54 protein-coding genes, 2 rRNA genes and 1 riboswitch (1 of these 57 cut by a window edge) are annotated in these 55,930 nt (G+C 74.1%); of the genes, 30 read left to right on the top strand and 26 right to left on the bottom strand.

The features are described from left to right. The 13 genes from AB0442_RS19760 to AB0442_RS19820 form a co-directional block, all read left to right on the top strand. Positions 1-93, top strand: a 23S ribosomal RNA gene (locus AB0442_RS19760); the annotation flags it as partial. 108 nt (positions 94-201) lie between these two features. After that, positions 202-318: ribosomal RNA gene (gene rrf / locus AB0442_RS19765) — 5S ribosomal RNA — on the top strand. A 103-nt stretch (positions 319-421) separates the two neighbouring features. After that, entirely contained in the window at positions 422-1,033 is a 612-nt protein-coding gene (gene pgsA / locus AB0442_RS19770) for a CDP-diacylglycerol--glycerol-3-phosphate 3-phosphatidyltransferase (protein WP_366164242.1), read from the top strand. Positions 1,034-1,178: 145 nt separating this feature from the next. Beyond that, positions 1,179-3,674, top strand: a complete 2,496-nt coding sequence (locus AB0442_RS19775; RefSeq protein WP_366164243.1) for a mannose-1-phosphate guanyltransferase — start codon at positions 1,179-1,181, stop codon at positions 3,672-3,674. Between the two features lie 141 nt (positions 3,675-3,815). Beyond that, the gene (locus tag AB0442_RS19780) at positions 3,816-4,850 is read left to right on the top strand and encodes a DUF881 domain-containing protein (RefSeq protein ID WP_366164244.1); all 1,035 of its coding nucleotides are present in this window, start codon (positions 3,816-3,818) and stop codon (positions 4,848-4,850) included. Further along, on the top strand, positions 4,847-5,179 hold the full coding sequence (locus tag AB0442_RS19785; protein WP_030269510.1) for a small basic family protein: 333 nt from the start codon (positions 4,847-4,849) through the stop codon (positions 5,177-5,179). The genes AB0442_RS19780 and AB0442_RS19785 overlap by 4 nt, the downstream gene beginning before the upstream one ends. A gap of 13 nt (positions 5,180-5,192) precedes the next feature. Continuing rightward, a complete protein-coding gene (locus AB0442_RS19790) occupies positions 5,193-6,236 on the top strand; it encodes a DUF881 domain-containing protein (RefSeq protein WP_366164245.1) in 1,044 nt (347 codons plus the stop codon). Between the two features lie 538 nt (positions 6,237-6,774). Then, positions 6,775-7,317 (top strand): FHA domain-containing protein, encoded by a 543-nt coding sequence (locus AB0442_RS19795; protein ID WP_344624323.1) that lies wholly within the window; start codon positions 6,775-6,777, stop codon positions 7,315-7,317. A gap of 62 nt (positions 7,318-7,379) precedes the next feature. After that, positions 7,380-8,129, top strand: coding sequence for a MerR family transcriptional regulator (locus AB0442_RS19800; RefSeq protein ID WP_344624334.1), 750 nt, complete (start codon positions 7,380-7,382; stop codon positions 8,127-8,129). A gap of 95 nt (positions 8,130-8,224) precedes the next feature. Beyond that, complete coding sequence (locus AB0442_RS19805; protein ID WP_263106328.1) at positions 8,225-8,698, top strand: bifunctional nuclease family protein; 474 nt, start codon at positions 8,225-8,227, stop codon at positions 8,696-8,698. A gap of 259 nt (positions 8,699-8,957) precedes the next feature. Beyond that, on the top strand, positions 8,958-9,638 hold the full coding sequence (locus AB0442_RS19810; RefSeq protein WP_366164246.1) for a MerR family transcriptional regulator: 681 nt from the start codon (positions 8,958-8,960) through the stop codon (positions 9,636-9,638). A gap of 126 nt (positions 9,639-9,764) precedes the next feature. Continuing rightward, complete coding sequence (locus AB0442_RS19815) at positions 9,765-10,442, top strand: ElyC/SanA/YdcF family protein (RefSeq protein ID WP_366164304.1); 678 nt, start codon at positions 9,765-9,767, stop codon at positions 10,440-10,442. A gap of 109 nt (positions 10,443-10,551) precedes the next feature. Next, positions 10,552-11,988, top strand: coding sequence for a DNA polymerase IV (locus AB0442_RS19820; RefSeq protein ID WP_366164247.1), 1,437 nt, complete (start codon positions 10,552-10,554; stop codon positions 11,986-11,988). 175 nt (positions 11,989-12,163) lie between these two features. Here AB0442_RS19820 and AB0442_RS19825 read toward each other — a convergent pair whose 3' ends face one another. Continuing rightward, on the bottom strand, positions 12,164-13,651 hold the full coding sequence (locus AB0442_RS19825; protein WP_344624319.1) for an MFS transporter: 1,488 nt from the start codon (positions 13,649-13,651) through the stop codon (positions 12,164-12,166). 191 nt (positions 13,652-13,842) lie between these two features. Then, the gene (locus AB0442_RS19830) at positions 13,843-15,120 is read right to left on the bottom strand and encodes a DUF2382 domain-containing protein (protein WP_366164248.1); all 1,278 of its coding nucleotides are present in this window, start codon (positions 15,118-15,120) and stop codon (positions 13,843-13,845) included. A gap of 266 nt (positions 15,121-15,386) precedes the next feature. Continuing rightward, a riboswitch (glycine riboswitch) is annotated at positions 15,387-15,490 on the top strand. A gap of 223 nt (positions 15,491-15,713) precedes the next feature. Here AB0442_RS19830 and gcvP point away from each other — a divergent pair. Beyond that, complete coding sequence (gene gcvP / locus AB0442_RS19835) at positions 15,714-18,587, top strand: aminomethyl-transferring glycine dehydrogenase (RefSeq protein WP_363546981.1); 2,874 nt, start codon at positions 15,714-15,716, stop codon at positions 18,585-18,587. Positions 18,588-18,690: 103 nt separating this feature from the next. On the opposite strand, the gene AB0442_RS19840 is transcribed toward gcvP, so the two are convergent. Both AB0442_RS19840 and AB0442_RS19845 read right to left on the bottom strand, forming a co-directional pair. Beyond that, complete coding sequence (locus AB0442_RS19840; RefSeq protein WP_344624316.1) at positions 18,691-18,882, bottom strand: DUF5999 family protein; 192 nt, start codon at positions 18,880-18,882, stop codon at positions 18,691-18,693. Between the two features lie 354 nt (positions 18,883-19,236). Further along, positions 19,237-19,809: a hypothetical protein gene (locus tag AB0442_RS19845; RefSeq protein WP_363546978.1), complete on the bottom strand. Its 573-nt coding sequence runs from the start codon at positions 19,807-19,809 to the stop codon at positions 19,237-19,239. Positions 19,810-20,147: 338 nt separating this feature from the next. Between AB0442_RS19845 and AB0442_RS19850 the strand changes: the two genes are divergently transcribed. The 3 genes from AB0442_RS19850 (at position 20,148) to AB0442_RS19860 (ending at position 23,072) form a co-directional block, all read left to right on the top strand. Continuing rightward, positions 20,148-21,650, top strand: coding sequence for a glutamate-cysteine ligase family protein (locus tag AB0442_RS19850; RefSeq protein WP_366164249.1), 1,503 nt, complete (start codon positions 20,148-20,150; stop codon positions 21,648-21,650). Between the two features lie 161 nt (positions 21,651-21,811). Beyond that, on the top strand, positions 21,812-22,600 hold the full coding sequence (locus tag AB0442_RS19855; protein WP_363546975.1) for a CPBP family intramembrane glutamic endopeptidase: 789 nt from the start codon (positions 21,812-21,814) through the stop codon (positions 22,598-22,600). An 85-nt stretch (positions 22,601-22,685) separates the two neighbouring features. Further along, on the top strand, positions 22,686-23,072 hold the full coding sequence (locus AB0442_RS19860) for a nuclear transport factor 2 family protein (RefSeq protein ID WP_366164250.1): 387 nt from the start codon (positions 22,686-22,688) through the stop codon (positions 23,070-23,072). Here the strand turns inward: AB0442_RS19860 and AB0442_RS19865 are convergent. From AB0442_RS19865 to AB0442_RS19890, 6 genes are all read right to left on the bottom strand, one after another. Beyond that, a complete protein-coding gene (locus tag AB0442_RS19865; RefSeq protein WP_366164251.1) occupies positions 23,066-23,581 on the bottom strand; it encodes an HAD domain-containing protein in 516 nt (171 codons plus the stop codon). The two genes, AB0442_RS19860 and AB0442_RS19865, sit on opposite strands and share 7 nt — an antisense overlap. 57 nt (positions 23,582-23,638) lie before the next feature. Further along, the gene (locus tag AB0442_RS19870; protein ID WP_366164252.1) at positions 23,639-24,973 is read right to left on the bottom strand and encodes an MFS transporter; all 1,335 of its coding nucleotides are present in this window, start codon (positions 24,971-24,973) and stop codon (positions 23,639-23,641) included. Positions 24,974-25,069: 96 nt separating this feature from the next. Then, on the bottom strand, positions 25,070-25,762 hold the full coding sequence (locus AB0442_RS19875) for an alpha/beta fold hydrolase (protein ID WP_366164253.1): 693 nt from the start codon (positions 25,760-25,762) through the stop codon (positions 25,070-25,072). Between the two features lie 123 nt (positions 25,763-25,885). After that, positions 25,886-27,289 (bottom strand): sugar porter family MFS transporter, encoded by a 1,404-nt coding sequence (locus AB0442_RS19880; RefSeq protein WP_366164254.1) that lies wholly within the window; start codon positions 27,287-27,289, stop codon positions 25,886-25,888. A 282-nt stretch (positions 27,290-27,571) separates the two neighbouring features. Next, positions 27,572-28,231: an FMN-binding negative transcriptional regulator gene (locus tag AB0442_RS19885; protein WP_366164255.1), complete on the bottom strand. Its 660-nt coding sequence runs from the start codon at positions 28,229-28,231 to the stop codon at positions 27,572-27,574. Next, the gene (locus AB0442_RS19890; RefSeq protein ID WP_366164256.1) at positions 28,225-28,896 is read right to left on the bottom strand and encodes a pyridoxamine 5'-phosphate oxidase family protein; all 672 of its coding nucleotides are present in this window, start codon (positions 28,894-28,896) and stop codon (positions 28,225-28,227) included. The genes AB0442_RS19885 and AB0442_RS19890 overlap by 7 nt, the downstream gene beginning before the upstream one ends. A gap of 34 nt (positions 28,897-28,930) precedes the next feature. Between AB0442_RS19890 and AB0442_RS19895 the strand changes: the two genes are divergently transcribed. Further along, positions 28,931-30,274: an aminotransferase class I/II-fold pyridoxal phosphate-dependent enzyme gene (locus tag AB0442_RS19895; protein ID WP_366164257.1), complete on the top strand. Its 1,344-nt coding sequence runs from the start codon at positions 28,931-28,933 to the stop codon at positions 30,272-30,274. 229 nt (positions 30,275-30,503) lie between these two features. Beyond that, a complete protein-coding gene (locus tag AB0442_RS19900) occupies positions 30,504-31,688 on the top strand; it encodes a GDSL-type esterase/lipase family protein (RefSeq protein WP_366164258.1) in 1,185 nt (394 codons plus the stop codon). A gap of 6 nt (positions 31,689-31,694) precedes the next feature. Here AB0442_RS19900 and AB0442_RS19905 read toward each other — a convergent pair whose 3' ends face one another. Both AB0442_RS19905 and AB0442_RS19910 read right to left on the bottom strand, forming a co-directional pair. Then, the gene (locus AB0442_RS19905; RefSeq protein ID WP_366164259.1) at positions 31,695-33,116 is read right to left on the bottom strand and encodes a glycoside hydrolase family 47 protein; all 1,422 of its coding nucleotides are present in this window, start codon (positions 33,114-33,116) and stop codon (positions 31,695-31,697) included. Positions 33,117-33,258: 142 nt separating this feature from the next. Then, positions 33,259-34,626 (bottom strand): NAD(P)/FAD-dependent oxidoreductase, encoded by a 1,368-nt coding sequence (locus AB0442_RS19910; RefSeq protein ID WP_366164260.1) that lies wholly within the window; start codon positions 34,624-34,626, stop codon positions 33,259-33,261. A gap of 127 nt (positions 34,627-34,753) precedes the next feature. Here AB0442_RS19910 and AB0442_RS19915 point away from each other — a divergent pair, with 127 nt between their 5' ends. From AB0442_RS19915 to purB, 4 genes are all read left to right on the top strand, one after another. Further along, positions 34,754-35,509 carry a HipA family kinase gene (locus AB0442_RS19915; RefSeq protein WP_366164261.1) on the top strand — a complete coding sequence of 252 codons (756 nt, stop codon included), beginning with the start codon at positions 34,754-34,756 and terminating at the stop codon, positions 35,507-35,509. Then, complete coding sequence (locus AB0442_RS19920) at positions 35,509-35,898, top strand: DUF3037 domain-containing protein (RefSeq protein WP_366164262.1); 390 nt, start codon at positions 35,509-35,511, stop codon at positions 35,896-35,898. Before AB0442_RS19915 ends, AB0442_RS19920 begins: the two co-directional genes overlap by 1 nt. A gap of 98 nt (positions 35,899-35,996) precedes the next feature. Beyond that, on the top strand, positions 35,997-36,437 hold the full coding sequence (locus tag AB0442_RS19925; protein WP_366164263.1) for a MarR family transcriptional regulator: 441 nt from the start codon (positions 35,997-35,999) through the stop codon (positions 36,435-36,437). 56 nt (positions 36,438-36,493) lie between these two features. Beyond that, positions 36,494-37,933 carry an adenylosuccinate lyase gene (purB, locus tag AB0442_RS19930; RefSeq protein ID WP_366164264.1) on the top strand — a complete coding sequence of 480 codons (1,440 nt, stop codon included), beginning with the start codon at positions 36,494-36,496 and terminating at the stop codon, positions 37,931-37,933. Positions 37,934-38,185: 252 nt separating this feature from the next. Here the strand turns inward: purB and AB0442_RS19935 are convergent, their stop codons facing one another. Continuing rightward, entirely contained in the window at positions 38,186-39,682 is a 1,497-nt protein-coding gene (locus tag AB0442_RS19935; RefSeq protein WP_366164265.1) for an MFS transporter, read from the bottom strand. Positions 39,683-39,826: 144 nt separating this feature from the next. On the opposite strand from AB0442_RS19935, the gene AB0442_RS19940 reads away from it, so the two are divergent. Then, positions 39,827-40,621 (top strand): VIT1/CCC1 transporter family protein, encoded by a 795-nt coding sequence (locus tag AB0442_RS19940; protein WP_366164266.1) that lies wholly within the window; start codon positions 39,827-39,829, stop codon positions 40,619-40,621. Between the two features lie 19 nt (positions 40,622-40,640). Here the strand turns inward: AB0442_RS19940 and AB0442_RS19945 are convergent, their stop codons facing one another. Continuing rightward, positions 40,641-41,549 (bottom strand): diiron oxygenase, encoded by a 909-nt coding sequence (locus AB0442_RS19945; protein WP_366164267.1) that lies wholly within the window; start codon positions 41,547-41,549, stop codon positions 40,641-40,643. A 126-nt stretch (positions 41,550-41,675) separates the two neighbouring features. Here AB0442_RS19945 and AB0442_RS19950 point away from each other — a divergent pair, with 126 nt between their 5' ends. Next, the gene (locus AB0442_RS19950) at positions 41,676-42,668 is read left to right on the top strand and encodes a PHP domain-containing protein (protein ID WP_366164268.1); all 993 of its coding nucleotides are present in this window, start codon (positions 41,676-41,678) and stop codon (positions 42,666-42,668) included. Positions 42,669-42,684: 16 nt separating this feature from the next. Here the strand turns inward: AB0442_RS19950 and AB0442_RS19955 are convergent, their stop codons facing one another. Then, positions 42,685-43,476 (bottom strand): tyrosine-protein phosphatase, encoded by a 792-nt coding sequence (locus AB0442_RS19955; protein ID WP_366164269.1) that lies wholly within the window; start codon positions 43,474-43,476, stop codon positions 42,685-42,687. A gap of 242 nt (positions 43,477-43,718) precedes the next feature. Between AB0442_RS19955 and AB0442_RS19960 the strand changes: the two genes are divergently transcribed. Further along, positions 43,719-44,285, top strand: coding sequence for a DJ-1/PfpI family protein (locus AB0442_RS19960; protein WP_344624294.1), 567 nt, complete (start codon positions 43,719-43,721; stop codon positions 44,283-44,285). Between the two features lie 98 nt (positions 44,286-44,383). Here the strand turns inward: AB0442_RS19960 and AB0442_RS19965 are convergent, their stop codons facing one another. Beyond that, complete coding sequence (locus AB0442_RS19965; protein ID WP_366164270.1) at positions 44,384-45,328, bottom strand: carbohydrate kinase; 945 nt, start codon at positions 45,326-45,328, stop codon at positions 44,384-44,386. Between the two features lie 35 nt (positions 45,329-45,363). Then, positions 45,364-46,104, bottom strand: coding sequence for an alpha/beta fold hydrolase (locus AB0442_RS19970; protein ID WP_366164271.1), 741 nt, complete (start codon positions 46,102-46,104; stop codon positions 45,364-45,366). A gap of 92 nt (positions 46,105-46,196) precedes the next feature. Here AB0442_RS19970 and AB0442_RS19975 point away from each other — a divergent pair, with 92 nt between their 5' ends. Beyond that, a complete protein-coding gene (locus AB0442_RS19975; RefSeq protein WP_366164272.1) occupies positions 46,197-46,802 on the top strand; it encodes a TIGR03086 family metal-binding protein in 606 nt (201 codons plus the stop codon). Between the two features lie 33 nt (positions 46,803-46,835). Here AB0442_RS19975 and AB0442_RS19980 read toward each other — a convergent pair whose 3' ends face one another. Beyond that, entirely contained in the window at positions 46,836-47,225 is a 390-nt protein-coding gene (locus tag AB0442_RS19980; protein WP_344624290.1) for an SCO5389 family protein, read from the bottom strand. A 190-nt stretch (positions 47,226-47,415) separates the two neighbouring features. On the opposite strand from AB0442_RS19980, the gene AB0442_RS19985 reads away from it, so the two are divergent. Continuing rightward, positions 47,416-47,682, top strand: a complete 267-nt coding sequence (locus AB0442_RS19985; RefSeq protein ID WP_344624289.1) for a DUF2630 family protein — start codon at positions 47,416-47,418, stop codon at positions 47,680-47,682. A gap of 30 nt (positions 47,683-47,712) precedes the next feature. Here AB0442_RS19985 and AB0442_RS19990 read toward each other — a convergent pair whose 3' ends face one another. From AB0442_RS19990 to AB0442_RS20005, 4 genes are all read right to left on the bottom strand, one after another. Then, positions 47,713-48,258: a ferritin-like domain-containing protein gene (locus tag AB0442_RS19990; RefSeq protein ID WP_344624288.1), complete on the bottom strand. Its 546-nt coding sequence runs from the start codon at positions 48,256-48,258 to the stop codon at positions 47,713-47,715. A gap of 110 nt (positions 48,259-48,368) precedes the next feature. Next, positions 48,369-49,151 carry an SGNH/GDSL hydrolase family protein gene (locus AB0442_RS19995; RefSeq protein ID WP_366164273.1) on the bottom strand — a complete coding sequence of 261 codons (783 nt, stop codon included), beginning with the start codon at positions 49,149-49,151 and terminating at the stop codon, positions 48,369-48,371. Positions 49,152-49,274: 123 nt separating this feature from the next. After that, positions 49,275-50,114, bottom strand: a complete 840-nt coding sequence (locus AB0442_RS20000) for an alpha/beta fold hydrolase (protein WP_366164274.1) — start codon at positions 50,112-50,114, stop codon at positions 49,275-49,277. 134 nt (positions 50,115-50,248) lie between these two features. Further along, positions 50,249-51,163 (bottom strand): DUF2797 domain-containing protein, encoded by a 915-nt coding sequence (locus AB0442_RS20005; protein ID WP_366164275.1) that lies wholly within the window; start codon positions 51,161-51,163, stop codon positions 50,249-50,251. Between the two features lie 155 nt (positions 51,164-51,318). Here AB0442_RS20005 and AB0442_RS20010 point away from each other — a divergent pair, with 155 nt between their 5' ends. Further along, positions 51,319-51,678, top strand: a complete 360-nt coding sequence (locus AB0442_RS20010; RefSeq protein ID WP_366164276.1) for a UBP-type zinc finger domain-containing protein — start codon at positions 51,319-51,321, stop codon at positions 51,676-51,678. Positions 51,679-51,703: 25 nt separating this feature from the next. Here the strand turns inward: AB0442_RS20010 and AB0442_RS20015 are convergent, their stop codons facing one another. Continuing rightward, positions 51,704-52,351, bottom strand: coding sequence for a LysE family translocator (locus AB0442_RS20015; protein ID WP_366164277.1), 648 nt, complete (start codon positions 52,349-52,351; stop codon positions 51,704-51,706). A gap of 11 nt (positions 52,352-52,362) precedes the next feature. Continuing rightward, positions 52,363-52,803, bottom strand: coding sequence for a MarR family winged helix-turn-helix transcriptional regulator (locus AB0442_RS20020; protein WP_366164305.1), 441 nt, complete (start codon positions 52,801-52,803; stop codon positions 52,363-52,365). A gap of 148 nt (positions 52,804-52,951) precedes the next feature. Here AB0442_RS20020 and AB0442_RS20025 point away from each other — a divergent pair, with 148 nt between their 5' ends. Continuing rightward, positions 52,952-54,421, top strand: a complete 1,470-nt coding sequence (locus AB0442_RS20025; protein WP_366164278.1) for an MFS transporter — start codon at positions 52,952-52,954, stop codon at positions 54,419-54,421. A 96-nt stretch (positions 54,422-54,517) separates the two neighbouring features. On the opposite strand, the gene AB0442_RS20030 is transcribed toward AB0442_RS20025, so the two are convergent. Further along, positions 54,518-55,708, bottom strand: coding sequence for a globin domain-containing protein (locus AB0442_RS20030; RefSeq protein ID WP_366164279.1), 1,191 nt, complete (start codon positions 55,706-55,708; stop codon positions 54,518-54,520). A 76-nt stretch (positions 55,709-55,784) separates the two neighbouring features. Beyond that, positions 55,785-55,930, bottom strand: partial view of an Rrf2 family transcriptional regulator gene (locus AB0442_RS20035; protein WP_366164280.1) — the 3' portion only. The gene runs 298 nt beyond the window's last position; 146 of the gene's 444 nt are visible here — the last part of the coding sequence; the start codon falls outside the window, past its right edge; it ends in the stop codon at positions 55,785-55,787.

A 55,930-nucleotide genomic window follows, 5' to 3' on the forward strand; every position in this document is an offset into this window, starting at 1 on the left:
GGCTCCCAGTAGACGACTGGGTTGATAGGCCGGATATGGAAGCCCCGTAAGGGGTGGAGTTGACCGGTACTAATAGGCCGAGGGCTTGTCCTCAGACGCTCGCGTTCACTGTGTGGTTCCCGGGTAGCGAACAGCTATCGCCGGCGAACGAAGTAACACTTATCAATTGAAAAGTGTGTTTCGCTGAATACCCGATAGGGTTTCGGTGGTCATAGCACGAGGGAAACGCCCGGTCACATTCCGAACCCGGAAGCTAAGCCTCGGAGCGCCGATGGTACTGCAGGGGGGACCCTGTGGGAGAGTAGGACGCCGCCGAACAATTCTTCATGGCAAAGCCCCCACCCAGCAGGGTGGGGGCTTTGTTGTTGTAAGGTCAATGCCGCACACGTTCACGGCGGTACAGCTGTCAGGAGGGTCCCAGGTGGAGGTTCAGGAGACGCGGGTGCAGACGGACCGCGTCCTCACCATCCCCAACCTGCTGAGCATGGCGCGGCTGGTGGGTGTGCCCGTCTTCCTGTGGCTGATCCTCTGGCCGGTGTTCGGCGGGCCGGAGAACGACGGCTGGGCGATCGTCGTGCTGATGCTGAGCGGCGTCAGCGACTACCTGGACGGCAAGCTCGCGCGGCGCTGGGGCCAGGTGAGCCGGCTCGGCCAGATCCTGGATCCGGCGGCGGACCGGCTGTACGTGCTGTCCACGCTGGTCGGTCTGACGTGGCGTGAGATCCTGCCGCTGTGGGTCACCGTCGTGCTGCTGGCGCGCGAACTGTTCATCGGCGCGCTGCTTCCCATTCTCAACCGGCACGGTTACGGGCCGCTCCAGGTGAGTTTCCTGGGGAAGGCGGCCACGTTCAACCTGATGTACGCCTTTCCGCTTCTGCTGCTCGGCAACGGGGAGAGCTGGCTGGCCACGGTTGCCGAGCCGGTCAGCTGGGCATTCATCTGGTGGGGCACGGTGCTCTACTGGTGGGCCGGCATCCTGTACGCCGTCCAGGCCCGGCAGCTGGTGCGGGCGGACCGCACGGCCGCCGTTTGAGCGGGCTGTTTGCACGCTGCTGACAAGATCTCCACGTCCGACTTGCCACGACACGGTGAGTCGGACGTTTTTATCCGGGTAGAGAAGCTCTGGAACGGTTTGATGGATCTGCAGGGTTCACCACCGCGAAGGAGGACGCACCCGAATGAAAGCCGTTGTGATGGCGGGTGGCGAAGGCACTCGACTCCGTCCGATGACGTCGAGCATGCCCAAGCCACTACTGCCGGTGGCCAACAGGCCGATCATGGAGCACGTACTGCGGCTGCTACGGCGGCACGGTCTCACGGACACCGTGGTGACCGTCCAGTTCCTGGCCTCCCTGGTGAAGAACTACTTCGGGGACGGCGAAGAGCTGGGGATGAACCTCACCTATGCCAATGAAGAGGTCCCGCTCGGTACCGCGGGCAGTGTGAAGAACGCCGAGGACGCGCTCAAGGACGACTCGTTTCTGGTGATCTCCGGTGACGCGCTCACCGATTTCGATCTTTCCGAGTTGGTGGCCTTCCACCGTGAGAAGGGCGCGCTGGTCACCGTCTGCCTGACCCGGGTGCCCAACCCGTTGGAGTTCGGCATCACGATCACCGACGACGAGGGGCGGGTCGAGCGCTTCCTGGAGAAGCCGACCTGGGGCCAGGTCTTCTCGGACACGGTGAACACCGGCATCTACGTGATGGAACCCGAGGTCTTCTCCTACGTCGCGGCCGGCGAGTCGGTCGACTGGTCGAGCGACGTCTTCCCGCAGCTGCTCAAGGAGGGCAAGCCGGTCTACGGCTACGTCGCCGAGGGCTACTGGGAGGACGTGGGCACGCACGAGAGCTACCTGAAGGCGCAGGCGGACGTCCTCGAGGGCAAGGTCGAGGTCGAGCTCGACGGCTTCGAGATCTCTCCCGGCGTGTGGGTGGCCGAGGGGGCCGAGGTCGACCCGGAGGCGGTGCTCCGCGGGCCGCTGTACATCGGCGACTACGCCAAGGTCGAGGCCGGGGTGGAGCTGCGCGAGCACACCGTGCTGGGCAGCAACGTGGTCGTCAAGCGCGGCGCCTTCCTGCACAAGGCGGTGGTCCACGACAACGTGTACGTCGGGCCGCAGAGCAACCTGCGCGGCTGTGTGATCGGCAAGAACACCGACGTGATGCGGGCCGCGCGGATCGACGAGGGCGCGGTGATCGGTGACGAGTGCCTGATCGGCGAGGAGTCGCTGCTGGCGGGCAACGTCCGGGTCTACCCGTTCAAGACCATCGAGGCCGGCGCGGTCGTCAACACCTCGGTGATCTGGGAGTCCCGCGGCCAGGAGCACCTGTTCGGCGTGCGCGGCGTCTCCGGCATCCTGAACGTGGAGATCACCCCGGAGCTCGCCGTCCGGCTGGCCGGCGCGTACGCCACCACCCTCAAGAAGGGGGCGACGGTCACCATCGCGCGTGACCACTCGCGTGGTGCCCGGGCGCTCAAGCGGGCGATGATCTCGGCGCTGCAGACCAGCGCGATCGACGTCCGCGACCTGGAGAACGTCCCGATGCCGGTCGCGCGGCAGAACACCGCGCGCGGCAGTGCGGGCGGCATCTTCCTGCGGACCACGCCGGGAGTGCCGGACTCGCTGGACATCCTGTTCTTCGACGGGGCCGGCGCCGACCTCTCGCAGGCGAGCCAGCGGAAGCTGGACCGCGTGTACGCGCGCCAGGAGTTCCGGCGGGCCTTCCCCGGTGAGATCGGCGACCTGCTGCACCCGTCCAGCGTGTTCGACTCGTACGCGCGGAACCTGCTGCGGGCGGTCGACACCAGCGGGGTGCGCGAGGCCGGCCTGAAGGTCGTGGTGGACGCCGCGCACGGCAGTGCGGGGCTCGTCCTGCCGAGCATCCTCGGCCGGCTCGGCGTCGAGACGCTCACCGTCGACAGCGGCCTCGACGAGGCCCGGCCGACCGAGGACGCCGAGGAACGGCGGGCCGCGCTGGCCCGGCTCGGCGAGCTGGTGGCCTCCTCTCGGGCGGCCTTCGGGGTGCGCTTCGACCCGGTGGGCGAGCGGGTGTCGTTCGTCGACGAGCTCGGCCGGGTGATCCAGGACGACCGGGCGCTGCTGGTGCTGCTCGACCTGGTCGCGGCGGAGCGGCGCAGCGGCCAGGTGGCGCTGCCCGTGACCACGACCCGGATCGCCGAGCAGGTCGCGGCGTACCACGGCACCCAGGTGACCTGGACGACCACCTCGCCGGACGACCTCGCGAAGGCGGCCGCGGAGGAGGGCACGGTGTTCGGCGGCGACGGGCGCGGCGGGTTCGTGGTGCCCGAGTTCAGCGGTGTGCTGGACGGTCCGGCGGCGTTCGTCCGGCTGGTCGGCCTGGTGGCCCGCACCCAGCTCACGCTGAGCCAGATCGACGCCCGGATCCCGCAGGCGCACATCAAGCGGCGCGACATCGCGACGCCGTGGGCGGCCAAGGGCATGGTGATGCGCTCGGTGGTGGAGGCGGCCGGCAGCCGGCGGCTGGACACCACGGACGGCGTGCGCGTGGTCGAGGCCGACGGCCGGTGGACGCTCGTCCTGCCGGACCCGGCCGAGGCGGTCACCCACCTGTGGGCGGAGGGCCCCGACGACGAGGCCACCGAGCAGCTGCTCGACGAGTGGGCGGCGGTGGTGGACTCCGCGGGACGCTGAGGGAACACCGCCCGGTGACCCGGCCGGGGCTCGGCGGCAGCACGCCGCCGCGCCCCGGCCGGTCACGGTTCGGTGTCCGTCCGGGACGGTAGCGCGGGGGCTGTGCGTACGCCGCCCCGGCGACATGGGACGATGTCCCGCATGCCAGCAACGCCGACGCCGAGCGACTCGAACGGACGGTTCAACCGCCCGGACGCCTCGATGTCCCTGCTGACCAACGTGATGGACCACAGCCTGGACGAGGGCTACGCCGAGGCCGCGCGCCGCGGGGACGGTCCGAGCCGGCTGCCGACGAGCCTGCGCGGCAAGCTCACCCTGGCGGTCGGGCTGGCCCTGGCGGCGACCGTGGTGACCGTGGGCGGGGTGAACGCCTCCAAGGCCGAGCCGACGCTCGCCAAGGAGCGGGACGCGCTCGTCCACCGGGTCAACGACGCCACGAAGGCCGCGGACACGCTGCAGCGGCAGGTCGAGGACCTGCGCACGAAGGTCGCGACGGCCCAGCAGCAGGCGCTGCCCGTCGGCGGCGACAACGCGCTCGCCCTGCTCGCCGCCCGGACCGGCACGGGGGAGATCAGCGGCCCGGGCATCAAGCTGGTGATCGACGACGCCTCGGGCACCGGCGCGGGCGGCTCGGCCAGCAATCCGCGGGAGGCCGAGGGGTTCAACAACACCGGCCGGCTGCGCGACCGCGACCTGCAGCTCGTGGTGAACGGGCTGTGGCTGTCCGGCGCCGAGGCGGTGTCGATCAACGGCCAGCGGCTGACGACGCTCTCCGCGATCCGCGCCGCGGGCGACGCGGTGCTGGTGGACAACCGGCCGCTGGTGCCCCCGTACACCGTGCTCGCGGTCGGGGACGGGGAGCGGTTCGCGCAGGCCTTCGACTCCAGCTCGGCCGGGCGCTACCTCAAGCTGATCCAGGACAGCTACGGCATCAAGTCGAGCGTGTCCGTGCAGAAGAAGATGTCGCTGCCGGCCGCGCTCGGCGTGACGCTGCGGACGGTGAAGCCCGGTGGTGCCGAGTCCTCCGCCCCGACGGCCTCCTCGGGCGGCACTCCGCCCCCGGGCAGTGCCCCGCCCTCGGCCGGCTCCTCGCCCTCGGGCAGTGCCTCGCCGTCCCGCCCGGACTCCCGGGCCACCAAGTCGACCGCCATCCGGACAGGAGTACCTTCACCGTGATTGCCGTTCTGGGGCTCGTGATCGGCGTCGTCGTCGGCCTCTTCGTCCAGCCCGAGGTCCCCGACGCCGTGGTGCCGTACCTGCCGATCGCGGTGGTGGCGGCGCTGGACGCGGTGTTCGGCGGTGTCCGGGCGATGCTGGACGGGATCTTCAACGACAAGGTCTTCGTCGTCTCGTTCCTCTCGAACGTGGTCGTCGCGGCCCTGATCGTCTTCCTCGGCGACCAGCTCGGCGTGGGCGCGCAGCTCTCGACCGGTGTCGTCGTGGTGCTCGGTATCCGGATCTTCTCCAACGCAGCCGCGATCCGGCGGCATGTGTTCAGGGCGTAGGGAGAGACACGTCGTGGAACAGGACGACAAGCCGAACGGCACGCCGGTGCCCCCCGCGGAGGAGGGCGCGGCGCCCGAGCCGCGCGAGGCTCTCCGGAAGACCGGCGAGGAGGCGGCGCCGTCCGTGACCCCGCCGGCCGGCGGTGAGCCCGCCGAGGGAGCCGTCGAGGCGCCGGACGCGGCCGCTGCGGAGCCTGCCCGGGCCCCCGCGGCGGACGGGAGCACCGAGCCCCGCCCGTCCGAGGCCGGTGCTGAGCCCACCGCTGAGCCGGCCACGCGGGTCGAGAAGACCGAGAAGGCGGAGGAGCCCGAGTCGGCGGACCCGGGTGCGCCGGCCGACTCACGCCGCAGGCTGCGGGGTGCGCTCTGGCCGCCGCGGCTCTCCCGCGGCCAGCTCGTCGTGGCCGTGCTGCTGTTCGCGCTGGGCCTGGGTCTGGCGATCCAGGTGCGTTCCACCAACGACCACAACCAGCTGCGCGGGGCCCGCCAGGAGGATCTCGTCCGCATCCTCGACGAACTGGACAGCCGCCAGCAGCGTCTCCAGCAGGAGAAGACGCAGCTGGAGCAGTCGTTGACCCAGTTGGAGAACAGCTCCAACCAGGCCAAGGAGGCCCAGGAGCAGACCAGGAGGAAGGCGACCGAGCTGGGTGTGCTCGCCGGCACGGAGCAGGCGACCGGGCCGGGAATCGTCTTGACGATCAATGATCCCCAGGGGCAGGTGAAGGCGGATATGCTGCTGGACACCCTGCAGGAACTCCGAGCGGCGGGAGCGGAGGCGATTCAGATCAACGACGTGCGTGTCGTGGCCGGCACCTACTTCACCGACGGCGCCGACGGCGGTGTGCAGATCGACGGCAAGAAGGTGACGCAGCCGTTCCGCTTCACGGTCGTGGGCAACCCCCAGGACCTGACGCCCGCGCTGAACATCCCGGGCGGCGTGGTCCGCACCCTGGAGAAGGAGCAGGCGACCGCGGTCATCACCCAGCAGCAGAAGGTGGTCGTCGACGCGCTCGCAGCGCCGAAGCCGCTGCAGTACGGCAAGCCGGCGGCGAAGTGACGGGCCGACTGTCCTACGGTCCGTCAGGTACGCGCGGCCCCCGGTGGCGCGCCGCCGGGCAGCCTGAGGCACACTGGGATGTTCCACCCCGGCGGTGCGCTCCGCCGCCTGCTCGGGCCCGGCCGGATGCCGGGCAAGCTGCCTGTCCGAGCCTGTCACCCTGCCCCGCGGGCGGGTCTGTCACACGCAAGGGGATTCGCCCGTGAGTCTGTTCTCGAAGCTTTTCGGCCGCAACAACCGCCAGGAGTCGGCGGACGCGCCCACCGCGCGTCACCGCCACCCGGGGGAGGAGGCCGCCGTCCCCGGCATGCGGCCCGCGCCCGAGGCGGACCAGTACGCCGAGCGCCCGCTGTTCCGCGACGGCCACGGCGCGGCTCCGTACGAGGGGAATGCCCGGGGCTACGGCGCGTCGGTTGAATCGGGTGGCGCGCCGCGCATAGGTTTCCCGGCAGCACCCTCAACCTCCGGTGGAGGGTTTACCCCGGACCCCTACGCCGGGCACGTCCAGCAGGGTGTGCCGAGCCAGGAGGCTGTGACGATGGCTGGCACCTCCCCGTGTCCGCGGTGCGGCAACCAGAACCCGGTCACGGCCCGGTTCTGCTCCAACTGCGGGACGGCGCTGCGCAGCGCGCCGGTGCCGGAGAGGGCCGCCGAGACCACGTCGACCATCTCGATCTCCGGGATCGAGTCGTACGAGCCCGGTGCCACCTCGACCGGCGCCACCCCGGCGCTGTCGCCCGAGGTGCTGGCCGCGATCGACGCCCTGCCGCCGGGCTCCGCCCTGCTGATCGTGCAGCGCGGCCCGAACTCCGGCAGCCGGTTCCTGCTCGACTCGGACGTGACCACCGCGGGCCGCCACCCGCAGGGCGACATCTTCCTGGACGACGTGACGGTCTCGCGCCGCCACGTGGAGTTCAGGCGGCTGCCCGGCGGTGGTTTCTCGGTCGCGGACGTCGGCAGCCTGAACGGCACGTACGTCAACCGGGAGCGGATCGACGAGGTGACGCTCAGCAACGGCGACGAGGTCCAGATCGGCAAGTACCGGCTGGTGTTCTTCGCCGGCCACGTCCGGGGGTACTGAATCCGACGTCGGCAGGAGCCCGAGTGACCGCGAACCCTCCCACCACCCTCGGGGCCACCCCCGTGCCCGCCACACGCCGTGCGGCCGAGGCACGGGGGAGGGGCGGCGACGAGCTGCTCTCGATCGGCGCCGTCCTGGCGTTCCTCCGGGACGACTTCCCCGAGGTCACCATCTCCAAGATCCGCTTCCTGGAGGCGGAGGGGCTGGTCGACCCGCAGCGCACCCCGTCCGGCTACCGCAAGTTCAGCGCCGGGGACGTCGAACGGCTGGCGTACGTGCTGCGCATGCAGCGCGACCACTACCTGCCGCTGCGGGTGATCCGCGAGCACCTGGACGCCATCGAGCGCGGCGAGGCGCCGCCGGCGCTGCCCGCGCCGGAGGCCCGGCCCGGCCCGTTGGAGGAGGCCGACCGGGAGCTCGGCGCCGCGTCCGGCGCGGTCGCCGGGGTGCGGCTCGGGCGGGCGGAGCTGCTCGCCGCGGCCGAGGCGGAGGAGGGCGAGCTCCTCGAGTGGGAGTCCTACGGTCTGGTCACGGCCGGGCCGGACGGCGGCTACGACGGGGAGGCGCTGCAGATCGCCCGGCTGGTCGCCGAGCTCGGCCGGTACGGCCTGGAGCCCCGCCACCTGCGGGCCATGAAGGCCGCCGCGGAGCGCGAGGTGGCCCTGGTCGACCAGGTGGTGGCGCCGCTGCGCCGGCACCGCAACCCGCAGACCCGGGCGCACGCCGAGACCACCGCCCGGGAGCTGGCCACGCTCTCCGTCCGGCTGCACGCGGCCATGGTGCAGGCGGGCCTGCGGGCCCGGCCGAACTGAGCGCCGGTGCCGACGACACCCCGGGGCCGCGTTGCTGACCAGGGCCGGAAGGACTGCGCTTTCCTATCGGCGGCGCGCGCCATAGGGTTGCCAGTGTGAATGAGCTCGACGTCGTGGGTGTCCGGGTGGAGATGCCTTCCAACCAGCCGATCGTGCTGCTGCGGGAGGTCGGGGGCGATCGGTACCTGCCGATCTGGATCGGCCCCGGCGAGGCGACCGCGATCGCTTTCGCGCAGCAGGGCATGACCCCGGTGCGGCCGCTGACGCACGACCTTTTCAAGGACGTGCTCGACGCGCTGGGCCAGCAGCTCACCGAGGTCCGGATCAGCGACCTGCGGGAGGGCGTCTTCTACGCCGAGCTCGTCTTCTCCGGCGGTGTCGAGGTGAGTGCGCGTCCCTCGGACGCCATAGCGCTGGCGCTGCGGACCGGGACGCCGATCTACGGCAGCGAGAACGTGCTCGCCGAGGCGGGCATCGCGATCCCGGACGAGCAGGAGGACGAGGTCGAGAAGTTCCGCGAGTTCCTCGACCAGGTCTCGCCGGAGGACTTCGGCGGCGGCCAGCAGTAGCGGCGCCCGAGGCGGCGCCGCCCGCGGACGGCGCGCGTACTGCGCGCTCCGGGGCGCTGCAACCGCGCTTTGCAAAAGCGGCCCCTCCTACCCACACTAAGGGCACGAAAAACCACTCTTCGGAGTGACATCCGACCGGAGCCCCGGCGTGGCGATCGTTGACGGGCCTGTGGTGACTGCCTACCGTCAAGGGAGGTTCCGGTCGGCCTGCGCCGTCCGGCGCCGGGAGAGCCGCAGGACCGAGTGGACGGAGGCAGGCATGAGCGGTAACGGCGACGCCACCGCCGGGGGCCTGTGCGCCGTGCACCTGCCGCGCGCCGCCCGAGGACCGGTTGCGCGGGGCCGGGAGGCGCTGACCGAGCCGGCCGAGCCCGAACTGCCCCGGGTGGGCCGCTTCCCCGCCGTCCAGGCCGGGCAGCCCGCGATCGAGCGCATCCCGCCCACCTCCGCCCTGGTCGGGTACCGCGGGCCGACCGCCTGTGCGGCCGCCGGCATCACGTACCGTCAGCTCGACTACTGGGCCCGCACCGGGCTGCTGGAGCCCAGCGTCCGCACCGCCTACCCGGCCGGAGCGCAGCGGCTCTACAGCTTCCGCGACATCCTCCTGCTGAAGATCGTCAAGCGGCTGCTGGACGCCGGCGTCTCGCTGCAGAACATCCGCGTCGCCGTCGCCCACCTCCAGGCGGCCGAGCCCGCCGACCTCACCGGCCTGACCCTGATGTGCGACGGCGCCACCGTCTACGAGTGCACCAGCCCGCAGCAGGTCGTCGACCTGATCGGCGGCGGCCAGGGCATGTTCGGCATCGCCGTCGGCGCGGTCTGGCAGGAGCTGGAGACCGCCCTCGGCCGGCTGCACGCCGAGCGCACCGACACCGGTGAGACCCTGGTCGGCCACAACCCGGCCGACGAGCTCGCCCAGCGGCGCAACCGCGCGGTCTGACACGGCGACCGCGGTCCGACGCGGCGACGGGGCCCGCCCGGGGGTGGAACCGCACCGGCCCCGGTCGGCGTCCCGCCAGATGTGTCGATCAAGGATGTGAAGGTGCTGCGCAAGGCCGTGGCGCGGCTGCGGCGGATCCCCGGGCTCGGCGACCGCACCGGTCGGCGCCGCTGGTTCCAGGCCGCCGTCCTCGTCAGCGCCGTCGGGCTCGCACCCAGCACCTGGCTGTGGACGGGCGAGGGCGGGCGGGTCACCACGGTGGCCGACGCCCCGGCCGCGCCCGTGGCCGTGGTCTTCGGCGCCGGACTCTTCGGCGGCGAGCCCTCCCCGTACCTGGCGCACCGGCTCGACGCGGCGCTGAACCTCTATCAGCAGCACAAGGTGCGGGCCATCCTGGTCACCGGGGACAACAGCACCACCGACTACGACGAGACCGACGCCATGCGCCGCTACCTGACGGACCGCGGGGTGCCCGACGTCCGGGTGGTCGGCGACTACGCCGGCTTCGACACCTGGGACTCCTGCAGCCGGGCCCGCCGCGTGTTCGGCGTCGACCACGCCCTGCTGGTCAGTCAGGGCTTCCACGTGCGGCGGGCCCTGGCGCTGTGCGAGGCGGCCGGCATCGACGCGTACGCCGTCGCCGTGGACGAGCCGCACGACACCACCTGGTACTACGGCGGACTGCGGGAGATCCCGGGGGCCGGCAAGGCGGCGCTGGACGCCTGGCTGCGGCCCGACCCGCAGTTCCTGGGCGCGACCGAGCCCGGGGTCACCCGCGCGCTCGCGGACGCCGCCAAGCCGTAGCTGTATCGACCCGCGGGGCGCGGACCCCGCCGAGGCGTGGCGCGGGCCCGGCGGACCGGGGGCGGCCCGCCTCGAACGGATTGTCACAGCCGTGCGCGATGATCGCGGTGTGCGGACTGTGCCGAGCATCATCCACCTCGACATGGACGCCTTCTTCGCCGCGGTGGAGCAGGCGGCCAAGCCGAGCCTGCGCGGCAAACCCGTGGTGGTCGGCGGCCTCGGCGGCCGCGGCGTCGTCGCCACCGCCTCCTACGAGGCCCGCAGGTTCGGCGTCCACTCGGCCATGCCGATGGCCCAGGCGCGCCGGCTCTGCCCGAACGCCGCCTTCCTGTCCGGCCGCTTCGCCGCCTACCGCCAGAACAGCGACATCGTCATGGCCCTGCTGCGCGAACGCTCCCCGCTGGTCGAGCCGCTGAGCCTCGACGAGGCCTTCGTCGACCTGGAGGCCGGCCCGTACGGCCCCGCCCTCGCCGAGGCCGACCCGGAGACCGGTGCGCAGCTGGTGCTCGCGGTCGCCGAGGACCTGCGCGCCGACATCCTCGAACGGACCGGCCTCACCGCCTCCGTCGGCGCCGCAGGCTCCAAGCTGATGGCGAAGATCGCCTCCGAGCGGGCCAAGCCGGACGGCCTGGTGCTGGTGGAGGTCGGTTCGGAGCGGGCCGTGCTCAGCCCGATGCCCGTCCGGGCGCTGCCCGGGATCGGCCCGGCCACCGAGCAGACGCTGCGCCGCGCGGGCCTGACCACCGTGGCCGACCTCGCGGACGCCGGTGAGGCCGAGCTCGTCCACCTGCTCGGGCGGGCGCACGGCACCGGTGTCCACCTGATGGCCGTCGGCCACGACGAGCGGGCCGTGGTGCCCGACCGCGACGCCAAATCGGTGTCGGTCGAGGACACCTTCGAGGTCGACCTCGCCGACCGCGACCGCATCCTGTACGAGGTCGACCAGCTCACCGCCCGCTGCGTCAAGCGGCTGCGGGCGGCGGGCCGCTCCGGCCGCACGGTGGTGCTGAAGGTGCGCCGCTTCGACTTCTCCACCCTGACCCGCTCCGAGACGCTCCGCGCCCCCACCGACGACGAGGGCGTGATCGCGGAGACGGCCCGCCGGCTGGCCCTGCAGGTCGACACCACCGGCGGGGTGCGGCTGCTCGGCGTGGGCGTCTCCCAGCTCGCCGACTACACGCAGGAGGACCTCTTCGCCCAGGCCGCGCACGCCGCGGAGGTGGAGGTGGAGGCAGCAGCGGCGGCGGAGGCAGCAGCGGGGGCGGAGGCAGCAGCGGGGGCGGAGGCAGGGGTGGCGTCGGCGGAGGCCGGGGGGCCGGACGCCGCCGACACGGCTCCGGCCGTGCCGCCGGCGCTGCGCCGCTGGCTGCCCGGGCAGGACGTCCACCACGCCGAGCACGGTCCCGGCTGGGTGCAGGGCAGTGGTGTCGGCCGGGTCACCGTGCGCTTCGAGACGCCGTACGGCCCGCCGGGCCGGGTGCGGACCTTCGCCGTCGACGATCCGGACCTGGAGCCCTCCGACCCGCTGCCGCTGCGCCGGGCCTGAGCTCCCGGCTCTCAAGGCCGCCCGGGACACCGGTGGAAATGGCGAGCGGCCCCGCACCGTCCCAGTGCGGGGCCGCTCGGCGGGGCCGGGCCGTGTCCGCGGTCGCATGCCCACAACCGTCCACGGGGCCCGGCCCCCCTCGCGCCTCGTCCCCTGGCGCGAGGGAGACGCCTCGTCAGGCGTCGGTCTTGGCCAGCTCGGGGCTGGAGGGGGTGGCCTCGGCCGGGGTGGCGGCCGGGAGGTCGGCGGCCTTGATCCGGCGGATGGCGAACGGCACCAGGCCGGCGACCACGCACATCACGGCGGCCGTCCAGTAGGCGTGCTCGTAGGCGGTCAGGGTCGGCAGGGCGATCGGGATCGGCAGCTTCATGGTGTCGCCGGTGAGGATGGCCGCCATGACGGCGGTGCCGACGGCGCCGCCGACGGTGCGCAGCACCGCGTTCATGCCGTTGGCGATGCCGCTCTGCTCGGCGGGCACGGCGCCGTTGATGTAGGCGGGCATGGCCGCGTAGGCGAGGCCGACGCCGAGGCCGAAGACGGCGGAGGCGAGGTAGATGTCGATCTCGTGGCTGTGCCGGACGGCGAGGTAGGCCATCGCGACGGCGCCGAGCAGACCGCCGGCGACGAGCGGCAGGCGGGGGCCGCGGCGGGCGATCATCAGGGCGCCGAGCGGGGCGGCGACCATCGAGCCGAGCGCGGACGGCAGCAGCATGATGCCGGCGTGCAGCACGGTGGCGGTGAAGCCGTAGTGGGCGAGCTTCTCCGGGGTCTGCGCGAAGTTGCTGATGACCATGAAGGAGCCGTACATCCCGAAGCCCATGAGCAGGCCGGAGATGTTGGTGAAGGCGACGGCCGGGCGGGACATCATCTTCATGTCGACCAGCGGGTGGCTGACCTTGACCTCGATGAGGATCCAGACGAGGGCGACCACGGCGGCGACGGCGAACAGGCCGAGGGTGCGGTTGGAGGTCCAGCCCCAGTGGTTGCCCTGGCTGACGGCGATCAGCAGGGCGGAGAGCCAGCCGGCCAGGGTGAGCGCGCCGAGCGGGTCGGCGCCGCCCTCCTTGTCGACGACCGGGTCCTTGGGGACGCGGATCGCGACCAGCGCGACGGCGATGATGCCGAAGGCCAGGCCCATCCAGAAGATCGACTTGTAGCTCCAGTGCTCCAGCAGCAGGCCGGTGGCGACCAGGCCGAGGCCGCTGCCGACGCCCATGGAGGCGCTGATGGCGGCGACGCCGCCGGTGACCTTGGCCTTGGGCAGCTCGTCGCGGACGATGCTGATCGCGAGCGGGAGCACGCCACCGCCGGCGCCCTGGAGCACGCGGGCGACGACCAGCCAGGTGAAGGAGTGGGTGCCGACCGCGAGGGCGGAGCCCGCGACCAGGCCGGCGAGCGAGACCAGCAGCATCGGCTTGCGGCCGCGGAGGTCGCCGAACCGGCCGAGCAGCGGCGTGAGCACGGCCGCGGAGAGCAGGTTGGCGGTCATCAGCCAGGTGATGCTGGAGCCGGAGACGTCGAGCTCCTTGGCGAGCGACGGCAGGATCGGCACGACCGCGGTCTGCACCACGCTGAACGCCAGCATGGCCAGCACGAGCGCGGGGAGCACCCGCGCACTGCTCGGCTTCTCGTCCGTGGCGGCGGGCTGTGGGGCCTCACTCACGGTGGGTTTCCTCCCGTTGGGTCGCCGGAAGCCGGTCACTGCTTCAGGCGAGCGATAGTGAATGAACTGAAGTAACGATGCAGGTAGATACTTCAGCCTGTCAAATATCGATCGGTGAAGCTTTGGCAAAGCGCAGGTCCCGGCCCGCCGCAGCGGACCGGGACTCCGGGGGACGTCCTGCCGTCGGAGGATCAGACGGGGCGCAGCGGCTCCGGCCGGGCCGGCTGCGCCGCGGCCGTCCGCGCCGCGACCTGGACGGGCGCCTGGCCCGACGCGGCGGGTGCAGGCGCCGGCTGCCCACCGGCCGGAGCGGGCCCGGCCGGAGCGGGCCCGGTCGCGGCAGCCGCGGCGGTCGCCGTGGTGGAGGCGTTCGTGGCCGCCGCGCGGTCGGCCGGCTGGGGGCCGTACGGCTGGCGCGCCGTCCCGTCGTGCACCTCGACCTGCTCGCGCCGCAGCTCCTCGCGGACGAGCTCCTCCTCGGTGTAGCGCTCCACCACCAGGCGCACCCGCTCGACCGGGGCCAGGTACTTGCGCACCACCGGCCGCTCCTCGCGCAGGGTCACCTCCTCGACCGCCTCGGCGATCTCCTGGTCGCTCAGCGCGGCCCGCTCGGCGTCGCTCACCGGCACCCGCTCCACCCGCACCCGCTCCCGCACCACCGACACCCGGCGCTCCACGGCCTCCGAGGTGACGTACTTGCGCAGCCGGGCGGTGCCCAGCACGTGCCACTCGGTGCTGATGTCCAGCCGTTCCTCGCGGCAGACGATCTCGACCGGCCCGTGCGCCGAGGCCTCGCCGCCTTGCTGCCGCTCCGGCCGCTCGGGCCGGTGCGCGGCGGTCGGCGCGGTGGTCGGCGCGGCCGGTGGGCGGACGGCGCCGCCGGCCGGCACCACCGGGAGCTGCATGGTGTTCTCCGAGCCGTCCTGCCGGGAGCCGGCCGGTCCGGAGCCGTCCGGCCGGGTCCCCTCCTGCCGGGGCCCGTCGTGGCGCGTGCCGCCGTGCTGCCCGTCGGCGTGGTCCGTCCGGCCGTGGCCGTTCGCCGCCGGGCGGCCGTTCGCCGCGGACTGCTCGGGCGCCGCGTGCGCGACCGCGCCGAACTCGGTGTCACCGGGGCGCTCGGCGGGCGCCGGACCCGCCTCCGGGCCCGGCCGACCGTTGGAGGTGTCCAGCCCGTAGTAGCGGTAGAGCTGCAACTCCTGGGCGGGTGACAGGTGCTGGCCCACACCGAAGTCCGGGGAGTCCTTCACCAGCGACTTGTCGTACGGGACCTTGAGCTCCTCGCCCGAGAACTCGCTGGTGGTCAGCGGGACGAAGGCGTCCCGGCCGAAGATCCCGGTGCGGACGGCGGCCCACTCGGGCTCACCGGTCGCGTCGTCGAGATACACCTCGTCGACCGTGCCGATCTTCTCACCGTTCCGGTCGACCGCCTTGTGCCCGATCAGGTCTCGCGGATCGATATCGGTCTGCACGCTGTCCTCCAGTGCCTACTGCTCCTGTGTCTCCGCGGACGTCGGGACGGCTGGAGGAGCTGGCCAGACGCCATCTACACAGAACGCCATGGACCGGTCACCGGCGAGCCGGGAGCGGCCGTCCGGGCCGGTGATCGGCCGTCCGGGGGGCGGGCACGGCCCGCGGGCCCGCAGGCGGGGCCGGCGGACCGGCCACCGGCGGTGGGACGCCGGTCACAGCACCCGCCATTCCCGGTGGTCCCGCTGGTACCCTGGGCGGCGACCGCCGAGCCCGCGCGGGAGAGTCCCCGACCCCGCTGAGCTGGGGAAGGGGCGCCGAAGGAGCAACTCCTCCCCGGAATCTCTCAGGCACCCGTACCGCATGGGCCAGGTCACTCTGGAAAGCAGGGCAGGACCGCCGGCACAGGAGCCGTCGGCACCACCCTCACCGACGGTGCAAGCCGACGAGATGCCCTCGGGCGTCGAAACGGCGAAGCTCTCAGGTACCGATGACAGAGGGGGAGGCCTGACGGGTTCGTACGTCTCCGGCTCCCCACGGCGGCCGACCGGCGTGCGTACCCCCGCCGGTCCGTGACCAGGAGGCCTCGACCCCCATGAACGCCCAGCCGAACCTCACCGAGCTCGAGCAGGCCAGCCCCTTCGAGACCCGCCACATCGGCCCCGACGCCGCCGCCCAGGAGAAGATGCTCGCCCAGGTGGGCTTCGCGTCGCTGGACGAGCTGGCCGACGCGGCCGTTCCCGAGGCCATCCGCAGCCTGACCGCGCTGGACCTGCCCGCCGGCCGCAGCGAGGCCCAGGTCCTCGCCGAGCTGCGCGAGCTGGCCGACCGCAACCGGGTCGCCACCTCCATGATCGGCCTCGGCTACTACGGCACCTTCACCCCGCCGGTGATCCTGCGCAACGTGCTCGAGAACCCGGCCTGGTACACCGCCTACACCCCGTACCAGCCGGAGATCTCGCAGGGCCGCCTCGAGGCGCTGCTGAACTTCCAGACCCTGGTCTCCGACCTCACCGGCCTCGCCACCTCCGGCTCCTCGCTGCTCGACGAGGGCACCGCCGCCGCCGAGGCGATGGCGCTGGCCCGCCGCGTCACCAAGGTCAAGGGCGGCGTCTTCCTGATCGACGCCGACACCCTGCCGCAGACCGTCGCGGTCATCGAGACCCGCGCCGAGCCGACCGGCGTCGAGGTGGTCGTCGCCGACCTGTCCGAGGGCATCCCGGCCGAGATCGCCGAGCGCGGCGTCTTCGGCGTGCTGCTCCAGTACCCGGGTGCCGCCGGCGCCGTCCGCGACCTCACCCCGGTCATCGAGCAGGCCCACGGCCTCGGCGCGGTCGTCGCCGTCGCCGCCGACCTGCTCGCCCTCACCCTGCTCAAGTCCCCGGGCTCGATGGGCGCCGACATCGCCTGCGGCACCTCGCAGCGCTTCGGCGTGCCGATGGGCTTCGGCGGCCCGCACGCCGGCTACCTCGCCGTCCGCGCCGAGTTCGCCCGCAACCTGCCCGGCCGCCTGGTCGGCGTCTCCGTCGACTCCGACGGCAACCGCGCCTACCGCCTGGCCCTGCAGACCCGCGAGCAGCACATCCGCCGCGAGAAGGCCACCAGCAACATCTGCACCGCCCAGGTGCTGCTCGCCGTGATGGCCTCGATGTACGCCGTGTACCACGGCCCCGACGGCCTCGCGGACATCGCCCGCCGCACCCACCGCTACGCCGCCGCGCTCGCCGCGGGCCTGCGCGCCGGCGGCGTCGAGCTGGTGCACGGCGCCTTCTTCGACACCGTCACCGCCCGCGTCCCGCAGCGCGCCGACGAGGTCGTCGCCGCCGCCCTCGAGGCGAACATCAACATCCACAAGGTGGACGCCGACACCGTCTCGATCTCCTGCGACGAGACCACCACCCGCGAGCACGTCACCGCGCTGTGGGCCGCGTTCGGCATCGCCGGCGGCGAGCTCGACGAGACCGCCGACGCGCTGCCGGCCGCCCTGCTGCGCGACGACGAGTACCTCACCCACCCGGTCTTCCACAGCCACCGCTCCGAGACCGCCATGCTGCGCTACCTGCGCCGCCTGTCGGACCGCGACTACGCGCTGGACCGCGGCATGATCCCGCTGGGCTCGTGCACCATGAAGCTCAACGCCACCACCGAGATGGAGCCGGTCACCTGGCCCGAGTTCGGCCAGCTGCACCCGTTCGCCCCGGCCGACCAGGTGCAGGGCTTCCTCAGCCTGATCCACGGCCTGGAGCAGCAGCTCGTCGAGGTCACCGGCTACGACGCCGTCTCCATCCAGCCGAACGCCGGCTCCCAGGGCGAGCTGGCCGGTCTGCTGGCCGTCCGCGCCTACCACCTGGCCAACGGCGACACCCAGCGCGACGTCTGCCTCATCCCGTCCTCCGCGCACGGCACCAACGCCGCCTCCGCGGTGATGGCCGGCATGCGCGTCGTCGTGGTCAAGACCCTGGTCGACGGCGACGTCGACGTCGAGGACCTCAAGGCCAAGATCGAGCAGCACCGCGACCAGCTCTCGGTGCTGATGGTCACCTACCCGTCCACCCACGGCGTGTACGAGACCGAGATCACCGAGATCTGCGCCATGGTGCACGAGGCCGGCGGCCAGGTGTACGTCGACGGCGCCAACCTCAACGCGCTGGTCGGCCTCGCCAAGCCGGGCAAGTTCGGCGCCGACGTGTCGCACCTGAACCTGCACAAGACCTTCTGCATCCCGCACGGCGGCGGCGGCCCGGGCGTCGGCCCGGTCGCGGTCCGCGCGCACCTCGCGCCGTACCTGCCGAACCACCCGCTGCAGGCGGAGGCCGGCCCGGCCACCGGCGTCGGCCCGATCTCGGCCGCCCCCTGGGGCTCGGCGGCGATCCTGCCGATCTCCTGGTCGTACGTCCGCCTGATGGGCGGCGAGGGCCTCAAGCGCGCCACCCAGGTGGCCGTGCTGAACGCCAACTACATCGCCAAGCGGCTCGCCCCGCACTTCCCGGTGCTCTACACCGGCCCCGGCGGCCTCGTCGCGCACGAGTGCATCATCGACCTGCGCCCGCTCACCAAGGAGACCGGCGTGACGGTCGACGACGTGGCCAAGCGCCTGATCGACTACGGCTTCCACGCCCCGACCATGTCGTTCCCGGTGGCCGGCACGCTGATGATCGAGCCCACCGAGTCCGAGGACCTGCACGAGATCGACCGCTTCTGCGAGGCGATGATCCAGATCCGCGCGGAGATCGAGAAGGTCGGCTCCGGCGAGTGGGCCGCCGAGGACAACCCGCTGCGCAACGCCCCGCACACCGCCGCCGAGCTGGCCGGCGACTGGCAGCACCCGTACACCCGCGAGGAGGCCGTCTTCCCGGCCGGCGTGAACCCCGCGGACAAGTACTGGCCGCCGGTGAGCCGGATCGACGGCGCCTACGGCGACCGCAACCTGGTCTGCTCCTGCCCCCCGCTGGACGAGTACGGCAACTGAGCCGGTAGCGCACGACGGCGAGGGCCCCGGAGGACGATTCCTCCGGGGCCCTCGCGGCGTTCCCGGCCGGTGGTGCCGGGATGCTGTGGTGCTGCCGGGTCGGTCAGGCCGCCACGGCGAGCGGGCGCCGCGGCGCGATCACCCGGCCGTCGGGCAGCAGTTCACCGGTGTCCTCGAAGAGCAGGACGCCGTTGCAGAGCAGGCTCCAGCCCTGCTCGGGGTGGCGGGCCACCGGTACGGCCGCCTCGCGGTCGGCCGACTCGGCCGAAGGACACTCAGTACGGTGCTGGCACATAGCTCGTACCCTCGCTTCGCTCGGATCCTGCCCCGCCGCACGGCACCCCCGTGGCGCGCCGCCCTGCCGGCGGATCATCCTCGCCGGCCCAGGTGTGAACCGGCGCTCCGGTGGGTAGGACAAGCCCCCACATCCGCTGGTTCCCAGTGTCGGCATCCCGGGTCCTTCCCGCAGCCTTTTTGTGACATGAGCCACAACCCGTCGCGGGAGATCACCCGTTCAGGCGGCCGACCTGTTCCGGAACGGCCGGACGGGCCACCGGGTTACTGACCCTGGTAGGTCAGAACCGATGGCCCGTCCGGGTGATGCGGAGGTGCCGGTCCGGCGGTCGCGCTCCGGCCGACGCGCGGCGGTTCAGCTCTGGCTGAGCAGCATCGCGGCGCCGCCGAGCGGCGGGCGCTCCAGCGCCGCCAGCAACTCGCCCGCCCGGTAGATCCGGTGGGCCGTCACCCCGAGCGGCGCGGGGGAGAGCGGGATCAGCAGGTCGTCCCCGCCGTCCGGCGCCGAACCGTTCAGCCACAGCGCCGTGGCGTAGTGCCCCGGCATCGTCAGCAGCCGGGGCAGCCGGATCGTCCGCGAACCCTGGGCCAGCTGCCAGGCCTGCCGCAACGCCCGGACGGTGGAGTCGAGGTAGGGGCCGGCCGCGAAGTGCGAGAAGGTGTGCCCGGCCACCGTCTCCGTCACCTCCGCCGCCGCGACGACGCCGCCGCTGCCCTGCTTGATGAGGAACCGCCAGCCGGTGCGCCGCGCGGTGCCCAGCGCGGACCCCTCCAGCACGTACACGGCCAGCGGATGCGCGGGGAGCAGCGGGCCGGCGGTATGGCGCAGCGCGGCGGCCGCGGGCTTGCTCAGCGCACCCTCGTCGTCGAGGGCGGCCAGCACGGCGCGCAGGGCGCTCGGCGGTGGCTGGGGGGTCTGCAGAGTCATGGCGGGTCGCCTCTCTGTGCGAGATCGGCGTGCGAGTGCGGCATACCGGCGTGGCGGGACCTGGCCGTGTCCGGTTGGGCATGATCGCGGTGCGGGCACGGAACCACGCGAGCACGAGGTTGTCGTGCGGCGGGAAACCGGCCGGAAGCGCAGTGCGAATTCTACTCGAACAGGTGCGCAGGGTGACCTTCTTATCACGTTCGGTGTGGGGCGGCAAGTCCGATCGTGGCTGACGTCCCGTCAGTTCTTGCCCTCGCCACCGCGTTCGAGACCCCGGGCTATCGATCTTCCGGATGGGCATGATGCATGCACGGTCGACCTAGGGGAGGAGGACGCTCATGGGCGAGAAGGTCGCGGCCACTCGCGCTGAACTGTCCGACCGGCAGCTGTACCGGCGCAAGCTCCAGTCCTGTCTGGACGTGTTCGAGCGGATGCTGCGCGAGGGACGTTTCGACCGCCCCAGAGCGATGATGGGCCTGGAGATCGAGCTCAACCTGGCCGACGAGCAGGGCATGCCGGTCATGCGGAACGCGCAGGTGCTGGAGTCCATCGCCTCGGCCGACTTCCAGACCGAGCTGGGCCGTTTCAACATCGAGGTCAACGTCGCCCCGCGGCGGCTCGGCGGGCACGTCCTGGAGGAGCTCCGCGAGGAGGTCGACACCTGCCTGCGCTACGCGGACCGGCAGGCGGCCGACGCCGGCGCCCGGATCGTCATGGTCGGCATCCTGCCGACCCTCGACCTGGACCACACCGGCCTGGACGCCATGTCGCACAACAACCGCTACAGCCTGCTCAGCGACCAGATCCTGGCCGCCCGCGGCGAGGACATCGCGCTGGACATCGAGGGCGTCGAGCGCCTCGCGGTCGAGTCGGTCTCGATGGTCGCGGAGGCCGCGGCCACCTCGCTCCAACTCCACCTGCAGGTCACGCCGGAGAAGTTCGCGCCCGTGTGGAACGCGGCCCAGGCGGTCTCCGCCTGCCAGGTCGCGCTCGGCGCCAACTCGCCGTTCCTGTTCGGCCGCGAACTGTGGCGCGAGACCCGCCCGGTGCTCTTCCAGCAGGCCTGCGACACCCGTTCGGCGGAGCTCAAGGCGCAGGGCGTGCGCCCCATCACCTGGTTCGGGGAACGCTGGGTGGACTCCGCGCTGGACCTCTTCGCCGAGAACCTCCGCTACTTCCCGGCCCTGCTGCCGATCTGCGACGACGAGGACCCGGTCAAGGTGCTCGCCTCCGGCGGCGTCCCCAAACTCGCCGAGATGCGGCTCCACAACGGCACCATCTACCGCTGGAACCGCCCCGTCTACGACGTCGCCGACGGCATCGCCCACCTCCGGGTGGAGAACCGCTGCCTGCCCGCCGGGCCCACCGTCACCGACGTCCTCGCCAACGCCGCCTTCTACTACGGGCTCGTCCGCGTCCTCGCCGAACAGTCCCGGCCGGTCTGGACGAGGCTGCCCTTCGAACGCGCCGACGAGAACTTCCACACCGCGGCCCGGCACGGCATCGACGCCGTCCTGCACTGGCCCCGGCACGGCCGGGCCGGCCGCGGCGGCACCGCCCCGACCCCCGTCACCGAGCTCGTGCTGAACGAGCTGCTCCCGCTCGCCCACCAGGGCCTCGACGAATGGGGCATCGAACCCGCCGACCGCGACCGCTACCTCGGCGTCATCGAACAGCGCTGCCTGCGCCGCACCAACGGCGCCTCCTGGCAGGCCGCCACCGTGCACCGGCTGCGCGAGCACTTCGGCATGGACCGCACCGCCGCCATCGCCGCGATGACCCGCAGGTACGTGGAGTACATGCGCACCGGCGAACCGGTGCACACCTGGCCGGTCGGCTGACCGGCCGCGCCCCGCCGCCCGCGACCGGTGCCCGCCACCGGCCGCTCGCGGCGGGGCGCCCTCATCCGCGTGTGCGAGGATGATCGGCCCGGAGGCCGTCCGCGCCGACGGGCCCGCGCGCCGGCCGGCCGCGGGGAGCGAGCCGCCGCGCGGGAGACCAGGTGACCAGCGTTACGACCGAGCCGGAGACCGGCACCCCGGCCCGCCGCCTGCTCGGCGTCGAGCTGCTCATCGTGCTCGGCCTCTCCCTCGGGGCCAGCGGCATCGCCGCCCTGATCAGCTTCGCCGACTCGCTGACCCAGCCGATCGCGCTCGGCCAGCAGGTCGCCACCCTCAACGGCTCCCGCGCGCCGGGCCGGCCCTGGATCGACCTCGCCTGGCAGCTCTACTACATCGCCCGCGGACTCATGCCCGTCGTGCTGGTCGGCTACCTGCTGGTGCGGGAGGGCACCTCGCTGCGGGTGCTCGGCTTCGACCTCCGGGACAAGGCGCGGGACCTCGGGCGCGGCGCGCTGGTCGCCGCCGCGATCGGCGGCACCGGACTCGGCCTCTACCTCGCCGCCCAGGCCGCCGGCTTCAACCTCACCGTCGCCCCCTCCGGCCTGCCGGACGTCTGGTGGCGCATCCCCGTCCTGATCGGCTCGGCCTGGCAGAACGCGATCCTCGAAGAGGTCGTCGTGGTCGGTTACCTGCTGCGGCGGCTCGGCCAGCTGGGCTGGTCCTGGCCGGCGATCGTGGTCACCAGCGCGGTGCTGCGCGGGTCGTACCACCTGTACCAGGGCGTCGGCGGGCTCGTCGGCAACATGGTCATGGGCGTGGTCTTCTGCCTGCTGTACCGCCGCTGGGGCCGGGTGATGCCGCTGGTCGTCGCCCACGCCCTGATCGACACCGTCGCCTTCGTCGGCTACGCCCTCCTCGCCGGGCACGTCGGCTGGCTGCCCACGCCCTGACGGCCGCCCCCGGGTAGCGGCGGCCGCCCCCGCCGTCCCCGAATGCGGTTGCGGTGGGGGCGGTGGGCGGGGGAAGGATGTGTCCATGGACAGTGCAGCGGACGAGGTGGAACAGGCGATCGCGGGGGAGCTGCAGCTCATGGATCCGCGGGTGCGCTCCTCGCCGGAGCTCGCCGGCCGGCTCCTCGACCCCGGGTTCGTGGAGGTCGGCGGGTCGGGGCGGCGGTGGACGTACGCGACGATGCTCGCGGAGCTGGCGGGCCACCCGGGCGGTTCGGAGGACGGGCCGCGGTACGAGCCCTCGGAGATCTCGGGCGTGCGGCTCGCGCCGGGGCTGGTGCACCTGACGTTCGAGGCGGTGCTGGGCGGGCGCCGCAGCCGGCACAGCTCGATCTGGCGCAGGGGCCGGGACGGCGGCTGGCGGATGTACTACCACCAGGCCACCCGCGTCCCGCCCGGGGTGGATCAGTGACGCGGGCGCCGGAAGGTGCGGGGCGGGCGCCGGAGCAGGCGGTCGACGTGGTGGCGTTCGAGCCCCTGGTGGGGGTCGACCGGGATCAGCAGGCGGTCCGGGCGCAGAGTTGAGTTCCGGACGAGCCGGGGCGGGATGACGTCGTCGATCCAGGCGAACGGACGGCCCGCCGCGTGCCGGAGGATCGGGGCCCACTTGAAGCCGGAGAACAGCTCGGCGAGCCTCGTCCGCGGATCGCCGGGCTGCCGGACGTACCGGTTGACCCCCACCACCGGCAGCTCCGGCAGGCCGAGCAGCGGTGCGAGGTGCTCGTTGGCGGACTCCTGCCAGGTGGTGGCCCAGCACAGCCGGTAGGTGCCGGAGAGCTCCCGCAGCCATTCGCCGTGGACGGGGGAGAGCAGCACCTCGTACCCGAGCAGTTCGTGGCGCCGGAAGCCGTCCGCCGGGTACGGGTCGGCGGGGTTGAGCACCCCGTCGACGTCGATGTACAGCAGTGGTGCGTCCGGCATGCGTTCTCCCTCTCGGCCCGTACCGGTGACGGACGCGCCGCGGGGCCGCCCGGTTGCTCAGACGCCGACCGGTTCGGTGGCGTCGGCGGGTTCGGTGGTGCCGGCCGGTTCGCGGGCGCCGGCCGGGGCGGGCCCGGGCAGCGGACGGCCGAGCCGGCGGACCTCGGGGACGACGAGGACGGCGGCGGCCAGGGCGAGCGTGACGAGCGCGCACGTCCACAGCGCGCCGTCCAGGCCGAGCGCGTCGGCGGCGGGCCCGGCCATCGCGGTGCCGAGCGGGGTGAGCGCGATCGAGCCGAGGTGGTCGTACGCGCTGACCCGGGAGAACATCTCGGACGGGATCTCCTGCTGCAGCGCGACCATCCAGTTGACGCCGAAGACGGTGACGCCGGCGCCGGAGACGAACATCGCCGCGACCAGCACGGGCAGCTCGGCGCGGGCCGCGAGGGCCAGGCCGGGCAGCGCGAAGAGGAAGACGCCCCCGTTGCCGGTGAGCAGGATGCGGCGCGGGTGCCAGCGGGTCATCAGGACGCCGGCCGCCACCATGCCGATGCCGAAGGCGGCCATCGCGACGCCCCAGGCGCGGGCGCCGCCGAAGCGGAGGTCGGCGACGACCGGCCCGTACACCGTCTCCACCGCGCCGACGCAGGCGACCACCACGGAGAACTGAAGCACCACCGCCCAGAGCCACCGCCGGGAGGCGAACTCGCGCCAGCCGAGCCGGAGTTCGTGGAGGAGACCGCTCTCGTGGGCGGCGTCGCGGGGGGCCGGGGAGACCTTCAGGAAGACCCGCAGGCCGCCCGCGACGGCGAAGCCGACCGCGTCCAGCACCAGCACCCAGCCGGGCCCGACCGCGGCGGTCAGCGCGCCGCCGAGCGCCGCACCGCCGATCTGCGCGCCGTTCATCGCCATCCGGTAGACCGAGAACGCCTTGCCGGCGTGCTCGGCGGCCACGCTCTCCATGATCATGCCCTCGGAGGCGGGCGCGTAGAACGCCTGGCCGGCGCCGCCGGCGGCGGAGAGCAGCACCAGCGCCCAGACCGGCGGCGCGCCGGACAGCACCAGGGCCGCCAGCGCCGCCTGGGAGAGCGCGTTGAAGAGGTTGGCGGCGACCATCACGTGGTGCCGCGGCAGCCGGTCCGCGAGCGCGCCGCCCACCAGCAGGAAGAGCACCAGCGGGACGAGCCGCGCCGCCGTCACCCAGCCCACCTCGGTGGTGGAGCCGCCCGCCTCCAGCACGGCGAACGCGGTGGCGATCGGCGCGGCGGCGTTGCCGAGCCCGCTGACCACGGTGGCGGCCGTCTGGATGCGGAAGTTCCGTCCGGCCCAGGCGAACGGGCGGGGTGCGGAGGGGCCGGTGGGTGCGTCGGCGGGGGAGGCGGGGGAGGTCACCCGGAGACTATCGGCGTTCCGCCGTGCGATGTCCATCCGGTTTCCGGTGCCCGCCGTCCGGTGGGGGCGGCGCGGGCGCGCACCCGGTCGGGCGGCTCAACCGAGGTGGCCCCAGAGGAAGCTGAGCGTGCGCTGCCAGGCGATGTCGGCCTGCAGCGGGTCGTAGGTGCCGGCCAGGTCCTCGTCGTTCATGAAGGCGTGGCCGGCCGGGTAGAAGTGGATCTCCGGCCGCCGGTCGGTGGCCTCGCCGATCAGCATCGCGGCCTCGTCCACCGCCTCCTGGGGGATCGAGCGGTCCTCCTCGCCGTAGTGGCCGAGCACGTGGGCGGTCAGGCCGCGGTAGTCGTAGTCCGGGATCCTCGGCAGGCCGTAGAAGGGGACCACCGCGGCGACCCGGTCGCCCTCCTGCGCGGCCAGCACCAGGGCGAACCCGCCGCCCATGCAGAACCCGACGACGCCGACCGCGTCGCCGACCACGTGCGGCAGCCCGAGCAGGAGGTCGACCGCACCGCGCAGGTCGCGGGCGGCCCGGTCGGTCGGCAGCTCGCGCAGCATCCGGGCGGCCTCCTCGCGGTCGTGCGTGGTGGCGCCGCCGAACAGGTCCGGCGCGAGGGTGACGAAGCCCTCGGCGGCGAACCGGTCCACCATCGACACCATGTGCGAGGTCAGGCCCCACCACTCCTGGACGACCACCAGCGCCGGACCGGTGCCCTGCGGCGGCACCGCCAGGTAGCCGTGTGCCGTGCCCCCGTTGCTGGGGAAGGTGACGTTCTGCGGGGGACTGCCCATGGCCTCTCCGTGGGGTGGGCCGCGTGAACGCGGCGGGGCGGCGGGTGCGGGGACGATGCTATGCGCGGCGGCGGCGCGGCACGGGGGACGCGCACCGCGCCGATCGGGTGAGCGGCCCGGCCGTCAGCCCATCTCCTCCAGGGCCCGCCCCTTGGTCTCCCGGATGCAGAAGACCACGAACGGGATGGAGAGCAGCGCGAACCCCGCGTAGACGGCGTAGGTCGCCGACAGGTTCCAGTCGGCGAGGTCCGGGAAGGAGACGGTGATCGCCCAGTTGGCGATCCACTGCGCGGAGGCCGCCACCGACAGCGCCAGCGCCCGGATCCGGTTGGGGAACATCTCGCCGAGCAGCACCCAGACCACCACGCCCCAGGAGAAGGCGAAGCAGAACACGAAGACGTGCGCGGCGACCAGGGCGACCGTGGCGTAGGTCTGGTCGAGCGTCGCGCTGTCACCGGTGCCCTGCCGGAACGAGAACGCCCAGGCGGCGGTGCCCAGCGAGAGGGCCATGCCGGCCGAGCCCGCCAGGGCCAGCGGCTTGCGGCCGATCCGGTCGACCAGGGACATCGCCAGCACCGTGCCGATCACGTTGACGATCGAGGTGGAGAGGCTGATCAACAGGGAGTTCGACTCGTTGATGCCGACCGACTGCCAGAGGAAGGACGAGTAGTAGAAGATCACGTTGATGCCGACGAACTGCTGGAAGACCGAGGCGCCGATGCCGACCCAGACGATCGGCAGCAGCCCGAACCGCCCGCCCAGCAGGTCCTTCGCCCGCGGCTTGTGCGTGGACTCCAGCACCGCCCGGATCTCGGCGATCCGCGCGTCCAGGTCCACGTCCGGGCCCTCCACCTCGGCGAGCACCTCGCGGGCCTGCTCCTCGCGCCGGTCGGCGATCAGGTAGCGGGGCGACTCCGGGATCGCCAGCGCCATCAGCCCGTACACCAGGGCGGGGATCGCCTCCACGCCGAGCATCCACTGCCAGGCCTGGATGCCGCCGAGGTGGTTGGTGGACTCGCCGCCGGCCGCCTGGTTGAGCGCGTAGTTGGCGAGCTGCGAGACGGTGATGCCGAGCACGATCGCCAACTGCTGGAAGGAGGCCAGCCGGCCCCGGTACGCGGTCGGTGCCACCTCGGCGATGTAGGTGGGTGCGATCACCGAGGCGATGCCGATCGCGATGCCGCCGACGACCCGCCAGAAGCCGAGCAGGCCGATGCCCGGCGGGAACATCGAGCCGACGCCGCTGATCGCGAACAGCACCGCGGCCAGCAGCATCGTCCGGACCCGGCCGAGGTGGTCGGCGAGCCGGCCGGCGATCACCGCGCCGAACGCCGAGCCGAGCAGCGCGATCGCGACGACGAACGCCGTCGTGCCGTTGCCCACCTCGAAGTGCTGCTGAATGCCCGTCACCGCACCGTTGATGACGGCGCTGTCGTAGCCGAAGAGGAAGCCGCCCATCGCGGCCGCGGCCGAGATGAAGACGACGTGGCCGAGGTGGTCCTCGGCGTCCGGCGGGGAGGTGGACACGCGAGCGGCTCCTCGGCGGTCGGCGGCCCCTCTGCTCGGCCGGATGGACAGGGCACGTCCCACAGTCCATCAGTTCCGCACCCCCACCGCCCGCCGGGCCGGGCCGGCCGGGCGACGGAGGTCACCCGGACGCCGTCACCCGGATGCCCGGACACGCCGGCCCGGCCGGGAAGCGTCTTCAGAGGACGCTCGCGCGGGCAACTCGGGGGCACGTGGGGGCCTTCGCCGGGAGGTGCCCCACACGCCCCTGTGCGGTGTCCGTGCGCCCTGTGAAGACACGTCCTACGGTCGAGCGGCCCGGCCGGGGTGCGGGCCGTCGGCCGCGGCCGCCCGCAGGGCGTTGCGCCGCAGCAGCTGCGCCCGGGCGCCGGCGTCCAGCCCGGTGCCGCGCTCGGCGAGCCGGCCGGCCAGCGCAGCCTGCTCGGCCGCCGGCTTCTTGTCGTCGTACTTGAACTTGGCCCGGACCTCGCGGACCGTCAGCCGCAGCCCGCGCAGGCCGCTCAGCAGCGGCCCGAACGGCGCCTCGCCGGGGGTGACGTCGAGCGGTGCCTCCGGCTGGAAGTGCGCCGTCTGACGGCGGAGGATCTCGGCCTTGCCCGCCGCGTCCTCGACGACCGCGGCGGTGCAGTGGAAGTGCACCGAGGCGTACAGGCTCGTCGGGGTGCCCGGCTCGCCGCGCCAGTGGCCGGGCGCGTAGGCGTAGTCGTCCGTCACCGCCAGGGTGACGTGCGGGTCGGCGCGCAGCGCGGCCCAGACCGGGTTGGGCGCCGCGAGGTGGAGCAGGATCTCGCCGGCGTCCGCGTCCAGCAGGAAGTGCGTCGGGACGAGCACCGGGCCCCGTCCCTCCGGGCCGTTCGCGGCGAGCACCCCGAAGTCCCGGCCCTCGGCGAGCCAGGCGCGCCACTCGGCGTCCGTGCCGGCGTCCCAGGACCGGATCAGCACGGCTGCTCCCCGGCGACGAAGTCCGCGAGGTAGCCCGGGACGGGGCCGGTGGTGCTCGCGTGCGGCTCGGGGGCGGCGTAGACCGTGCGCACCGGCACCACGCCCGACCAGTGCGGCAGCGGGAGGTCGTCCTCGTCGTCGTTCACGCCCCCGGTGCGGGACTTGAGGGACACCTCGTCCAGGTCGAGCCGGACGACGGCCGTCGCCGCCACCTCCTTGGCGTTCGCCGGCCGGGCGTCGGCCGAGCGGCCGGGCACCGCCTGGTCGACCAGCGCGTCCAGCGCCGTCGCCAGCTCGTCCGGGTCGGTGACCTGGAAGGCCGTGCCGTGGGCGACCACCGAGCGGTAGTTGACGGAGTGGTTGAACGCCGACTTGGCCAGCACGATGCCGTCGACCAGGGTGACCGTCACGCACACCGGCAGGCCCTCGTCGGCCCCGGCGCCGCGCAGCGGCCGGCTGCCCGTCGAGCCGTGCAGGTACAGCGCGTCGCCGACCCGGGCGTAGACGGTCGGCAGGACGACGGGTGCGCCGTCGGCGACGAAGCCGAGGTGGCACACCCAGGCGCTGTCGAGGACGGCGTGCACGGCCGCCCTGTCCCAGCTGGCGCGGTCGCGCGATCGGGTGGGGACGGTGCGGGGAGTCCGGGTGTAGGCCGTGTCCGACATGACAACCTCACTGCACTAGTGCATAATCTTCTTTGTGCTAGGAGACTATCCGATCAAGGGTCGGCGGGCCAGCGAGATCGCGGCCGACGTCGAAGGGGCCGTCGCCGAGGGGCGGCTGGCGCCCGGCGCCGCGCTGCCGCCGCTGCGCGAACTCGCCGCCGAGCTGGGCGTCAATCCGAACACCGTGGCCGCCGCCTACCGGCTGCTGCGCGACCGCGGCGTGATCGAGACGGCCGGCCGCAAGGGCAGCCGGGTCCGCCCCCGCCCGGTCACCACCCCGCGCGACGAGGTCGGCATCGCCGTCCCGCCCGGCGCCCGCGACCTCTCCGCGGGCAACCCGGATCCGGCGCTGCTGCCCGCGCTCGGCCCGGCCCTCGCCGCGGCGGCGGCCGGTCCGCCCGTGCTGTACGGGCACCCGCCCGCCGATCCCGGGCTGGTCGAGCTGGCCCGGGCCTCCTTCGCCGCGGACGGCGCCCCGGCCGGCGCGATCGCGGTCTGCTCCGGCTCGCTCGACACCATCGAACGGGCCCTGCTGGCCCGGCTGCGCCCGGGCGACCTCGTCGCGGTGGAGGACCCGGGCTGGGGCAGCCTGCTCGACCTGGTGCCCGCGCTCGGCCTCAAGCCGGTGCCGGTCCGCACCGACGACGAGGGGCCGCTGCCCGTCGAGGTGGCCAATGCGCTGGCGCTGGGCGCCCGCTGCCTGATCGTCACCAGCCGGGCGCAGAACCCGACGGGCGCCGCGCTGAGCCCGGCCCGCGCCGCGGCCCTGCGCGAGGTGATCGCCGGCCGTCCGGGCATCCTGCTGATCGAGGACGACCACGGGCACGGCATGGTCGACCTGCCGTTCCAGTCGCTGGCGGCGGGGCCGGACGGCGTCCCGATCACCGAGCACCGGCTGCTGGTGCGTTCGGCGGCGAAGGCCTACGGGCCGGACTTGCGCCTCTCCGTCGCGATCGGCGACGAGGACACGGTCGGGCGCGTCCTGGGGCGGCAGCGCCTCGGCGCGGGCTGGGTCAGCCACCTGCTGCAGCGGGTCGTCGTGGAGCTGTGGCGCAGCGACGCCGCGCCGGTCGCCCGGGTCGCGGCGGCCTACGGCGAGCGCCGGGACGCGCTGCTGCGGGCGCTGGCCGCCCGCGGGGTCGCCGCGCACGGGCGCAGCGGGCTGAACGTGTGGATCCCGGTGCGGGACGAGACGGCGGCGGTGGCGGGGCTGGTGCAGCGCGGCTGGGTGGCGGCGCCCGGCGCGCGGTTCCGGCTGCACTCGGAGCCGGCGATCCGGCTCTGCGTGGCGACCTTGGAGCCCGGCGAGGCGGAGGTGCTGGCGGCGGACGTGGCGGAGGTGCTGGCGGCGGGCCGCGGCGGCGCGCGGGGGGTCTGAGCTGGGGCGGTCCCGCCGCGGCGGGGGCGAACGGACGGCGCGGGGCCGGCGCGGTGACGGTGAGGGGCCGGTGACGCAGGGAGAAACCCGGTCACTGTCCGAATTGTGGCGTGCAGATACCTGGCGGTAACAACCGCGTCCATGCCATCTTCATCGCGCCACCGGCCGGCGGTCCACCCTCACCAGCCCCGCGCACCCACAGCGCGGGGCCGTCCGCAGGAGTTTCGCCGTGCCCGAGATCCGCCCTGCCCGAAGAAGAAGCACCACCCGGAGAGTCCCCGGCGCCCGCCGGTTCGCCGCCCTGTGCGGGGCGGCGGCCCTGGCCCTGCCGATGCTGGTCACCGCCGCCGCCCCGGCCGCCGCCGCCGGTCCCACCGCCGTCGTCTCGATGGGCGACAGCTACGTCTCCGGCGAGGCCGGGCGCTGGGACGGCAACAGCGACACCGCGAGCGGCGGCCGCGACGGCACCGACCGCGCCTGGACGGGCAGCGGCTACGACCCGGCCCGGGTGTACGGCAGCACCTACACCTCCGGCTGCGACCGCTCCGACTCCGCCGAGGTCCGTTCCGCCTCCGGCGTCGCCCAGACCCAGATCAACCTCGCCTGCTCCGGCGCCACCTCCGCCAACGTGTTCCGTGCCGCGAACGGCGGGCAGTCCTTCAAGGGCGAGGCCCCGCAGGCCGACCAGCTGGCCGCCGTCGCCGCGCAGAACACCGTCAAGCTGATCACCCTCTCCGTCGGCGGCAACGACCTGGGCTTCGGCGACGTGATCTCCACCTGCGTCCAGGACTACGAGATCTGGTGGTCCTACTGCCACGACGACCAGCAGGCCGCCGTGGACGCGAAGATGGACGCCGCGATGGCCGGGGTCGGCAAGGCCGTGGACGAGGTCCGCGCGGTGATGTCCGCCGCCGGCTACACGTCCTCCTCGTACCGGCTGGTGCTGCAGTCCTACCCGTCGCCGATCCCGCGCAGCAGCGAGAACCGCTACCCGGAGAGCGGCTGGAGCCGCACCAACACCGGCGGCTGCCCGTTCTGGAACCTCGACGCCGACTGGGCCCGGGACTCACTCGTCCCGCAGATCTCTGACCGGCTGGCCGCCGTCGCCGCCGCTAAGGGCGTGCAGTTCCTCGACCTGCGGGACCTCCTGCAGGGCCGCGAGGTCTGCTCGACCGCGACCCGGCTGGCGACTCCCGGCACCCTGCCGTCGGCGACCACCAGCGAGTGGGCCCGCTTCCTCGACATGGGCACCACCACCCAGGGCACCCTGCAGGAGTCCTTCCACCCGAACCACTACGCGCAGCTGGCCCTCGGCCGCTGCCTGACCCTGCTGAACGCGCAGCCGACCGGCAACTGGTCCTGCCGCAACACGCCCGGACGGGACGCCTCCGGGACGTACCTGACGGCCCGCTAGCGGGGCTCAGCGCACGGCGCCGCGCATCAGCTTGCCCTCCGTGGACAGCAACCCGGAGCGGTAGTCGAAGCGCGGCGCCGCCGCGAACATCAGGTACAGGTACTTGGGGTTCTCCGCGAACCAGTAGCCCGGCGTCAGGTCGCCGCGCCGCAGCGGGGCGGCGGTGACGTCCTCCGCCACGGTGTAACCGCCCGGCACCCGCAGGTGCTCCCGCAGCCCGGCGAAGTAGCCGTAGGCGGTCTCCTTGTACCGCCGGTCGCCGGTGAGCATCCACAGGTCGAAGGAGGAGTTGACGTACTCGGGCCGCAGGTCGTTGCGGGCCGAGCGGACGGTGGCGTCGCCGTAGTCGATGGCCTCCGGCACCACCGCGTTGTTGTCCAGGACCATCGTCCAGGTGTTGTAGTAGTCCACCGCCGCGTCCATGTCCCCGCCCTTGCCGAGCAGGCCCGGGTAGAAGGAGCCGAGCTCGGAGGCGCCGCGGCCGGTGGTCCGGCCGGTCGCGTAGTCGACCTGCTTGTACCAGGCGTAGCCGCCCCGGCGCTCCAGCTGGTAGCGGAGCACGGAGCCGGTCAGCAGCCGGTACCAGTCGCCGAGTTCGCCGTCGCCGAAGAGCTCGGCGCCGGCCCACAGGTACTCGTAGTAGGAGTCGACCGGCGGGTTGGGGACGCAGGAGGTGGTGTCCGTCCAGCGGCCGGTCTCGATGTTCAGCGAGGTGCCGAGCAGGCCGAGGGCCGAACGCCGGTCGAAGACCGCCCGCATGGCGCGCTTCGCCGCGTCCCAGTACTTCTGCTTGCCCGCCAGCTGCGAGAGCATGCCGAACTCGAGGATGTTGGAGCCGATCTCGGCGAGCGGGCTGGTGTTGCCGGAGACCGCCCCGGTGCGCAGGTTGACGTACCGGTAGGGCATGCCGGTGGGGGAGCGGGTGAAGGCGGGCAGCAGCCGGTCCGCGAGTTCGCGGCAGCGGTCCAGCAGCGGCTGCCGGCCGGTGCAGAGGTAGCCGGCGACCAGGCCGCCGACCAGCCGGATGATCGTCTCGAAGACCTGGACGTCGGCGTCCTGGGCCGGGTCGAGCTCGCGCTCGATCCAGTCGGCGGCGAGCGCGACCTCGTCGTCGAGCTCCATGAGCCACAGGGTGTCCAGCGCCTCGACGATGGACAGGCCGAAGGTGCGCCCGTCGGCGAAGAAGTCGTTGCGCCCGCCGGAGACCGGCCGGACCTCGTCGTAGCCCCAGGCCGCCTGCTTGTACCCCTCCCAGCTGTGCACGAACTCGTCGCGGACCTCCCGCGCGGCCACCGCGTCGTCCGGCATCCCGGCGGCGGGGGCGGCGAGTGCCGTCGCGGCGGCGGGTCGGGCGAGCGCGGCCCCGGCGGTGGCCACGGCGGCGGCGGAGAGCACGGTACGGCGGCGGGGCAGGGAGAGTGATCGCATGCTGCCGGACGGTAGTCATGCGGACCCTCCGTGGTCCGACAATCACCCCAGGACGCGTGTCGGTGCTACCGCCCAGGTCAGGGCGGTAGCGCCGGCTCCGGTTCGACTGCCGGATTCACCCGACAGGTGCGCTGACCCTCCGTCAGGTGGCGGATCCCTTCGCGAGCAGCATCTGCGCGTGCTCACGGACCTGGTCCTTCGTCAGATAGGCGTCGGTGTACTCGAAGTCCTGCAGCCGGGCGGGCTGCCGGGCGAGGAACCCGGTGCGGACGAAGTCGTCGCCCGCGGTGGCGTTCAGCAGCCAGTTGGCGCCGACGCGGAACTTGCCGGAGTTGGTCCGCATCGCCATCAGGTGGTACCCGCGGGCGACCAACTGGGCCGGCACGCCGTGCAGTTCGACGCCCACCGGCTTGGAGACGGCGTCCTTGCCGCCGAGGTCGACGACCAGGCCGAGGTCCTTGTGGTAGTAGGGCTCCAGCGGCTGGTTGTGCATCGCGGCGACGACGTTGTCGGCGACCGCCTTGCCCTGCCGGGCCGCGTGCTGGGCGGTGGGCGGGCAGACCGCGCCGTCGCCCTTGGCGAGGTCCGGCACCGCGGCGGCGTCGCCGAGGGCGAACACCCCGTCGAACTGCGGGACCCGCATCTCCGCGGTCACCGCGATCCGGCCCCGCACGGTCTCCGCGTCCAGCGTGCCGATCAGCGGGCTGGCGACCACGCCGGCCGTCCAGATCAGGGTCCGGCAGGGCAGCAGCCGGCCGTCGGTGAACTTGACGTTCTCGGCGCCGACCTCGGCCACCGACACCCCGAGCGAGACCTCGATCCCGCGTCCGCGCAGGATCTCCAGCGCCGTGGTGCCGAGCTTGTCGCCGAGCTCGGGCATCAGCTTCGGAGCGATGTCGATCAGGTGCCACTTGATCAGCCGCGGGTCCAGCCGCGGGTAGCGACGGATCGCCGCCGTGGTCAGCCGCTGCAGGCAGGCCGCCGTCTCGGTGCCCGCGTAGCCGCCGCCGACCACCACGAACTGCAGCCGGGACTCCCGCTCGCGCTGGTCCAGCGTGGTCGAGGCGAGGTCCAGCTGCGCGATCACGTGGTCGCGCACGTACGCGGCCTCGGCCAGCGTCTTCATGCCGCGCGCGTAGTCCCGCAGCCCGGGGATGTCGAAGGTGCGGGTCACGCTGCCGGGGGCGAGCACCAGGTGGTCGTAGCGTTCGGCCACCACCTCGTCGGTGATCTTGCGGACCACGATCACCTTGGACCGCGGGTCCACCCCGATCGCGCCGCCCGGCACGATGTGGGTGCGCCGCAGCGTCCGGCGCAGCGAGACCGCCACCGACTGCGGGGTGAGCACCCCCGCCGCGACGTGCGGCAGCAGCGGCAGGTAGAGCTGGTAGCTGAACGGGGTGACCAGGGAGATCTCGGCCTCCGCCGGCGCCAGCTTGCGCTCCAGGCGGCGTGCACACTCCAGGCCGGCGAAGCCGCCGCCCACGATGACGATCCTCGGTCGCTCCATCGTCCATCCCTTACGTGCTCGTCCGTGCCGTGCCGGGACATCGTTTTCCCCCAAACTCGCACGGACGAACGGGGCCTGCCACCGCAGCACGGCACGGGGAGTAGCCGGGCGCCGATAGGCTGGCCGGATGCTCCCCGAGGTGACGGCGGTCCGGTACGTGGCGCCACTGCGAGAAGGCGGCTCGATGCCCGGCCTGGTCGAGGCCGACGACCGGCGGCTGTACGTGCTGAAGTGGTGCGGCGCCGCGCAGGGCCGCAAGGCGCTGATCGCCGAGGTGCTGGCCGGGGAGCTCGGCCGGGGCCTCGGACTGCCCGTGCCGGAGCTGGTGCTGCTCGACCTCGACCCGGTGCTCGCCCGCAGCGAGCCCGAGCACCAGATCCAGGACCAGATGCGGGCCAGCGGCGGCGCGAACCTCGGCATGGCCTTCGTCAGCGGCGCCCTCAACTTCGACCCGCTCTGCTTCGACGTCGACCCCGCGCTCGCCGGGCGGGTGCTCTGGTTCGACGCCTTCGTCGGCAACGTCGACCGGTCCTGGCGCAACCCCAACATGCTGATGGCCGCCGGCGGGCTGCGGCTGATCGACCACGGGGCCACCCTGATCTTCCATCACCACTGGGCCGGATCCGCCGCCTGGGCGGGCCGCCGCTACGACGCGGCCGACCACGCCCTGCTGCCCGCGGCCCCCGACCTCAAGGCCGCCGACGCCGAACTCGCCCCGCTCGTCCCGGCGGCCCTGGAGACCGCGGTCGCCGCCGTCCCCGAGGTGTGGCTGGCCGACGAACCCGGCTTCGACACGCCCGACGCGGTCCGCGCCGCGTACCGCGACCTGCTGACGGCCCGGCTGGCGGGCCGCCGCGACTGGCTTCCGGAGGTGGCCGGCTGATGGCCGAGTCGACGCGCGACGACTACGAGTACGCGGTGATCCGCGCCGTGCCCCGGGTGGAGCGCGGCGAGTTCATCAACGTCGGGGTACTCCTCTACTGCCGGCAGTCCGGCTACCTGGGCGCCCGGACCCACCTCGACCAGGGCCGGCTGCTCTCGCTCGACCCGGTCGCGGACGTCCACGCGCTGCGCCGCGCCCTGCACGGCGTGGAGGCCGTCTGCGCGGGCGGCGGGGCCGCCGGGCCCGCGGCCGGCGACAGCCCCGGGCAGCGGTTCCGCTGGCTGACCGCGCCGCGCAGCGCCGTCCTGCAGCCCGGTCCGGTGCACACCGGGCTGACCGGCGACCCGGAGGCCGAGCTGCGGCACCTCTTCGAGCAGTTGGTGCTCTGACGGGCCGTGCGGACGCGCGGCCGGTGTGCCGCGCGCCACGCAGTGGTTGCCGTGCTCGAATCTTGAGCCGCTGAAGAATACCGGCGTACGCTGACCGCATGGCCACGACAGCGTCCACCACCGCACCGTCCACCGCCGACCTGATGGAGTCGATGGCGGCCGTCGGTGCCGCCTACTTCCAGGACTTCGCCGCCGCGGCCGCCCGGCACGGGCTCAGCTCCTCGCAGGCCAAGGCGCTCAAGGCCGTTCAGGAGCCGGTGCCGATGCGCGCGCTGGCCGGCCGGCTCGGCTGCGACGCCTCCAACGTCACCGGCATCGTCGACCGGCTGGAGGCGCTCGGCCTCGCCCACCGCGAGGCCGCGGCCGGCGACCGCCGGGTCAAGATCGTCGGCATCACCGGTCAGGGCCGCGAGGTCCTCGACCTGATCCGCGCCGACATGGTCCGCACCCACGAGGCCTTCGCCAGCCTGGACGCCGAGCAGCGCACCGCCCTCCAGGAGCTGTGCCGCCAGGTGCTGCCGCTGCTCGCCGACCGCTGAGCCGTACGCGCGGGCGGCGCGGGCCGCGCGGACCTCGGCTGTTAGGCTTGCCCAGCGTGAGCGCGAAGCCCCAGATCCCCAATGTCCTGGCCAACCGGTACGCCTCGGCGACCCTGGCCCAGCTCTGGTCCCCCGAGCACAAGGTGGTCCTCGAGCGCCACCTGTGGCTCGCCGTCCTCAAGGCCCAGCAGGACCTCGGCATCGAGGTCCCGGCCGGCGCCGTCGCCGACTACGAGCGCGTGATCGACCAGGTCGACCTCGAGTCGATCGCCGCCCGCGAGCGGATCACCCGGCACGACGTCAAGGCCCGCATCGAGGAGTTCAGCGACCTCGCCGGGCACGAGCAGATCCACAAGGGCATGACCTCGCGCGATCTCACCGAGAACGTCGAGCAGCTGCAGATCCGCCAGTCCCTGGAGCACGTCCGGGACCGCACCGTCGCCGTCCTCGTCCGCCTCGGCCGGCTCTCCGCCCAGTACGGCGAGCTCGTCATGGCCGGCCGTTCGCACAACGTCGCCGCCCAGGCGACCACCCTCGGCAAGCGCTTCGCGACCGTCGCCGACGAGCTGCTCGTCGCCTTCCGCCGCCTCGAGGAGCTCATCGCCCGCTACCCGCTGCGCGGCATCAAGGGCCCGGTCGGCACCGCCCAGGACATGCTCGACCTGCTGGGAGGGGGCAGCCAGGGCACTGACAAGCTCGCCGAGCTGGAGCGCCGGGTCGCCGGCCACCTCGGCTTCGACCACGTGCTCACCAGCGTCGGCCAGGTCTACCCGCGCTCGCTGGACTTCGAGGTCGTCTCCGCCCTCGTCCAGCTCGCCGCCGCCCCCTCCAGCCTCGCCAAGACCATCCGCCTGATGGCCGGCCACGAGCTGGTCACCGAGGGCTTCAAGGCCGGCCAGGTCGGCTCCTCGGCGATGCCGCACAAGATGAACACCCGCTCCTGCGAGCGCGTCAACGGCCTCGCCGTCATCCTGCGCGGGTACGCCTCCATGACCGCCGAGCTCGGCGGCGACCAGTGGAACGAGGGTGACGTCTCCTGCTCCGTCGTCCGCCGGGTCGCCCTGCCGGACGCCTTCTTCGCCTTCGACGGCCTGCTGGAGACCTTCCTGACCGTCCTCGACGAGTTCGGCGCCTTCCCCGCCGTCATCGAGGCCGAGCTCGACCGCTACCTCCCGTTCCTCGCCACCACCAAGGTGCTGATGGGCGCGGTGCGGGCCGGCGTCGGCCGGGAGACCGCGCACGAGGTCATCAAGGAGCACGCCGTCGCCTCCGCGCTCGCCATGCGCGAGGGCGCCCGCGAGAACGCGCTGCTCGGCCGGCTCGCCGAGGACGAGCGCATCCCGCTCGACCGGGCCGCCCTGGACGCGCTGCTCGCCGACCGGCTCTCCTTCACCGGCGCGGCCGGCGCCCAGGTCGCCGAGGTGGTCCGCCGGATCGAGGCCGTCGCGGACGCCTACCCGGAGGCCGCGAAGTACGCCCCGGGCGACATCCTGTAGGGATCCGCGCCAGAACACGCGCCCCCAGGGGCGCGGGGAACTGCACAGTCCGGGATCGGGCATCGTGACGGATTCGGGCCCGCCCCTGGTCCGTACGGTGAGCCGCACCCGGGTTGCGCAGTTCCCCGCGCCCCTGTTTTTGCTTGCTCCTGACGTGCGGAGTGGCCCGCATCCGGATCGCGCAGTTCCCCGCGCCCCCGGGGTGAGGCGCTGCAGTTCCCCGCGCCCCGGGGTGAGCGCCTTTGCGCGTGGTCATCCGGGGTCGGTGCGTTTGGCGGGGTGGCCGGGGTCGATGGGCGGGGTGGTGGTGTCGCAGCGCCAGCCGCAGTTCGGCTCGGCGATCTCCCGTTCCGGCTCCAGGGCGTCGCTGCGCACGGTCGCCAGCGCCAGCAGCCCGCCCGCCGCGAGCAGTCCGGCGCAGATCGTCATCGCCGTCTCGAAGGCGTCGTCCACCTCGGCCGGCACCCGGTAGGCGTTGCCGCTGAGGCCTGCCAGGGCGGGCAGTGCCGCGACCGCCAGCAGGCCCGCGGCCCGGGCCGCCGCGTTGTTGACGCCGCTCGCGATGCCGGCCCGCCGCACGTCCACCGCCGCGAGCACGGTCGCCGTCAGTGGCGCCACCAGCAGGGTCATCCCGCAGCCGAGCACCGTCACCGCGGGCAGCACGTCGGCCCAGTAGGAGGCGTCCGGGCCGATCCGCAGCATCAGCAGGACGCCGGCCGCGCAGATGACCGGCCCGAGGAACAGCGGCAGCCGGGGGCCGACGGCCCGGCCCAGGCGGCCCGCGCGGCTGGAGAAGGCCAGCATCAGCACGGTGATCGGCACCAGCGCGACCCCGGCCGTCAGCGGGCTGAACCCGGACACCACCTGGAGCTGCACGGTCAGCAGCAGGAAGACGCCGCTGAAGGCGCCGTACACGCACAGGGTCACCAGGTTCACCGAGGTGAACAGCCGGGACGAGAACAGCTCCAGCGGGAGCATCGGCTCCTCGGCCCGCCGTTCCACCAGGACGAAGGCCACCCCGAAGAGCACCCCCAGCAGGCCGGCGACCGGCGCGAACGGGCTGCTCGTGTCGGTCAGCGCGTACGTCACCCCGGCGAGGGCGAGGGCGGCGAGCACCGCGCCCGGTACGTCGAACCGTCCCGAGCGGTCGGGGTCGCGGGTCTCCGGCACGTGGCGGCCGGCCACCGCGATCACCGCCACCGCGACCGGCACGTTGATCAGGAAGATCCACCGCCAGCCCGGGCCGTCGACCAGCCAGCCGCCCAGGAACGGTCCGACGGCGGCGGCCACGCCGCCCAGTCCGGACCAGGCGCCGACCGCCGCGCCCCGGTCGTCGGGGTGGAAGACGGCCTGCAGCATGGCCAGCGAACCGGGTGTCAGCAGTGCCCCGCCGATGCCCTGCAGCGCCCGTGCCGCGATCAGCACTTCGATGGTGGGTGCCGCCGCGCAGATCGCCGAGGCCGCCGCGAACCAGGCCACGCCGATCAGGAAGACCCGCCGCCGGCCGTACCGGTCGCCCAGCGAGCCGCCGAGCAGGATCAGTGCCGCCAGGGTCAGCAGGTAGGCGTTGACCGTCCACTGGAGGGCGGCCAGCGAGGCGTCGAGGTCCTCGCCGATCCGTGGCAGTGCCACGTTCACCACCGTGCCGTCCAGCATCGCCATGCCGGAGCCGAGGACCGTCGCCAGGAGCACCCAGCGTGCCCGCGGGGTGCCCATCCGGATCGCCTGTGCCGTCCGATCGCCGCTCATCCTTCGATCCTGCGCCGCACCCGGCCCCTTCTGCACCCCCCACCGCCCGGCGGCCACCGCCGTGCCCGCGGCGCCCCGCACCGCGACCGGCCGTGCGCCGCGGTGTTCCGGGGCGGCGGCCCGGTGAGCACCTACGCTGGGCGCATGTCCGCCCCGGGCCCCGACTGGGCCGCCATCGCGCCGGGCTGGGACCCGGCCGCCCGTACCGACCAGGACGACGAGGCCGCCGAGGCGGAGCTCGCGGCGATCGGCCGCACCGCCGGGCGGGTCGCCGGCGGCGGGATCCGGGCCGCCGTCCTCGGGGTGAACGACGGCCTGGTGACCAACCTCTGCTTCATCCTCGGCATCGCCGGGGCCTCCGTGGACGCGGCGACCGTGCGGCTGTCCGGGCTCGCCAGCCTGGTCGCCGGGGCGCTGTCGATGGCGGCCGGCGAATGGGTGTCCGTCCGCGGCCAGCGCGAGGTCGCCCAGGGGATGGAGGCCTCGCTGCAGGACGCGTGGCGGCACTCCCCGCCGGTGGTGATGGCCCACCTGGCCCGCAGCCTGCGCGAGCGGGGCCTCGACCCGGTCACCGCCGTCCGCGCCACCCGCGGCGTCGTGTCGGCCGGCCGGACGGCCCGGCAGACCAGCCTGCGCATCCTGTTCGGCGTCGGCGCCGAGGACGCCGGCTCGCCCGCGGTGGCCGCGGCCAGCTCGCTGCTGCTCTTCGCGCTCGGTGCGCTCGTCCCGCTGGTGCCGTGGTTCGTCACCGAGGGCACCGCCGCGGTCGCCGCCTCCGCCGCGGTGACGGCCCTGGCCTCGCTGGCGGTCGGTGCCGCCCTCGGCCTCGGCTCGGGCCGCAGCGCGGTGCGCACCGCCGTGCGGCAGTTGCTCATCGTCGCCGCCGCCTCGGCCGTCACCTACGCGCTCGGCACGGTGGCCGGCGACGCCGTGCTCTGACCCGGACGGGCGGCGGGGTTCAGTCGAGCAGGCCGGCGCGGCGCCAGTGCGGGGCCGTCCGGTGGTCGACGACGCCGAGGTCGGTGAAGAACGCGAGCGCCTTGCGGGCCCAGTCGACGCGGGCCAGCCGCCAGTGCTCGTTGGCCGCGGCGGCGCGTTCCGCCGCGCGGACGTCCAGGCCGGAGAGGGCGTACACCCGGGGGTGGACGAGCTCCGCGACGGCGAGCCGGGCCAGCACCAGCAGGCCGCGCCGGAAGACCGCGCGCCGGGCCGGGCCCATCCGCGCCCAGATCCGCTCCAGCTCGGGCTTGGCGTAGCCGATGTGCCGGGCCTCCTCGACGACGTGGATCCGTGCCACCGCCCGGGCCAGCGGCTGCAGCGACTCGTCGCGGACCATCTCCCGCTGCATCGCGTCGGTGAACTCCTCCACGAAGATCGCGCCGGCGAAGGTGATCGCGGTGTCGTTCAGCAGGAAGTGCAGCTTGCCGCGCCGGTGCGCCTTGGCCGTGGGCCGGGCCGACGGGTAGCCGGTGGCGGCGATGTACCGGGCGAACATGGTGGAGTGCCGGCACTCGTCGGCGACCTCGGTCAACGCGTACTGCGCGTGCCGGGTGGTCAGGTCGCCCTCGTAGACGTGCCGGATCAGGCCCTCCATCAGCACCAGCTCGAACCAGATGCCGGCCGCGGTCGCGGAGGCCAGCTGGTGGACGCTGAGGCGGGCCTGCTGCCGCGGCGTCAGGGACTCCCACAGCGGGGTGCCGTAGAGGGTGACGCGGTGCTGCGGCAGGGCGAAGTGGTCCGGGTCGATCGGCGCGTCCCAGTCGATCTCGGTCAGCGGGTCGAAGGAGTGGCGGGCGGAGGCGCGCAGCAGCCGGGCGGCGTTCTGTTCGCGGCGGTCGGCGTGCGGGGCGGGGGCGGTGTCGCGCATCGGTCGGCTCCGGTGGGGTCGGGGGCGTTCGGGATCGGCTGCACCGACGGGAGCAGTGAACCAGTTAGACGGTCTGTCAACAAGGGGTCGCGCGCGGGTCGGCCCGGCTTTGGCGACACTGGTCCCATGGAGCCGGTCGCGGCCTTGGAACGCATCGCCTTCCTGCTGGAGCGCGAGGACGCCTCCCCGTACCGGGTGAAGGCCTTCCGCACCGCGGCCGAGGCCGCCCGCACGCTGCCCGCCGGGCCGGTCGACGCCGCCCGGGCCGCCCGGCTGCCCGGCGTCGGCCCGAAGACCGCCCGGGTGATCGCCGAGGCCTCGGCCGGGCGCGTCCCCGGCTACCTCGCCGAACTGGAGGAACGCGCCGGGCCGCTCGCCGAGGGCGCCGACGCACTGCGGGCCGCCCTCAAGGGCGACTGCCACCTGCACTCCGACTGGTCCGACGGCGGCAGCCCGATCGAGGCGATGGCCCGCACCGCCCGCGACCTCGGCCACGCCTGGGCCGTCCTCACCGACCACTCGCCCCGGCTGACCGTCGCCCGCGGCCTCAGCGCCGAACGGCTGCGCGAGCAACTGGACGTGGTCGCCGCCCTCGACCGCGAACTCACGCCCTTCCGGCTGCTCACCGGCATCGAGTGCGACATCCTCGACGACGGCTCACTGGACCAGGACGAGGACCTGCTGGCCGAACTCGACCTGGTGGTCGCCTCCGTCCACTCCAGACTGCGGATGGACCGCGCCCCGATGACCCGCCGCCTGCTCGCCGCCGTCCGCAACCCGCTGGTCGACGTCCTCGGTCACTGCACCGGCCGGCTGGTCGGCGGCCGCACCCGCCCCGAGTCGCAGTTCGACGCCGAGGCGGTCTTCGCGGCCTGCGCCGAGTCCGGCACCGCCGTCGAGATCAACTGCCGCCCCGACCGCCGCGACCCGCCGACCCGGCTGCTGCGCCTCGCGATCGACACCGGCTGCGTCTTCGCGATCGACAGCGACGCGCACGCCCCCGGCCAGCTCGACTGGCAGCAGTACGGCTGCGCCCGCGCCGCCGACGAGGGGCTGGAGCCGGAGCGGATCGTCAACACCCGCCCGGCCGAGGAACTGCTCGCCTGGACGGCCGCCTGACGGCTGCGCCGCCCGTTCAGGCGGTGAGCCGCTCCCGCAGGTGGCCGAGGGTCTCGTCCTTGATGCCGAGCCCGGCGCGGGCGTAGCTCTCGACGTCGCCCCAGCCGTCCTCGACCGCCTGCCGGGCCGCCTCCAGGTACGCGGGGTGCGCGCCGAACACCGCGTCGGCGATCTCAGGGTCGCCGCCCGCGGCGGTGAACTCCGCGATCACCGGTGCGAACGCGGCCTGCACCGCGACACCGACCGACAGGTACTCGTCGGTGACCGTCCGGTCGTCCGCGCCGAGCAGCAGCAGGACGAGCGCCGCCCCCCAGCCGGTGCGGTCCTTGCCCGCGGTGCAGTGGAACAGCACCGGACCGCCGTCCCGGTGCGCGAGCGCGGTCAGCAGCTGGCGGTACGACTGCCGGGCGGACTCGGCCGTCACGAAGGAGCGGTAGTCCGCGGCCAGCGCCCGGGCGGCCCGGCCGCCGCGGAACTCCCGGTTGGCGAGCGCGGGGTCGGCGAAGGCGAGGGCCAGCCGGGCGGCGGTGCCGGTGCCCGCCGGGTCGGCCATCACGTCGGCGACCAGCAGGTGCGCCCCGCCGGGCACCCGGTCGGGGCGGGCGGTGCGCTCCCGCTCGGTGCGCAGGTCCACGACGGTCCGCACGCCGAGGGCGGCGAAGGCCGGGTCGCAGGTGAGGTCCAGGCGGTCGAGGCCGCCGGAGCGGAACGCCAGGCCCTGGCGGACCCGGCCGCCGGGCAGCGCGATGCCACCGAGGTCGCGCAGGTTGGCGACGGTGCTGGAGCGCACGATCTGCGAGCACTGCATGGCTACCTCCCGGCAGGGGACGCGACTCATCTGCACGCTAGGCCCTGCCGTGACCGGTCGCTCGCGGAGCGCGTCCGGCCGGGCGGACGCCGGCCGGCGGTGGGGCGCGCAGGGGGCGCACGCCGGCGTACCGGGCGCGTGCCGTCCGTGCCTCGCGCGCCGCATTGCCCCACGGACCGTCAGGCGGCAGTGTGTGTCGGGGCTCACACAGGGTGGGCGGAGGAAGGACGGTACCGCCGGACATGGCAGCCAAGATCCTGATCGTCACCGGTGACGCGGCGGAGTCGCTGGAGGTGTTCTACCCCTACCAGCGGCTGCGCGAGGAGGGGTACGAGGTGCACATCGCCGCGCCCGCCAAGAAGACGCTGCAGTTCGTGGTGCACGACTTCGTGGACGGCTTCGACACCTACACCGAGAAGCCCGGCTACACCTGGCCCGCCGACGTCGCCGTCGCCGACGTCGACCCGGCCGACTACGTGGCCCTGGTGATCCCCGGCGGCCGCGCCCCCGAGTACCTCCGCAACAACGCCGACGTGCAGCGCATCGCCGCACACTTCTTCCAGGAGGACAAGCCGGTCGCGCAGATCTGCCACGGCCCGCTGATCACCCTGGTCGGCGGCACCCTCAACGGCCGCACCACGGCCGCCTACCCGGCGCTGGAGCCGGACGTCGAGGCGGGCGGCGCCGACTTCGTCGACGGCGAGGCCGTGGTCGACGGCGTCGTGGTCTCGGCCCGCGCCTGGCCCGACCACCCGGCCTGGATGCGCGCCTTCGTCGAGGTGCTGCGCGAGAAGGCGCCGGTCGAGTAGGACGACCCGCCCCGCCCGGAGACTCCGGGGGGCGGCCCGCCGGCACCGGGCCGACGGGCCGCCCCCGTGTCGGGGCCCGGGCATTGGCCGGCCGGCCGTCAGAGCCGATCGGCCCAGGGCGGGTTGGGCCCGGCGACACCGCAGGTCAGTGCCGCCACCTCGGCTGCGAAGCGGCACGCCTCGGCCACGGCGGGCACCGTGAGCCCGTCCAGCCGCCCGCCGAGCAGGCCCTGCGCGTCCAGCCGGTGCAGCAGCCCGGCCGTGAACGCGTCCCCGGCGCCGACGGTGTCCACCACCTCCACCGGTCGGGCGGGTACGGCGATCCGCTCCCCGTTCAGCGAGGCCAGCGCACCCTGCGGGCCGAGCGTCACCACCACCAGCGGCACGCCGTCCTCGTGGAACCGGTCGCAGACCGCCTCCACCCCGCTCTCCGGGAAGAGGTGCCCGACGTCGTCCGCGCTCAGCCGCAGGACGTCCGCCAGTGCGCACCAGCGCGGCAGCCGCTCCCGGTAGATCGCCGGATCGACCAGCAGCGGACGGACGTTGGGGTCGATCGACACCGTCGCGGCCGCCGCGGCCCGGGCCAGGTGCGCCTCGATCGCCGGCCCGCCCGGGTCCCGCACCAGGGCCAGCGAGCCGGCGTGCACGCAGACCGGCCCGGCCGGTGGCACGGCCGCCAACTCGGCCTCCGTCCACTGCCAGTCCGCCGTGCCCTCGGCGTGGAACGAGAAGCTGGCCCGCCCCTCGCCGTCCACCTCGGCGACCGCCAGGGTGCTCGGCTCCGCCGCCGCCACGCAGCCCGACAGGTCGACCCCGGAGCCGGCCAACTGGGCCCGGAACAGCCGCCCGAAGACGTCGTCCGCCAGCCGCGCCCGGAACGCCACCGGGGTGCCCAGCCGGGCCAGTGCCACCGCGGTGTTGGCCGGCCCGCCGCCCGGGTGCACCCGCAGTGCCAGTTCGCCGGGCCCGCTCAGGGCGGCATCGGTGAAGGCGTCGGCGACGCACTCGCCGATCACGGTGACGCGGACCGGACTGCTGGGCACGGCGGGACCTCCTGGGCGCGGCGGTGAGGAGGCCATCATGCCGGGTGGGCGGCCCCGTCGAGCAGCGCGGCGACGAACCGCCGCCGCGGCACGGGGTGTTCGCCGAACCACCGGCCGAGCCGGTGGACGGCGTCCGGCAGTTCCAGCCGCCGGTGGTCGGACCGCGCCGCCAGTGCCCGCCCGACCGCCGCGGTCACCTCGACGGGGATCACCTCGTCGCGGCCGGGCACGGCCAGCACCGATCGCCCGCCGAAGCACTCCAGTGCGGTCAGCGCCGCCGAGTCCCGCCAACCGCCGGGCCGCCTGATGATCCCGGTGAAGCCCGCGCCGAAGGGCACCGGCCAGGCCTCCCGCGCGTACACCGCCGGGGCGCACAGCCCGACGGCCCGGACCCGCGGCCCGTACCGCGCCGTCAGGTCGGCGACCGTCTGCCCGCTCATGCTGAATCCGACCAGCACCAGCCCCTCGCCGCCGGCGTGCCGGTCGATCAGGGCGGCGGCCTGCCGCAGCCGGCGCTCCAGCGACAGGTCCGCGAGTCGTCCGGAACTCGCGCCGTGCCCGGAGAAGTCCAGGGCGAGGGCGCGGCAACCCCGTGCGGCGAGGTCGCCGAGCAGCGGCAGCAGGGGGCCGCTGTCGCTGTCGCCCGCGCCGTGCAGCGCGACGGCGGTGAGCCCGTTCGGGGCGTCGGGTGCGAGGGCGACGGCGGCGAGCCGCTCGCCGTCGGCGTCGACCGGGAACCGTCGGGGCCGGCGGCCCTCGGAGGGGAGGCGTTCCACGGACCGGGCGACGTCCGGAGCGGCCGGGCGGTTCCTCCGGGGTGCCGTTCCTCCGGGGTGCCGGGCCGGCCGATCGGGTGAAGGGTGGAGGCATGGCAGAGCAACCGGAAGCCGTGCTGAAGCTGTTCGCCGACGCGCAGGACACCTTCGGCCGGCACGTGCGCAGGGCCGCCGCCCACGACGCCTGGGAGGCGCCGACGCCCTGCACCGAGTGGACCGTCCGCGACCTGGTCGGCCACCTCACCTCCGAGCACCTGTGGGTGCCGCCGCTGCTGGCGGGCCGCACGGTCGCGGAAGTCGGCGACCGCTTCGACGGCGACGTGCTCGGCGACGACCCGGTGGCGGCCTGGACGGCCGCCGCCGAGGCGTCCCGCGCCGCCTTCGACGCCTCCGGCGCGCTGGGGCGGACCGTCTCGCTCTCGTACGGCGACCGCCCCGCCGAGGGCTACTGCCGGGAGATGACGGTCGACGCGATCATCCACGCCTGGGACCTGGCCGTCGGGGTCGGCGCCGACCTCGCCATGGACCGGGCGGCCGCCGGGTTCGCGCTCGCCGAGCTCGAGGCGTACGGCGGCGACCTCTCCTCCTCCGGGGTGTTCGGCCCGGCCGTGCCGGTGCCCGAGGACGCCGACACGCAGGCCAGGCTGCTCGGCCTCGCCGGCCGCGACCCGGCCGACCCGCTGCACACGGGCGGCTGACCGGGTGCGGCCGGCGCCGCCGGCCCGCGGCGGTCAGCAGCTGCGCAGACCGGGCACCTGGTTGAGCAGCTGTGCTCGCGCCGAGGTGAACCGGGCGTACGCCTCCGTCCGCTCGGCGCCGGGGCGGAAGACCGCCACCCGGTGGCAGTTCTGGAAGGCGATCCGCACGCCGAAGTGCCGCTCCAGGCTGCCGCGGATGGCGTCACTGGCCATGGCGCGCAGCAGCTGCCCGCGCTCCTCGTCCGTCGGTGCGGTGGTGTTGTCGGCGAACTCGGCGGGGGAGTCCTGCAGTTCGCCGCTGAGCTCGGCGACCGTGCGGTAGGCGTACGGCAGGGAGGTGCGGACGGTCTCGACGAACTCCGCCTCCTCCACCTCGCCGTGCTCGGCCTTCTCCAGCAGGGCGGCGGGGACGTTCAGGGACATGCGGGTGCTCCTCGGCTGTGCGGGGTCGGTCGGGGACGGTGGTTCGCCCGATTCTGAAAGTGAAATTCATTTCCAGCAAGCGTCATCCTGAACACCGCTTGACGGACTGTCAAGCCGCCGCTGCGCCGAACGGGTGCCGGGTCGCGCCGCACACCGGCCGTTCCTAGGCTGGGGGCGAGGAGGTGTCCCGGTGGACGAGCACACGAGTGGCGGCACCGATCGGCGGATCCTGGACCGGATCGGTGAGATGGTCGCGGCCGAACGCGAGCTGCGGACGATGCTGGCCGAAGGACGGATCGACCCGGCCAGCGAGCGGCAGCGGCTGCGCGAGCTGGAGGCGGAGCTCGACCAGTGCTGGGACCTGCTCCGGCAGCGTCGGGCACGGGTCGACGCGGGGGACGACCCCGATCTCGCCGCGGTGCGCAGCATCGAGGAGGTCGAGCGGTACGAGTCCTGAACCCGGGGGCGCTCCGGAGCCCCTGGCCGGTCAGCCGCCGCGGGTGCGGAGCAGGTCCTCCAGCGCCGCGGCGTTGCGCCGCACGTCCGCGGCGAGGGTGTGCAGCAGGTCGCGGCTGTCGGGGTCGCGGTCGCCGAACCAGTCGGCGATCTCCCGGTAGGTCGCGAGGACGATCCGCTCGGCCCGCAGGTTGCGGTCGAGGGTGGCGGTCAGCGCGGCGTCCGCGGGCACCGAGTAGTCGGTGTGGGCGCGCTGCGCCAGGGTGTCCGGGTCGAAGTTGGGGCGCCCGCCCAGTGCGGTGATCCGCTCGGCCACCGCGACGGCGTGCCGCATGCCCTGCTCGGCGTGCGCGGTCAGCAGCGCGGCCGCCCGGCCGGACTCGGGGCCCCCGCCGGCGGCGGCCAGGGCGTCCCGGGTGTAGCGGAGCCAGCCGACCACCTCGGTGGCGATCACGTCGTTGAGCACGCTGACGGCCCGCTCCTCGTCCAGGTGCGGCGCGGTTCCGGGCTCGGTGGCCATCGTGCGCAGCGCCTCGCGGCTGATGCGGGTCACGTCGACGGCGAAGCTGTCGGCCATGGCGGTGCCTCCTGTGCGCGGGCGGTCCGTCACGACCGACGGTATGCCGGACGCCCGCGGAGGGAAACCGGGGCCGGCCCCGTGCGGGGCCGGCCCCGGTCGCCGGGTGCTCAGAGCGGCAGCAGCTCGGGGCGCTTGGCCTCGACGTGGTCGCCCGAGGACTCGCCGCGCAGGCGGCGGCCGACCCACGGGATCAGGTACGTCCGGGCCCACGCCAGGTTCTCGCGGCGCTGCTCGGCCGGGGTGGGCTCGGGGCGGTGCGGCCAGGGCGCCTCCGGGTCCTGCTCGACCGGCAGCCCGAGCGAGCGGGCGGCCAGCAGGGCGACCCGCTGGTGGCCCTCGGGCGAGAGGTGCAGCCGGTCCTCGCTCCAGGCCCGGCGGTCGTGCACCGCGCGCAGCGACCACAGGTCGGCGACCGCGCAGCCGTTGCGGTCGGCGATCGCCCGCATGTGGCCGTTGTACGTGGCGATCTTGCCGCGCAGGTGGCGCAGCACCGGCACGGTGCGGGTGTCGAAGCCGGTGCACACCAGTACCGTCCCGGCGCTCTCACGGAGCTGTAGGACGGCCGACTCGAACCGCTCGGCGACCTCGTCCGGGTCGCTGCCCGGGCGCAGGATGTCGTTGCCGCCCGCGCAGAAGGTCACCAGGTCCGGCGCGATCCGCCGGACCTCGGGCACCTGCTCGGCGGCGATCTGGTCGAGCAGACGGCCGCGGACGGCGAGGTTGGCGTACCGGAAGTCGCCGTCCGGCCGGCGGTCGGCGAGCATCCCGGCGAGCCGGTCGGCCCAGCCGGCGTAACGGCCGTCGGGACCGGGGTCGTTCAGGCCCTCGGTGAAGCTATCGCCGAGGGCGACGTAGGAAGTGGGGTCAAAGGTCTCCAGCGGATCAGGCATGGTGCCGATGGTTCACCCTCTGAAGTGACCTACGCCACCGTAGGTGGCCCGTTGCAGAGCGTGATCTCCGCCACCCCCCGCGACCGGGCGTGCCACCCGGCCGTCGGGGACGCCTCCGGGAGCTCAGGCCGCGGCCGCGCAGCCGTCCAGGATCACCCGGCCGACCAGCTCCGGATCGTCGCTCATCGGCACGTGCCCGCAGCCCGGCAGCCGCACCAGGCGGGCGCCGGGGATCTCGTGCAGCGCCCGCAGGCCCTGGCGGCGGACGAGCAGCCGGTCCCGGGTGCCCCAGGCGATGGTCACCGGCACGCCCGGCACGTCCCCGGTGAAGCGGACGCCGCGGCCCGCGGCCAGCGTCGGCGCGAAACCGGTCGCCTCGCGCAGCGCCCTCGTCTCGCCGATCGCGCCCTCGGGCGAGCGCCGGCCCGGCCGGGCGTAGATGCTGCTGACCAGCAGGGCGCGGCCCGCGGCGGAGCGCGCCAGCCGTTCGACCGCGGGCCGCGGCAGCGTCCGGGCGCCGAGGCGCATCCCGGCCAGCACGGCGAAGGCGTAGCGGCGCTCCGGCTCCGTCCAGAAACCCGCGGGGGAGAGGGCGGTGACCGAGCGGGCGAGTCCGGCCCGGCCGAGGCCGAGTGCGAGCAGGCCGCCGAGCGAGTTCCCCGCCACGTGCGGACGCTCGATCCCGAGCGCGGCGCAGAACGCTCCGACGGTCGGGACGGCGGCCTCCAGGCCGTACGGGACGCCGTCCGGGAGCGCCGGCGAGGTGCCGAAGCCCGGCAGGTCGACGGCGACCACCTCGTGCCGGGCGGCGAGTGCGGGCAGCACCGGGCCCCAGGCCTGCCAGTGGTGGCCGATGCCGTGCAGCAGCAGGAGCGGGCTGCCGGAGCCCTCCCGGTGGTAGCGCACCGTCGCCGTGCGCGGGCCGTACGGGGAGGGCAGGGCGAAGGTGACCTCGGCGGACATGCGGACGCTCCTCTGTGGGACGGAATGTCAGCAAGAATTACCGACCGGTAGCAAACCCGCAAGGGATCCGCCGGATCCGCCGTGCCCGATCCCTCGGGAGCCGGGCCCGAAACCCTCGGGGCCGGGCCGACCCCTCAGAACAGCGCCGGCTGGGCGTCCGGGGCCGGCGGCCGCCGGTGCGCGCGCACCTCCACCCCCGAGCAGGGCCCCGACGGAGCCGGCGACAGCCCCCAGCCCGTCAGCCGCCGGGCGTCCAGCAGCAGCGGCTCACCGCCGTCCGGCTGCTCCAGGAACAGCTGCCGTCCGATCGGCGCCCGCAGCGTGCCGCCGACGGTGGCGCCGTCCGCCACCGCCACCACCTCGCGGTACACCCGCGGCGGACCGTCCACCAGCCCGAACAGGCCGACCTGGTCCACCACCTCGCCCGCCGGGAACAGCTCCACCGGATGCCCGGCGAGCAGGCCGGTCACCGCCGCCCGGAGCTCGGCCACCCGCGCCGCCCGCTCCGCAGGACCGGGCAGGTGCCACCACTGCTCCGCCTTCGCCCGGACCCCGAACCGCTCGCGCGCCAGCCCCGCCCCGGACACCGTCAACTCCGCCCGGCGCACCGCCGGCAGCGGACCGCGGGCCACCACGGTGAACACCGGAGCCCCCTGCTCCTGCAACCGGGCCCGGCCGCGCTGCTCCGCCGTCAGCCCCACCTTGGCCAGGTCGCCGCCGAACCAGGCCAGGTACAGCAGGTACGTCCGGCCGTCGTCGAGGATCCTGTCCCGCGCGAGCGCCAGCCCGCGGTCGACCGCCTGGCACGGCGGGCAGAGCACCGCGCCGCCGTTCGGATCGATCTCGGCACGGTGCGGGCACGGCCGCTGCTCCGTCTCGCCGACCAGCCACGGGCCCGAGCAGTACCGCGGGCCGTGCAGCCGCCAGCTCACCGCCGTGCCCGCGGCGACCACCCGCTCGTGGTGCCGGCCGCCGCGCACCGCACCGAGCACCGGCTGCCCGTCCCGCCAGTGCAGCCCCGTACAGCGCCACCCCGCCTGCCCGTCCACCGCGCACCCTCCTCGTCGCCGCCGCCCCCATCCCACCAGACGCCACTGACAGGCCGGGACGGTTCCGCACCCCCCGCAGCCACCCCGCTGCAGGGGCCGGTGCGCGGGCGTACGGTCTAAGGCGCGGGGGAGGGCGAGCCGAAGGAGACGGCGGCATGGCGGAGCAGCGGATTTCCGGGATCGACCCGTCGGCGGTGCCGAGCGGCGAGGGGTGCGCCGAGTGCCTGGCCGGGCAGGACGCCGGCTGGTGGCTGCACCTGCGGCGGTGTGCCGAGTGCGGGCACATCGGGTGCTGCGACTCCTCGCCGTCCCAGCACGCCACCCGGCACGCCCGGGAGAGCGGACACCCGTTCATCACCAGCTTCGAGCCGGGTGAGGACTGGTTCTGGAACACCGAGACCGGCGAGTACTACAGCGGGCCGGACCTGGCGCCGCCGCTGTCCCGGCCGGAGGCGCAGGCCTCGCCGGGCCCGTCCGACAAGGTGCCCGCGGACTGGCGGAGCAGGCTGCACTGACGGCCGGCGGACCGAAGCGGACGCCTCAGTCGCCGAGGGCGAGCCGCAGGCCGAACAGGGCCACCACACCGCCGGTGATCCGGTCGAGGACGCGCTTGGCGGTCGGCCCGGCGAGCCAGCGGCGGACGACCCGGGCGAAGCCCACCAGCACCGCGGACCAGAGCGTGCCGAGCACGATGTGCTCGCAGGTGAGCAGCGTGCCGAAGGCCAGGTGCGGGGCGCCGGGCGGAACGAACTGCGGCAGCAGCGCCATGTAGAAGACGCCGACCTTGGGGTTCAGCAGGTTGGTGAGCGCCCCGCGCCGCCAGCCGGCGCCGAAGGCGTCGCGCTCGCCGGTCTCCGCCGGGTCCGCGGCGCCGGCGGTGTCGCCCGCGGGCTCGCGCCGCCAGGAGTCGCGGATCATGCGGCCGCCCATCCACAGCAGGTAGGCCGCACCGGCCCAGCGCAGCAGCTCGTACGCGAGGTGGGAGGCGGTCAGCACCGCCGTGGCGCCGGCGGAGGCGAGGATGCCCCAGGCGAGGGTGCCGGTCTGGATGCCGAGGACGACGCCCCAGGCGCGGCGGCGGCGGCCGAGGACGGCGGTGCGCAGGATGAGGGCGGTGTCGAGGCCGGGGGTGAGCGTCAGCAGGCCGACCAGGAGGGCGAAGGACCAGAGGGCGGTGGCGTTGTCCATGCCCGGTGAGCCTATCGGTCGGCCGTTCCCCGGTCGCCGGGGCGGGGCCAGCTGCGGCCCTCCTTGCCCTCGATGCTGCGGTTGAGCCGGGTGAGCAGCCGGGCGAGGGCGGCGACCTCGTCCTGCGGCCAGTCCGCCAGGACGGAGGCCAGGCCGTTGAGCGACCACTCGCGGTCGTGGTGCAGCCGGCGCAGCCCCTCCCCGGTGATGCGCAGTTTGCGGGCGATGCCGCCGGCCGGGTCGGGGATGCGCTCGACGAGGTTCTGACGGAGCATCGCGGCGGTCTGCCGGTTGACCGTGGAGGTGTCCAGGTTGAAGGCCTCGGCGAGTTGACCGATGGTCATCGGCCCCTCGGCCTCGATCCGGCTGAGCAGGGTGTACGCGCTGCGCTCCAGGCGGCCGCCGGGGTCGGCGCGCAGCGAGCCCATCGCCTGGTGGCGACCGATCAGCATCAGTTCGCGTTCGAGGTCGCCGAGCTCCTCGTGCACAACGTCCTCCTCCTCGCTCCGTCGCCGGTGATCGTCGGGTTCCAGTCAATCCTATGTGCATGATGCATATCGTGTGTACGATGCATATCGCACTCCCGTGACTGGAGCCACCTTGAGCACACCCCCCACCGCGCGCAGCGGCGGCGCGATCATCGGCGTCCTCGCCGGCGCCGGCATCGCCGTCTCGCTGATGAACACGCTCGTCGTCCCGCTCATCCCCGACCTGCCGGAACTGCTGGCCACCACACCCGCGAACGCCTCCTGGGCGATCACCGCCACCCTGCTCGCCGGCGCCGTCGCCACCCCCGTGTTCGGCCGGCTCGGCGACATGTACGGCAAGCGCCGCGTCCTGCTCGCCAGCCTCGCCCTGATGGTGATCGGCTCCCTCGTCCCGGCGCTCGCCGGCGGCCTCGTCCCCATGGTCGTCGGCCGCGCCCTGCAGGGCTGCGCCGCCGCCGTCATCCCGCTCGGCATCAGCATCATGCGCGACGAACTGCCGCCGCAGCGGATGGGCTCGGCGATGGCCCTGGTCAGCTCCTCGCTCGGCATCGGCGGCGCACTCGGCCTGCCGCTCGCCGCCGTCGTCGCCCAGCACGCCGACTGGCACGTGCTGTTCTGGGCCTCCGCCGCGATCGGCGCGCTGGTGATCGCCCTGGTCGTGGCCCTCGTGCCGGAGTCCCCGGTGCGCTCCGGCGGCCGCTTCGACCTGGTCGGCGCCGTCGGCCTCTCCGCCGGACTGCTCAGCCTGCTGCTGGCCGTCTCCAAGGGCGGCGACTGGGGCTGGGCGAGCGGCACCACCCTCGGCCTGTTCGGCACCGCCGCCGCGGTGCTGCTGCTGTGGGGCGTGTGGGAACTGCGCACCGGCAGCCCGCTGGTCGACCTGCGCACCACCGCCCGCCGCCAGGTGCTGATGACCAACCTCGCCTCGGTGGTGACCGGCTTCGCGATGTACGCGATGTCGCTGATCGTCCCCCAGCTGCTGCAGCTGCCCGAGGGGACGGGTTACGGCCTCGGCCGCTCGATGGTGGTCGCGGGCCTGTGCATGGCCCCGTCCGGCCTGGTGATGATGGCCGTCTCGCCGTTCTCCGCACGGATCTCGGCGGCCCGCGGCCCCAAGGTCTCGCTGCTGATCGGCTCGCTGGTGATCGCGGCCGGCTACGCGCTCTCGCTCGGGCTGACCCACCACGTCTGGGGCATGGTGCTCTTCTCCTGCGTGATCGGTGCGGGCGTGGCCTTCGCCTACGCCGCGATGCCCGCGCTGATCATGTCGGCCGTGCCCGCCTCGGAGACCGCCGCCGCCAACGGCCTGAACAGCCTGATGCGGTCGATCGGCACCTCGACCTCCGCCGCGGTGGTCGGTGTGGTGCTCTCGCACATGACGGTGACGACGGGCCCGGTCCAGCTGCCCTCCGAGAACGGCTTCCGGACGGGCCTGGCGATCGGCCTGGGCACCGCCGTCCTCGCCGCCCTGGTCACCCTCGCCGTGCCCGGCCGGCCCGGGCGGGCCGGGCCGAGCGGGGCGACCGCTCCGGCCGTGGACGCGCAGCAGGACGAGGCCGCCGCACCCGCCGCGCAGGCCTGAGGGCGACCGGCCGCGCGGCCGGTGCGCCGCGGGCCGGCATCCCTGCTGGAGGGATGCCGGCCCGCGGCGTGAGGAGCTGCGGGGGGTGAGGGGGCGTCAGGCCTCCGCGCCCAGCCACAGGTCGGGGCCGAAGACCTCGTAGTGGACGTCGGCCGGGCGGACGCCCGCCGCGATCAGCTGCCCGCGGACGGAGCGCAGGAAGGGCAGCGGGCCGCACAGGTAGGCGGTGGTGCCGGCCGGGACCTCCACGCCGGCCAGGTCCACCAGGCCGGTGCGCTCGGCGGGCCATTCGCCGGCCGGCTGCTCGTAGAAGACGTGCGCCTCGGCGTCCGCGAGCTTGGCGGTGAGCTGCTGCAGGTCCGCGCGGAAGGCGTGGGCGAGCTGGTCGCGGTCGCCGTGCACCGAGATCACCCGCCGGGTGCTGCCGGTGGCCGCGAGGTGCGAGAGCATCCCGATCATCGGGGTGCAGCCGATGCCCGCGGAGGCCAGCAGCACCGGGCCGTCGCCCTCGGCCAGCGTCACGTCGCCGAACGGCGGGCTCAGCAGCAGGGTCGCGCCGGCTCCGACGTGCGCGTGCAGGTGGTTGGAGACCTCGCCGTCCGGGGTGCCCGCCACCCGCTTGACCGAGAACTGCAGGGCGCCGTCCGGCTGTCCCGAGAGGCTGTACTGGCGGATCTGGTGGGCGCCGTCCGGCAGTTCGACCTGCGCCGAGACGTACTGGCCCGGGGTGGTGGCCGGCAGCGGGCCGCCGTCGGCGGGCCGCACCAGGAAGGTCGCCACGTCGTCGGTCTCCAGCAGCCGCGCGACCACGGTGTACGGGCGCCACAGCGCCTCCGGTCCGGTGCCGGCCCCGGTGTACAGGCCCTTCTCCAGCGCGATCAGCGCGTTGGCCATCAGCCAGTACACCTCGTCCCAGGCCGCCGCGACCTCCGGGGTCACCGCCTCGCCGAGCACCTCGACGATCGCCGCGAACAGGTGCTCGTGGACGACCGGGTACTGCTCCGGCGCGACGCCCAGCGAGGCGTGCTTGTGGGCGATCCGGGCGAGCATCGCGTCCGGCCGCTGCTCGGGGTGGGCGACCAGGGCGGTGGCGAACGCCGCGATCGAGCCGGCCAGCGCCTGCCGCTGGGTGCCGTTGGCCTGGTTGCCGCGGTTGAACAGGTCGCGCAGCAGCTCCGGGTGGGCCTCGAACAGCCGCTCGTAGAAGCGTGCGGTGATGTCGCCGACGGCGGCGCCGACGACCGGCAGGGTGGCTTCGACGACCGGGGCGTTCTGCGGGGACAGCATGGACGGCTCCTTAATCGGTATTTGATCTTCGTATTTTGCGGGACGGGAACGGGCGGGCCGTGCCCGGTGGAACGGATCAGTCCGGCGGGCGGACGGAGAGGCCCAGCAGGACCGGGCCGGTCGGGGACGCGACCAGGTCCTCGACCGAGAGCGGGTCGAGCACCGCGAAGAACGCCTCCTGGGCCTGACGGAGCACCCCGCGGAGCCGGCACGACGACCGGA

Source organism: Kitasatospora sp. NPDC085895 (assembly GCF_040702125.1).
Taxonomy (GTDB): domain Bacteria; phylum Actinomycetota; class Actinomycetes; order Streptomycetales; family Streptomycetaceae; genus Kitasatospora; species Kitasatospora arboriphila.

What these genes read in the sequence shown, in the direction of transcription:
- AB0442_RS19980 (WP_344624290.1), bottom strand. Translation starts at nt 47,225, where the DNA reads ATGTCCCTGAACGTCCCCGCCGCCCTGCTGGAGAAGGCCGAGCACGGC.
- AB0442_RS19875 (WP_366164253.1), bottom strand. Translation starts at nt 25,762, where the DNA reads ATGGGCAGTCCCCCGCAGAACGTCACCTTCCCCAGCAACGGGGGCACG.
- AB0442_RS19905 (WP_366164259.1), bottom strand. Translation starts at nt 33,116, where the DNA reads ATGCGATCACTCTCCCTGCCCCGCCGCCGTACCGTGCTCTCCGCCGCC.
- AB0442_RS19935 (WP_366164265.1), bottom strand. Translation starts at nt 39,682, where the DNA reads ATGAGCGGCGATCGGACGGCACAGGCGATCCGGATGGGCACCCCGCGG.
- gcvP (WP_363546981.1), top strand. Translation starts at nt 15,714, where the DNA reads ATGAACGCCCAGCCGAACCTCACCGAGCTCGAGCAGGCCAGCCCCTTC.
- AB0442_RS19850 (WP_366164249.1), top strand. Translation starts at nt 20,148, where the DNA reads ATGGGCGAGAAGGTCGCGGCCACTCGCGCTGAACTGTCCGACCGGCAG.
- AB0442_RS20015 (WP_366164277.1), bottom strand. Translation starts at nt 52,351, where the DNA reads ATGGACAACGCCACCGCCCTCTGGTCCTTCGCCCTCCTGGTCGGCCTG.
- AB0442_RS19925 (WP_366164263.1), top strand. Translation starts at nt 35,997, where the DNA reads ATGGCCACGACAGCGTCCACCACCGCACCGTCCACCGCCGACCTGATG.
- AB0442_RS19995 (WP_366164273.1), bottom strand. Translation starts at nt 49,151, where the DNA reads ATGCCTGATCCGCTGGAGACCTTTGACCCCACTTCCTACGTCGCCCTC.
- AB0442_RS19840 (WP_344624316.1), bottom strand. Translation starts at nt 18,882, where the DNA reads ATGTGCCAGCACCGTACTGAGTGTCCTTCGGCCGAGTCGGCCGACCGC.
- AB0442_RS19890 (WP_366164256.1), bottom strand. Translation starts at nt 28,896, where the DNA reads ATGTCGGACACGGCCTACACCCGGACTCCCCGCACCGTCCCCACCCGA.
- AB0442_RS19795 (WP_344624323.1), top strand. Translation starts at nt 6,775, where the DNA reads ATGGCTGGCACCTCCCCGTGTCCGCGGTGCGGCAACCAGAACCCGGTC.
- AB0442_RS20030 (WP_366164279.1), bottom strand. Translation starts at nt 55,708, where the DNA reads ATGCTGTCCCCGCAGAACGCCCCGGTCGTCGAAGCCACCCTGCCGGTC.
- AB0442_RS19860 (WP_366164250.1), top strand. Translation starts at nt 22,686, where the DNA reads ATGGACAGTGCAGCGGACGAGGTGGAACAGGCGATCGCGGGGGAGCTG.
- AB0442_RS20020 (WP_366164305.1), bottom strand. Translation starts at nt 52,803, where the DNA reads ATGCTGATCGGTCGCCACCAGGCGATGGGCTCGCTGCGCGCCGACCCC.
- AB0442_RS19920 (WP_366164262.1), top strand. Translation starts at nt 35,509, where the DNA reads ATGGCCGAGTCGACGCGCGACGACTACGAGTACGCGGTGATCCGCGCC.
- AB0442_RS19960 (WP_344624294.1), top strand. Translation starts at nt 43,719, where the DNA reads ATGGCAGCCAAGATCCTGATCGTCACCGGTGACGCGGCGGAGTCGCTG.
- AB0442_RS19975 (WP_366164272.1), top strand. Translation starts at nt 46,197, where the DNA reads ATGGCAGAGCAACCGGAAGCCGTGCTGAAGCTGTTCGCCGACGCGCAG.
- AB0442_RS19845 (WP_363546978.1), bottom strand. Translation starts at nt 19,809, where the DNA reads ATGACTCTGCAGACCCCCCAGCCACCGCCGAGCGCCCTGCGCGCCGTG.
- AB0442_RS19990 (WP_344624288.1), bottom strand. Translation starts at nt 48,258, where the DNA reads ATGGCCGACAGCTTCGCCGTCGACGTGACCCGCATCAGCCGCGAGGCG.
- AB0442_RS20000 (WP_366164274.1), bottom strand. Translation starts at nt 50,114, where the DNA reads ATGTCCGCCGAGGTCACCTTCGCCCTGCCCTCCCCGTACGGCCCGCGC.
- AB0442_RS19775 (WP_366164243.1), top strand. Translation starts at nt 1,179, where the DNA reads ATGAAAGCCGTTGTGATGGCGGGTGGCGAAGGCACTCGACTCCGTCCG.
- AB0442_RS19780 (WP_366164244.1), top strand. Translation starts at nt 3,816, where the DNA reads ATGCCAGCAACGCCGACGCCGAGCGACTCGAACGGACGGTTCAACCGC.
- AB0442_RS19810 (WP_366164246.1), top strand. Translation starts at nt 8,958, where the DNA reads ATGAGCGGTAACGGCGACGCCACCGCCGGGGGCCTGTGCGCCGTGCAC.
- AB0442_RS19955 (WP_366164269.1), bottom strand. Translation starts at nt 43,476, where the DNA reads ATGCAGTGCTCGCAGATCGTGCGCTCCAGCACCGTCGCCAACCTGCGC.
- AB0442_RS20010 (WP_366164276.1), top strand. Translation starts at nt 51,319, where the DNA reads ATGGCGGAGCAGCGGATTTCCGGGATCGACCCGTCGGCGGTGCCGAGC.
- AB0442_RS19915 (WP_366164261.1), top strand. Translation starts at nt 34,754, where the DNA reads ATGCTCCCCGAGGTGACGGCGGTCCGGTACGTGGCGCCACTGCGAGAA.
- AB0442_RS19865 (WP_366164251.1), bottom strand. Translation starts at nt 23,581, where the DNA reads ATGCCGGACGCACCACTGCTGTACATCGACGTCGACGGGGTGCTCAAC.
- AB0442_RS19945 (WP_366164267.1), bottom strand. Translation starts at nt 41,549, where the DNA reads ATGCGCGACACCGCCCCCGCCCCGCACGCCGACCGCCGCGAACAGAAC.
- AB0442_RS19910 (WP_366164260.1), bottom strand. Translation starts at nt 34,626, where the DNA reads ATGGAGCGACCGAGGATCGTCATCGTGGGCGGCGGCTTCGCCGGCCTG.
- AB0442_RS19950 (WP_366164268.1), top strand. Translation starts at nt 41,676, where the DNA reads ATGGAGCCGGTCGCGGCCTTGGAACGCATCGCCTTCCTGCTGGAGCGC.
- AB0442_RS19940 (WP_366164266.1), top strand. Translation starts at nt 39,827, where the DNA reads ATGTCCGCCCCGGGCCCCGACTGGGCCGCCATCGCGCCGGGCTGGGAC.